Source organism: Microbacterium sp. NPDC012755, assembly GCF_042901325.1.
In the GTDB taxonomy this organism is placed as follows: domain Bacteria; phylum Actinomycetota; class Actinomycetes; order Actinomycetales; family Microbacteriaceae; genus Microbacterium; species Microbacterium natoriense.
In genome coordinates, this window is sequence record NZ_JBIBCT010000001.1 from 2,885,728 (window position 1) to 2,940,950 (window position 55,223).

At 69.1% G+C, this 55,223-nt stretch carries 57 protein-coding genes and 2 tRNA genes (1 of these 59 running past the window's edge); 37 read left to right on the forward strand and 22 right to left on the reverse strand.

What is annotated here, in order from left to right:
- Nucleotides 1-46 precede the first annotated feature (46 nt).
- Nucleotides 47-2,878 (reverse strand): FAD-binding and (Fe-S)-binding domain-containing protein, encoded by a 2,832-nt coding sequence (locus ACFY5A_RS13410; protein WP_387234715.1) that lies wholly within the window; start codon nt 2,876-2,878, stop codon nt 47-49.
- 74 nt (nt 2,879-2,952) lie between these two features.
- On the opposite strand from ACFY5A_RS13410, the gene ACFY5A_RS13415 reads away from it, so the two are divergent.
- Nucleotides 2,953-3,612 (forward strand): GntR family transcriptional regulator, encoded by a 660-nt coding sequence (locus ACFY5A_RS13415; protein ID WP_341942303.1) that lies wholly within the window; start codon nt 2,953-2,955, stop codon nt 3,610-3,612.
- 4 nt (nt 3,613-3,616) lie between these two features.
- Here the strand turns inward: ACFY5A_RS13415 and ACFY5A_RS13420 are convergent, their stop codons facing one another.
- Nucleotides 3,617-4,528: a hypothetical protein gene (locus ACFY5A_RS13420; protein ID WP_341942302.1), complete on the reverse strand. Its 912-nt coding sequence runs from the start codon at nt 4,526-4,528 to the stop codon at nt 3,617-3,619.
- 88 nt (nt 4,529-4,616) lie between these two features.
- Between ACFY5A_RS13420 and ACFY5A_RS13425 the strand changes: the two genes are divergently transcribed.
- From ACFY5A_RS13425 to serA, 3 genes are all read left to right on the forward strand, one after another.
- On the forward strand, nt 4,617-5,096 hold the full coding sequence (locus tag ACFY5A_RS13425) for a hypothetical protein (protein ID WP_105673287.1): 480 nt from the start codon (nt 4,617-4,619) through the stop codon (nt 5,094-5,096).
- Nucleotides 5,093-5,440 carry a hypothetical protein gene (locus ACFY5A_RS13430; RefSeq protein ID WP_223586527.1) on the forward strand — a complete coding sequence of 116 codons (348 nt, stop codon included), beginning with the start codon at nt 5,093-5,095 and terminating at the stop codon, nt 5,438-5,440. Before ACFY5A_RS13425 ends, ACFY5A_RS13430 begins: the two co-directional genes overlap by 4 nt.
- Before the next feature lie 122 nt (nt 5,441-5,562).
- On the forward strand, nt 5,563-7,167 hold the full coding sequence (gene serA, locus ACFY5A_RS13435) for a phosphoglycerate dehydrogenase (RefSeq protein ID WP_341942301.1): 1,605 nt from the start codon (nt 5,563-5,565) through the stop codon (nt 7,165-7,167).
- A 114-nt stretch (nt 7,168-7,281) separates the two neighbouring features.
- Here serA and ACFY5A_RS13440 read toward each other — a convergent pair whose 3' ends face one another.
- Nucleotides 7,282-7,827: a helix-turn-helix domain-containing protein gene (locus ACFY5A_RS13440; RefSeq protein ID WP_341942300.1), complete on the reverse strand. Its 546-nt coding sequence runs from the start codon at nt 7,825-7,827 to the stop codon at nt 7,282-7,284.
- A 64-nt stretch (nt 7,828-7,891) separates the two neighbouring features.
- On the opposite strand from ACFY5A_RS13440, the gene ACFY5A_RS13445 reads away from it, so the two are divergent.
- The 10 genes from ACFY5A_RS13445 (at nt 7,892) to ACFY5A_RS13490 (ending at nt 17,434) form a co-directional block, all read left to right on the forward strand.
- Nucleotides 7,892-9,439: an MFS transporter gene (locus ACFY5A_RS13445; protein WP_387234721.1), complete on the forward strand. Its 1,548-nt coding sequence runs from the start codon at nt 7,892-7,894 to the stop codon at nt 9,437-9,439.
- Nucleotides 9,440-9,503: 64 nt separating this feature from the next.
- Nucleotides 9,504-10,547, forward strand: a complete 1,044-nt coding sequence (locus tag ACFY5A_RS13450; RefSeq protein WP_341942299.1) for a 3-isopropylmalate dehydrogenase — start codon at nt 9,504-9,506, stop codon at nt 10,545-10,547.
- Nucleotides 10,548-10,608: 61 nt separating this feature from the next.
- Nucleotides 10,609-11,709, forward strand: coding sequence for a branched-chain amino acid aminotransferase (locus ACFY5A_RS13455; protein ID WP_387234725.1), 1,101 nt, complete (start codon nt 10,609-10,611; stop codon nt 11,707-11,709).
- A gap of 119 nt (nt 11,710-11,828) precedes the next feature.
- Nucleotides 11,829-12,596 (forward strand): fumarylacetoacetate hydrolase family protein, encoded by a 768-nt coding sequence (locus tag ACFY5A_RS13460; protein ID WP_341942298.1) that lies wholly within the window; start codon nt 11,829-11,831, stop codon nt 12,594-12,596.
- The gene (locus tag ACFY5A_RS13465; protein WP_341942297.1) at nt 12,593-13,849 is read left to right on the forward strand and encodes an MFS transporter; all 1,257 of its coding nucleotides are present in this window, start codon (nt 12,593-12,595) and stop codon (nt 13,847-13,849) included. Before ACFY5A_RS13460 ends, ACFY5A_RS13465 begins: the two co-directional genes overlap by 4 nt.
- Nucleotides 13,846-14,610 carry a class I SAM-dependent methyltransferase gene (locus ACFY5A_RS13470; RefSeq protein WP_341942296.1) on the forward strand — a complete coding sequence of 255 codons (765 nt, stop codon included), beginning with the start codon at nt 13,846-13,848 and terminating at the stop codon, nt 14,608-14,610. The genes ACFY5A_RS13465 and ACFY5A_RS13470 overlap by 4 nt, the downstream gene beginning before the upstream one ends.
- Before the next feature lie 53 nt (nt 14,611-14,663).
- Nucleotides 14,664-16,169 carry a glutamate--tRNA ligase gene (gltX, locus tag ACFY5A_RS13475; RefSeq protein WP_341942295.1) on the forward strand — a complete coding sequence of 502 codons (1,506 nt, stop codon included), beginning with the start codon at nt 14,664-14,666 and terminating at the stop codon, nt 16,167-16,169.
- A 95-nt stretch (nt 16,170-16,264) separates the two neighbouring features.
- Nucleotides 16,265-16,336, forward strand: a tRNA-Gln gene (locus ACFY5A_RS13480).
- Between the two features lie 94 nt (nt 16,337-16,430).
- On the forward strand, nt 16,431-17,048 hold the full coding sequence (locus ACFY5A_RS13485; RefSeq protein WP_341942294.1) for a DUF4304 domain-containing protein: 618 nt from the start codon (nt 16,431-16,433) through the stop codon (nt 17,046-17,048).
- The gene (locus ACFY5A_RS13490; protein WP_341942293.1) at nt 17,045-17,434 is read left to right on the forward strand and encodes a bleomycin resistance protein; all 390 of its coding nucleotides are present in this window, start codon (nt 17,045-17,047) and stop codon (nt 17,432-17,434) included. Before ACFY5A_RS13485 ends, ACFY5A_RS13490 begins: the two co-directional genes overlap by 4 nt.
- Here ACFY5A_RS13490 and ACFY5A_RS13495 read toward each other — a convergent pair.
- Nucleotides 17,427-18,524, reverse strand: coding sequence for a serine hydrolase domain-containing protein (locus ACFY5A_RS13495; RefSeq protein WP_387234732.1), 1,098 nt, complete (start codon nt 18,522-18,524; stop codon nt 17,427-17,429). The two genes, ACFY5A_RS13490 and ACFY5A_RS13495, sit on opposite strands and share 8 nt — an antisense overlap.
- A gap of 125 nt (nt 18,525-18,649) precedes the next feature.
- Between ACFY5A_RS13495 and ACFY5A_RS13500 the strand changes: the two genes are divergently transcribed.
- Both ACFY5A_RS13500 and ACFY5A_RS13505 read left to right on the forward strand, forming a co-directional pair.
- The gene (locus tag ACFY5A_RS13500) at nt 18,650-19,081 is read left to right on the forward strand and encodes a hypothetical protein (RefSeq protein ID WP_387234735.1); all 432 of its coding nucleotides are present in this window, start codon (nt 18,650-18,652) and stop codon (nt 19,079-19,081) included.
- Nucleotides 19,082-19,084: 3 nt separating this feature from the next.
- Entirely contained in the window at nt 19,085-19,648 is a 564-nt protein-coding gene (locus tag ACFY5A_RS13505) for a TetR/AcrR family transcriptional regulator (protein ID WP_387234738.1), read from the forward strand.
- A 3-nt stretch (nt 19,649-19,651) separates the two neighbouring features.
- On the opposite strand, the gene ACFY5A_RS13510 is transcribed toward ACFY5A_RS13505, so the two are convergent.
- Nucleotides 19,652-20,563, reverse strand: coding sequence for a hypothetical protein (locus tag ACFY5A_RS13510; protein ID WP_387234741.1), 912 nt, complete (start codon nt 20,561-20,563; stop codon nt 19,652-19,654).
- A 98-nt stretch (nt 20,564-20,661) separates the two neighbouring features.
- On the opposite strand from ACFY5A_RS13510, the gene ACFY5A_RS13515 reads away from it, so the two are divergent.
- On the forward strand, nt 20,662-21,903 hold the full coding sequence (locus ACFY5A_RS13515; protein WP_387235944.1) for an MFS transporter: 1,242 nt from the start codon (nt 20,662-20,664) through the stop codon (nt 21,901-21,903).
- A gap of 6 nt (nt 21,904-21,909) precedes the next feature.
- Here ACFY5A_RS13515 and ACFY5A_RS13520 read toward each other — a convergent pair whose 3' ends face one another.
- Nucleotides 21,910-22,731, reverse strand: a complete 822-nt coding sequence (locus ACFY5A_RS13520; protein ID WP_341942288.1) for an SDR family NAD(P)-dependent oxidoreductase — start codon at nt 22,729-22,731, stop codon at nt 21,910-21,912.
- 140 nt (nt 22,732-22,871) lie between these two features.
- Here ACFY5A_RS13520 and ACFY5A_RS13525 point away from each other — a divergent pair, with 140 nt between their 5' ends.
- Nucleotides 22,872-23,366: a hypothetical protein gene (locus ACFY5A_RS13525; protein ID WP_387234744.1), complete on the forward strand. Its 495-nt coding sequence runs from the start codon at nt 22,872-22,874 to the stop codon at nt 23,364-23,366.
- Between the two features lie 88 nt (nt 23,367-23,454).
- Entirely contained in the window at nt 23,455-24,414 is a 960-nt protein-coding gene (locus ACFY5A_RS13530; RefSeq protein WP_387234747.1) for a DNA topoisomerase IB, read from the forward strand.
- Between the two features lie 63 nt (nt 24,415-24,477).
- Here the strand turns inward: ACFY5A_RS13530 and ACFY5A_RS13535 are convergent, their stop codons facing one another.
- Together ACFY5A_RS13535 and ACFY5A_RS13540 are read right to left on the reverse strand one after the other, a co-directional pair.
- Nucleotides 24,478-25,335 (reverse strand): 3-hydroxyacyl-CoA dehydrogenase, encoded by an 858-nt coding sequence (locus tag ACFY5A_RS13535; protein WP_387234750.1) that lies wholly within the window; start codon nt 25,333-25,335, stop codon nt 24,478-24,480.
- A gap of 57 nt (nt 25,336-25,392) precedes the next feature.
- On the reverse strand, nt 25,393-25,815 hold the full coding sequence (locus tag ACFY5A_RS13540; RefSeq protein WP_105673308.1) for a MarR family winged helix-turn-helix transcriptional regulator: 423 nt from the start codon (nt 25,813-25,815) through the stop codon (nt 25,393-25,395).
- Between the two features lie 134 nt (nt 25,816-25,949).
- Here ACFY5A_RS13540 and ACFY5A_RS13545 point away from each other — a divergent pair, with 134 nt between their 5' ends.
- Together ACFY5A_RS13545 and pepN are read left to right on the forward strand one after the other, a co-directional pair.
- Complete coding sequence (locus ACFY5A_RS13545; RefSeq protein WP_341942284.1) at nt 25,950-26,249, forward strand: DUF4190 domain-containing protein; 300 nt, start codon at nt 25,950-25,952, stop codon at nt 26,247-26,249.
- 12 nt (nt 26,250-26,261) lie between these two features.
- On the forward strand, nt 26,262-28,745 hold the full coding sequence (pepN, locus tag ACFY5A_RS13550) for an aminopeptidase N (protein ID WP_387234754.1): 2,484 nt from the start codon (nt 26,262-26,264) through the stop codon (nt 28,743-28,745).
- On the opposite strand, the gene ACFY5A_RS13555 is transcribed toward pepN, so the two are convergent.
- A complete protein-coding gene (locus tag ACFY5A_RS13555; RefSeq protein WP_387234757.1) occupies nt 28,742-29,266 on the reverse strand; it encodes a GNAT family N-acetyltransferase in 525 nt (174 codons plus the stop codon). The genes pepN and ACFY5A_RS13555 overlap by 4 nt on opposite strands.
- Nucleotides 29,263-29,901, reverse strand: coding sequence for an MBL fold metallo-hydrolase (locus tag ACFY5A_RS13560; RefSeq protein ID WP_387234760.1), 639 nt, complete (start codon nt 29,899-29,901; stop codon nt 29,263-29,265). Before ACFY5A_RS13560 ends, ACFY5A_RS13555 begins: the two co-directional genes overlap by 4 nt.
- Before the next feature lie 156 nt (nt 29,902-30,057).
- On the opposite strand from ACFY5A_RS13560, the gene ACFY5A_RS13565 reads away from it, so the two are divergent.
- Nucleotides 30,058-30,130: transfer RNA gene (locus ACFY5A_RS13565), tRNA-Glu, on the forward strand.
- Between the two features lie 122 nt (nt 30,131-30,252).
- Here ACFY5A_RS13565 and ACFY5A_RS13570 read toward each other — a convergent pair.
- The 4 genes from ACFY5A_RS13570 to ACFY5A_RS13585 form a co-directional block, all read right to left on the reverse strand.
- Nucleotides 30,253-31,494, reverse strand: a complete 1,242-nt coding sequence (locus ACFY5A_RS13570; protein WP_341942280.1) for an MFS transporter — start codon at nt 31,492-31,494, stop codon at nt 30,253-30,255.
- Nucleotides 31,494-32,042: a helix-turn-helix domain-containing protein gene (locus tag ACFY5A_RS13575; protein ID WP_341942279.1), complete on the reverse strand. Its 549-nt coding sequence runs from the start codon at nt 32,040-32,042 to the stop codon at nt 31,494-31,496. Before ACFY5A_RS13575 ends, ACFY5A_RS13570 begins: the two co-directional genes overlap by 1 nt.
- Nucleotides 32,043-32,157: 115 nt before the next feature.
- The gene (locus ACFY5A_RS13580; RefSeq protein WP_387234764.1) at nt 32,158-33,255 is read right to left on the reverse strand and encodes a DUF4349 domain-containing protein; all 1,098 of its coding nucleotides are present in this window, start codon (nt 33,253-33,255) and stop codon (nt 32,158-32,160) included.
- A complete protein-coding gene (locus ACFY5A_RS13585) occupies nt 33,252-33,809 on the reverse strand; it encodes an RNA polymerase sigma factor (RefSeq protein WP_341942277.1) in 558 nt (185 codons plus the stop codon). Before ACFY5A_RS13585 ends, ACFY5A_RS13580 begins: the two co-directional genes overlap by 4 nt.
- 219 nt (nt 33,810-34,028) lie before the next feature.
- Here ACFY5A_RS13585 and ACFY5A_RS13590 point away from each other — a divergent pair, with 219 nt between their 5' ends.
- Entirely contained in the window at nt 34,029-35,030 is a 1,002-nt protein-coding gene (locus tag ACFY5A_RS13590) for a TerC family protein (protein ID WP_341942276.1), read from the forward strand.
- Between the two features lie 21 nt (nt 35,031-35,051).
- Here ACFY5A_RS13590 and ACFY5A_RS13595 read toward each other — a convergent pair whose 3' ends face one another.
- Nucleotides 35,052-36,365: an LLM class flavin-dependent oxidoreductase gene (locus ACFY5A_RS13595; RefSeq protein WP_223586503.1), complete on the reverse strand. Its 1,314-nt coding sequence runs from the start codon at nt 36,363-36,365 to the stop codon at nt 35,052-35,054.
- Nucleotides 36,362-37,657, reverse strand: a complete 1,296-nt coding sequence (locus tag ACFY5A_RS13600; protein ID WP_387234768.1) for an O-acetylhomoserine aminocarboxypropyltransferase/cysteine synthase family protein — start codon at nt 37,655-37,657, stop codon at nt 36,362-36,364. Before ACFY5A_RS13600 ends, ACFY5A_RS13595 begins: the two co-directional genes overlap by 4 nt.
- A gap of 185 nt (nt 37,658-37,842) precedes the next feature.
- Here ACFY5A_RS13600 and leuC point away from each other — a divergent pair, with 185 nt between their 5' ends.
- From leuC to ACFY5A_RS13630, 6 genes are all read left to right on the forward strand, one after another.
- A complete protein-coding gene (gene leuC / locus ACFY5A_RS13605; protein WP_105673319.1) occupies nt 37,843-39,288 on the forward strand; it encodes a 3-isopropylmalate dehydratase large subunit in 1,446 nt (481 codons plus the stop codon).
- Nucleotides 39,289-39,290: 2 nt separating this feature from the next.
- Nucleotides 39,291-39,887, forward strand: a complete 597-nt coding sequence (gene leuD / locus ACFY5A_RS13610; RefSeq protein ID WP_341942273.1) for a 3-isopropylmalate dehydratase small subunit — start codon at nt 39,291-39,293, stop codon at nt 39,885-39,887.
- Nucleotides 39,888-39,954: 67 nt separating this feature from the next.
- Nucleotides 39,955-41,322 (forward strand): UDP-N-acetylglucosamine 1-carboxyvinyltransferase, encoded by a 1,368-nt coding sequence (murA, locus tag ACFY5A_RS13615; protein WP_341942272.1) that lies wholly within the window; start codon nt 39,955-39,957, stop codon nt 41,320-41,322.
- 5 nt (nt 41,323-41,327) lie between these two features.
- Nucleotides 41,328-42,080, forward strand: coding sequence for a lysophospholipid acyltransferase family protein (locus tag ACFY5A_RS13620; protein ID WP_341942271.1), 753 nt, complete (start codon nt 41,328-41,330; stop codon nt 42,078-42,080).
- A complete protein-coding gene (locus ACFY5A_RS13625) occupies nt 42,070-43,203 on the forward strand; it encodes an NAD(P)H-dependent glycerol-3-phosphate dehydrogenase (RefSeq protein ID WP_105673323.1) in 1,134 nt (377 codons plus the stop codon). Before ACFY5A_RS13620 ends, ACFY5A_RS13625 begins: the two co-directional genes overlap by 11 nt.
- Nucleotides 43,109-44,191: a D-alanine--D-alanine ligase family protein gene (locus ACFY5A_RS13630; RefSeq protein ID WP_387234771.1), complete on the forward strand. Its 1,083-nt coding sequence runs from the start codon at nt 43,109-43,111 to the stop codon at nt 44,189-44,191. Before ACFY5A_RS13625 ends, ACFY5A_RS13630 begins: the two co-directional genes overlap by 95 nt.
- 10 nt (nt 44,192-44,201) lie before the next feature.
- Here ACFY5A_RS13630 and ACFY5A_RS13635 read toward each other — a convergent pair whose 3' ends face one another.
- Nucleotides 44,202-44,420, reverse strand: coding sequence for a PLDc N-terminal domain-containing protein (locus ACFY5A_RS13635; RefSeq protein ID WP_341942269.1), 219 nt, complete (start codon nt 44,418-44,420; stop codon nt 44,202-44,204).
- Nucleotides 44,420-44,893 (reverse strand): DUF3515 family protein, encoded by a 474-nt coding sequence (locus ACFY5A_RS13640; RefSeq protein WP_341942268.1) that lies wholly within the window; start codon nt 44,891-44,893, stop codon nt 44,420-44,422. Before ACFY5A_RS13640 ends, ACFY5A_RS13635 begins: the two co-directional genes overlap by 1 nt.
- 23 nt (nt 44,894-44,916) lie before the next feature.
- On the opposite strand from ACFY5A_RS13640, the gene thiL reads away from it, so the two are divergent.
- Entirely contained in the window at nt 44,917-45,912 is a 996-nt protein-coding gene (thiL, locus tag ACFY5A_RS13645; RefSeq protein WP_387234774.1) for a thiamine-phosphate kinase, read from the forward strand.
- Here the strand turns inward: thiL and rsmD are convergent.
- Complete coding sequence (rsmD, locus tag ACFY5A_RS13650) at nt 45,882-46,475, reverse strand: 16S rRNA (guanine(966)-N(2))-methyltransferase RsmD (protein WP_387234777.1); 594 nt, start codon at nt 46,473-46,475, stop codon at nt 45,882-45,884. The two genes, thiL and rsmD, sit on opposite strands and share 31 nt — an antisense overlap.
- Nucleotides 46,476-46,562: 87 nt before the next feature.
- Here rsmD and ACFY5A_RS13655 point away from each other — a divergent pair, with 87 nt between their 5' ends.
- From ACFY5A_RS13655 to ACFY5A_RS13685, 7 genes are all read left to right on the forward strand, one after another.
- Nucleotides 46,563-48,731, forward strand: coding sequence for an ATP-dependent DNA helicase RecG (locus tag ACFY5A_RS13655; protein WP_387234780.1), 2,169 nt, complete (start codon nt 46,563-46,565; stop codon nt 48,729-48,731).
- 51 nt (nt 48,732-48,782) lie between these two features.
- Nucleotides 48,783-49,280, forward strand: coding sequence for a pantetheine-phosphate adenylyltransferase (gene coaD, locus ACFY5A_RS13660; protein WP_105673330.1), 498 nt, complete (start codon nt 48,783-48,785; stop codon nt 49,278-49,280).
- Nucleotides 49,281-49,385: 105 nt separating this feature from the next.
- Nucleotides 49,386-49,880 carry a DUF177 domain-containing protein gene (locus tag ACFY5A_RS13665; RefSeq protein ID WP_374197887.1) on the forward strand — a complete coding sequence of 165 codons (495 nt, stop codon included), beginning with the start codon at nt 49,386-49,388 and terminating at the stop codon, nt 49,878-49,880.
- 2 nt (nt 49,881-49,882) lie between these two features.
- A complete protein-coding gene (gene rpmF, locus ACFY5A_RS13670; protein ID WP_013586329.1) occupies nt 49,883-50,092 on the forward strand; it encodes a 50S ribosomal protein L32 in 210 nt (69 codons plus the stop codon).
- A gap of 16 nt (nt 50,093-50,108) precedes the next feature.
- Nucleotides 50,109-50,801 carry a ribonuclease III gene (gene rnc, locus ACFY5A_RS13675; protein WP_105673331.1) on the forward strand — a complete coding sequence of 231 codons (693 nt, stop codon included), beginning with the start codon at nt 50,109-50,111 and terminating at the stop codon, nt 50,799-50,801.
- Nucleotides 50,794-51,657: a bifunctional DNA-formamidopyrimidine glycosylase/DNA-(apurinic or apyrimidinic site) lyase gene (gene mutM / locus ACFY5A_RS13680; protein WP_387234783.1), complete on the forward strand. Its 864-nt coding sequence runs from the start codon at nt 50,794-50,796 to the stop codon at nt 51,655-51,657. Before rnc ends, mutM begins: the two co-directional genes overlap by 8 nt.
- A 53-nt stretch (nt 51,658-51,710) precedes the next feature.
- Nucleotides 51,711-52,232 (forward strand): hypothetical protein, encoded by a 522-nt coding sequence (locus ACFY5A_RS13685; RefSeq protein WP_387234786.1) that lies wholly within the window; start codon nt 51,711-51,713, stop codon nt 52,230-52,232.
- Between the two features lie 51 nt (nt 52,233-52,283).
- On the opposite strand, the gene ACFY5A_RS13690 is transcribed toward ACFY5A_RS13685, so the two are convergent.
- The 3 genes in view from ACFY5A_RS13690 to ACFY5A_RS13700 are tightly spaced (at most 40 nt apart) and all read right to left on the reverse strand, a layout consistent with a single transcriptional unit that may run on beyond the window.
- Nucleotides 52,284-53,222, reverse strand: coding sequence for a Dyp-type peroxidase (locus ACFY5A_RS13690; protein ID WP_387234789.1), 939 nt, complete (start codon nt 53,220-53,222; stop codon nt 52,284-52,286).
- Between the two features lie 40 nt (nt 53,223-53,262).
- Complete coding sequence (locus ACFY5A_RS13695; protein WP_387234792.1) at nt 53,263-54,585, reverse strand: FtsX-like permease family protein; 1,323 nt, start codon at nt 54,583-54,585, stop codon at nt 53,263-53,265.
- Nucleotides 54,582-55,223, reverse strand: partial view of an ABC transporter ATP-binding protein gene (locus tag ACFY5A_RS13700; RefSeq protein ID WP_387234795.1) — the 3' portion only. It continues 54 nt past the right edge of the window; the window shows 642 of its 696 coding nt (coding positions 55-696); its start codon lies beyond the right edge, outside the window; its stop codon occupies nt 54,582-54,584. The genes ACFY5A_RS13695 and ACFY5A_RS13700 overlap by 4 nt, the downstream gene beginning before the upstream one ends.

Consider the following 55,223-nt stretch of genomic DNA (forward strand, 5'->3'; position numbering starts at 1 on the left):
GGCCGAACTGCCCGCGACGGGCGGGGCCGGCGCCGATCGCCGCGTCTCAGGGGCGCGTGAGCTCCTCGAGCACCTCGACCACGTGTCGATACCCGCGGCCGGTGGCACGGGTCATCCCGATCTCGCACGTGCGGTTCGCCGACACGAAGGCGTCGAATCCGCGCTCCCTCTCGGCGTCGCGCAGCTCTGCGGCCTCGACCGCCGTGGCGCTGGCGGTGAGCTCGGGATGGAGCATGCCTCGGTCCCCGGCGAACGCGCAGCATCCCCAGCCGTCGGGAACGTAGACGTCCTCGGCGACGGCGGATGCGAGCGCGGTCAGCGCCCCCGTCGCACCGAGCGCGGTGGTGGAGCAGGTCGGATGCACCGCGATCCGGTCGAGCCTCCTCCGCACGTCCAGGCGGGGCAGCACCTCGCGGGCGACGAAGGTCGTCGCGTCCTCGATGACGAGTCCGGCGTACTCGGGGTGCGCGTCCACGCCCTTCGCGAGCATGACGTGCAGGCCCTCCGTGCAGGAGGCGGCGTCGCACACGACGGGAAGGGCGCCCTGCCGGCTCGCGGCCCACAGCGATGCGAGCACGCGCTCGGTCATGCGGTCGTATCCGGCGAGATGTCCCTTCGACTTCCACGGCGTTCCGCAGCACAGGCCTCCGGCGTCGTCGGGGATCACGACGGGGATGCCCGCACGGTCGAGCAGCGCCGATACGGCATCCCTCGATCCTTCCCTGTGCCCCTCCGCGCCGAACATCGTGCCGATGCACGCCCCGAAGAAGACCGCCCTGGCGTCGGCGGGCGAGTCCGGACGCGGAGGCGTCGAGCCGCCTCGGGGGAGCCCGGCGTCGTACAGCGGCACGGTGTCGGCGCCGAGCACCGCGCGGCCGACTCGTGTCGCGGCCGTCACGAGAGGCGCGGGCAGGGCATCGGCCACCGTGAGGGCGACGCCGCCGACCTTCGTGACCGTGCCCCAGCTCTTCGCGGCGACGTCCCACAGGCCGTCCTCGATCGTCGAGGCCTGCTCGGCGCGCAGGCGCCGCACGAGATCGCCCGTGTTGATGTCGACGGGGCAGGCGACGCCGCACATGCCGTCGACCGCGCACGTCTGCACGCCCTCGTAGTCGTAGTCGGCGCGCAACTCGGCCAGGAGCGCGTCATCGCCGCGCTCCTCCGCCCAGGCCATGTCGCGGCGGAGGACGATGCGCTGCCGCGGGGTGAGCGTGATGCTCTTGCTCGGGCATGACGGCTCGCAGTACCCGCACTCCACGCAGCGGTCGACCTCCTTCTCCACCGTCGGCACGCGCTTCAGATCGTGCAGGTAGGAATCGGGGTCGTCGGAGAGCACGACACCGGGATTGAGGATGCCGGAGGGGTCGAGCAGCCGCTTGACGTCCCACATGATGTCGGTGAGCTCGTCGCCGTACTGGCGGCGCACGAAGGGCGCCATGATGCGACCGGTGCCGTGCTCCGCCTTCAGGGAGCCCTGCTGCTCCAGCACCAGCTCGACGAGATCGTCGGTGAAGCGGCGGTAGCGGGCGAGGCTCTCCGGATCGTCGAAGCGCTCGTTGAGCAGGAAGTGCACGTTGCCGTCCTTGGCGTGTCCGAAGATGACGGAGTCCTCGTATCCGTGCGCGGAGAAGAGCTCGATGAGCCGCTCGCAGGTGACGAGGAGACGCTCCACGGGGACGACGATGTCTTCGAGCAGGGCGGTCGTGCCCGAAGGTCGCGCCCCGGCGATCGCGGTGTAGAGGCCCTTGCGCACGTGCCACAGGGCGGCGCGCTCGGCCGCGTCGGTGGTGAGGGTCGCGTCGATCGCGAGCGGGAGCGCGGCGAAGTGTCCGAGGGCTGTTGTCGTGTCCACGGCCAGCGCCTCCGCGTCCTGCGCGTGCACCTCGACGAGGAGGGCGGCGTGGTCGCGCACCTCGATCGACGCGATCGCGGGCGGCACATCGCTGAGCCCCTGTGCGACGCGGAGGGACGCGGCATCCAGCAGCTCGATCGTGGCGAGGCCGAGCGCGGTGAGCCCGGGCAGGGCGGCCATCGCGTCGGAGAGCGTGTCGAAGACGAGGAGTCCCGTCGCGATCGCCGGCTTGATCTCGATCGTCCGGAACCGCGCTTCGGCGACGAAGGCGAGCGTGCCCTCCGAGCCGATGACCAGGTGCTCGAGGATTCGCACGGGGTCGTCGAAGTCGAGCAGCGCGTTGAGCCCGTAGCCCATCGTGTTCTTCATGGAGAACTGCCGACGCACGATCTCGACGTTCGCCGGCGAGTCGAGGAGTCGTCGACGCAGGGCGAGAAGACCGTCGGCGATCTCGGGCTCGGCCGCGCGCAGCCGGTCATCGGCATCGGGGGCGGCGGTGTCGAGGACCGTGCCGCTGGGCAGGACCAGCAGCAGGGACTCGATCGTCCGGTACGAGTTCTCGACGATGCCGCAGGCCATGCCGCTGGAGTTGTTCGCGACGACTCCGCCGATGGTGCAGGCGATCTCGCTCGCGGGGTCGGGGCCGAGCTTGCGGCCGTACCGTGCCAGTCGGGTGTTGACCTGACGCACGGTCGCCCCTGGTTCGACCCGGACCGAGCGCCCCTCGTCCTCGATCGCGATGGTGCGGAAGCCGCTGCGCGTGTCGACGAGGATGTCGCCGCTCACGCCCTGGCCCGACAGGCTCGTGCCGCCGGAGCGGAACGTGAGCGTCCGCCCGGCCGCTCGTACGGCATCGAAGGCGCGAGCGACCCCGGCGGCATCGACGGGGGACAGGACCGCATCCGGCACCAGCAGGTAGTGGGAGGCGTCGTGCGCGCGGGCGAAGCGGTCGATCGAGCGGAGGTGCACCGCCGTCGACGGGCCGAGCAGTTCCGGATTCAGGGGTTCGGCGAGCGTGGTGGGCACGGTGCTCCTCGACAGTGCGGGACGGATTGTCTGACAAGTGTACCGATGGGCGCAGGTCTCGATAACATGGCCGCATGACGACGACGGATGCCGACCTCGGAGTGATCGGCGTAGTGGATGCCGTGACGGCGCGACTGCGCTCCCGCATCCTCAGCGGAGACATCCGCTCGGGGGCGCCGCTCACCGAGGCCGCGGTGTCGATGGCCTACGGGGTCGCGCGTCCGAGCGCGAAGGCGGCGATCGAGCAGCTCGTGGCCTCCGGCCTCCTCGCCAGGACCGCTCATCGCAGCGCCCGGGTCGTCGGCATCGACCCGGAGACCGTGCGCGACGTCTACCGCACCAGGGCGAGGGTGGAGAGCGCCGCCCTTCGGGAGCTCGCTCTCTCCCGGACGGTCCCCGCGTCTGCGGTCGCCGCGAACGAGGAGATCGCGGCGATGCCGCCGGGGCCGGACGCCGCGACCGTCGATCCCGATCTGCGATTCCACACGGCGTTGATCGACGCGCTGGAGAGCGAACGCACCGCGCGCATGTACCGCAGCGTGATCGACGAGGTGCGGCTGTGCATGGCGCAGGTGCAGGGGAGGCAGCTGCTGGACGCCTCGGCGATCGCCGAGCAGCACGCGGGAATTCTCGACGCCCTCGCCGGGGGAGACGGCGAGCGGGCCGCCGAGCTGCTCCACGCCCATCTCTCCGCCGCGGAGCAGCGGCTCGTGGAGGCGCTCGGCGCCCGGTGAGCGCTCAGTTCGCGGGCGCGGCGTCCTCGATCTCGATGGGGGCGTCGGTCGGGTCTGCCCAGACCGGGGCCGGCAGCGGCGTGTCGACCTGGCCGGCCTGGATGGACCGCAGCGCCTCGGTGATCGCGTCGGCGTTGTCGGGCACGGCGAGGCCGCAGGTCTTCAGCTCGGAGGCGAACTTCAGGGTGAGGCGGATCTTGCCTGCCTCGATCGCCTGAGCGGTGGTGCCGGTGCGCTTCTCGCTGCCGGTCTGGATGTCGGAGACCTGGTCGCACACGTGGTACACCGAGCCGCCGTCGACCCACACGACCTCGTCCTTGCCGAGCAGCTGGATGACGGCCGACTGATCGGCCGTGTACTGCTCGACGGACGGCGGGTTGAAGTCGACGCCGATCACGGTCGCCAGGACAGCGAGCGCGATGCCCACGATGCCGGCGGTGGCCTTCTGGCCCTTGTTCATGTCCTTGTTCAGGAAGATGAGGATGATCAGCGGGAGGAAGGCGACGATCGCGATGATCGCGCCGAGCTGGTTCTGCACGAAGAAGCGGAGGGTCTCCGACTTGCGCGCGGGGTCGAGGCGGTTCGCCTTCTTCCAGAGGAGGGAACCGGTGATCGACAGCGCGGCGATGACGACGAGCATCACGAGGAGGGTGATGAAGGCCCACTGCGGGAACTGCGCGGTCACGCCAGGGTCGGAGAGGAGCCCCGTGTCGGGATCGCGGACGAGCACGCCGTCTTCGCCGACGTAGTCGCGCTGGCGCAGCAGCCAGAAGATCGCGACGGCCTCGCTCGCGATGGCGACGGCCCAGAGCACGGCGGCGATCCAGCGGAAGGTGGTCGCCTTGGACTTGGCTTCGGCCGTCGGCTTCCAGTTCGCCGCCGGTTCGACGGACTCGCCGCTCTTGCTCTCTGCCACGATCAACACCCTTTCCCCCTGCGCACCCGCGTGCACAGCCGATTTGCACCCCTGAGCCTAGTGGACGCGGTGTCCTACGCTGGAGGACATGAGCACCGATCCCGATGACGCCCTGACATGGGAGGGCGACGACGGCACGTCGCCGAAGGAACCCGCCCTGCCCGCGGGCTGGAACGCCGTCGGCAAGGGCAGCGACAGGGTCGTCGAGGAGGGTGGGGAGTCGGATGCCGCGGCATCCGACGATCCGACCGAGGCTGACGAGGCGCCCGCCGCACTGGGCACCGGGATGCTCCTCACCCTGGGAGTGGTCGGCGGGGTCTACCTGCTGTACACCGTGGGCTGGGTCGTCGGCGGGCTCCGTCTCAAGCCGCTGGCGAACCTGATCGTCGCCGACAGCATGTACGTGCCCTGGTTCGTGCTGGCCGTCGCGGCCCCCGCCCTGTGGTTCCTCGCGACGTGGGTGCTGACGCGCGGCAGGGCCGCGTGGATCCGCGTGCTCGTTCTCCTCCTGGGCGTGGTGCTCCTCGTGCCCTGGCCCTTCGTCACCGTGGGGGTGATCGGATCATGACCGCATCCACGACGACGCCCTCGATCTCGGCGGGTTCTCCGCGGTGGATCGTCTGGCTGGTCATCGGTCTCAGCGGCCTCTTCTACGCCTATGCGGTGTGGAACGCCGTGGCGCACCTGGTGTCCATGGCGCAGAGCGGCCTGACGGCGACGGGGTGGGCGACGCTGCTCTTCGGGGTCGTGTTCCCTGCCCTCGTCTTCGTGTTCGCCCTCGTGATCGGCCGTCGGCGCCGCGTGGGTGAGCTCAGCCTCGTGCTGCTCGCCGGTCTGGGCGTCGTGGCGGTGTTCTGGCTGAGCCTGCTCGGCTACAGCATCCTCAACATGTCTCAGCTGGTGGCTGCCTGATCCTGCCGTCACACGGCACGGGGCAGCGATCCTGCTCCGGTACAGTTGACGTGATCGCGCCCCCGATGGTGTGCGGCGCATCGGCCCTCTCCCGCATGTCGCGCTGCCCCGAAGGATCCACTGTGCCGAAGCCTGTTGTGCTCATCGCCGAAGAACTCTCTCCCGCCACGATCGAGGCTCTGGGCCCCGACTTCGACGTCCGCAGCGTCGACGGCACCGACCGCGAGGCACTTTTCGCCTCGCTCGCGGAGGCGGACGCCGTTCTCATCCGCTCGGCGACCCGCATCGACGAGGAGGCGCTGTCGCACGCACCGCAGCTCAAGGTGGTCGCCCGCGCGGGCGTCGGCCTCGACAACGTCGACATCAAGGCGGCGACGGCCGCTGGCGTGATGGTCGTCAACGCGCCGACGTCGAACATCGTCTCCGCCGCCGAGCTCACGATCGGCCACATCCTCAGCCTCGCCCGTCGCATCCCCGCGGCGCACGCCTCGCTCTCCGCGGGGCAGTGGAAGCGCAGCTCCTACACCGGCGCAGAGCTCTTCGAGAAGACGGTCGGCATCATCGGCCTCGGGCGCATCGGGGCTCTCGTCGCCGCGCGTCTCGCGGCCTTCGACATGCGCGTGGTCGCCTACGACCCCTATGTCACGTCGGCGCGCGCCCAGCAGCTGGGCGTGCAGCTCCTGTCGCTCGACGAGCTGATCGCCGAGTCCGACTTCATCACGATCCACATGCCCAAGACGCCCGAGACCACGGGCATGCTCAGCACCGAGCAGTTCCAGGCCATGAAGAAGACCGCCTACGTCGTCAACGTCGCCCGCGGCGGCCTGATCGACGAGGCGGCGCTCATCGAGGCGCTCAACGCCGGCGAGATCGCCGGCGCCGGACTCGACGTCTTCACCTCGGAGCCCCCGGCGGAGGGCAGCTCCGCGCGCGCCCTCACCGCGCTGCCGAACGTCGTCGTCACCCCACACCTCGGAGCCAGCACCGACGAGGCGCAGGAGAAGGCGGGCGTCTCGGTCGCCCGCTCGGTGCGCCTGGCCCTCGGCGGCGACCTCGTCCCCGACGCCGTGAACGTCGCCGGCGGCGTGATCGATCCCTATGTGCGCCCCGGCATCTCCCTGGTCGAGAAGCTCGGCCAGATCTTCTCGGCGCTCGCGACCTCGCCCCTCACCAGCCTCGACGTCGAGGTGCACGGCGAGCTGAACGACTACGACGTGAGCGTGCTGAAGCTCGCCGCGCTCAAGGGCGTCTTCACCAACATCGTCAGCGAGACCGTGTCGTACGTGAACGCTCCGCTGCTCGCCGACCAGCGCGGCATCGCGGTGCGCCTGCTGAAGGATGACGTCAGTGACGAGTACCGCAACGTCATCACGCTGCGCGGCGCGCTCTCCGATGGCACGCAGCTCTCGGTCTCCGGCACGCTGACCGGCCCGAAGCAGACGGAGAAGCTGGTCGGGATCAACGACCACGCGCTCGAGCTCCCGATCGAGAAGCACCACGTCGTGATGCTCTACACCGACCGACCCGGCATCGTCGCGGTCTACGGACAGAAGTTCGGCGAGGCCGGCATCAACATCGCCGGTATGCAGATCGGCCGCCTCGCGGCGGGCGACCAGGCGCTCAGCGTGCTGACCCTCGATTCGCCCGTGTCCGAGGAGCTCCTCGACGACGTCCGCACGGCGATCGACGCCGACCTGTTCCGTCAGATCGAGCTCACCGAGGTCTGACCAGGGCCCACGAGAGGCGGGGGAGGCGCGATGCCTCTCCCGCCTCTCGCGTGTGCGGATCGCTGACCCGGTGGTGCGGCGTCACCTGGAGAGGCGCATCGCGTCTCTGGGGGACTAGCGTGACGTGACGCTCAGCACGAGCGCGATCAGCTCGGCGAGCTCCTCGCTGCGCGGCACCAGGCGCTCGGGGCCGTGCACGTCGAGGGAGTTGTTGAAGTAGAGCCCGTCGCTGAGCAGCATGACGAGGTCGAGGCTCGCCCTGTCGCGGACGTGAGGGCGGATCGTGTCCTCCCAGCGGTGACGGGTGTGGCGCAGCATGTCCGCTGCCGCCGCGGATCCGCCCTGGGCCAGGCGGGTGGCGGCGATGAGAGCGCGGTCCAGCGCATCGTCCTCCATGACCGAGGTACGGACGTAGTAGGCCACCGGACCCTCCTCCGCCGCCGTCATACGCTCCAGATCGGCCGTCGTGAGCGCGTCGAGCCGCTCGAGGAGCCCTGCGGCGAGCTCTTCCTTCGAGCCGAAGTGGTAGAGCAGTCCACCCTTCGACACTCCTGCCGCCTTCGCGGTCGCATCGAGGGTCGCCGCCCGCTCTCCGTCGGCGATGAGGATCGACTCGAACGCGTCCAGGACGCGTTCTCGGGCGAGAGGAGGTCGGGGCATATCTGTTACTATACCATCTGGACGGTTCAGTAACTGAGCCGCAGAAGATCCTGAGAGGTGCCTCATGACGCGCACAGCGTCGATCCCCACTGTCGTCGACAACGCCGAGACCGATGCTCCCCGTGTAGGGGCGCGAGGCTGGGCCGCGCTCGTCGTGCTCATGCTGCCAGTGCTGCTGGTGTCGGTGGACAACACCGTGCTGAGCTTCGCGCTGCCCGAGATCTCGATGGCGCTCTCGCCGTCGGGCGCCGAGCAGCTGTGGATCATCGACGTCTACCCGCTCGTCCTCGCCGGACTCCTCGTCACGATGGGGACCATGGGCGACCGCTTCGGCCGCCGCAAACTCCTGCTCATCGGCGCGACCGGCTTCGCGGCCGTCTCGGCGCTGGCCGCCTTCGTCCCGACGGCGGGCCTGTTGATCGGTGCGCGCGCACTGCTCGGCTTCTTCGGCGCGATGCTGATGCCGTCGACGCTGTCGCTGCTGCGCTCCATCTTCCGCAATCGCGAGCAGCGCCGCATGGCCATCGCCGTCTGGGCGGCCGGTTTCTCGGCGGGCGCCGCACTCGGACCTATCGTCGGAGGCTTCCTCCTCGAGCACTTCGCCTGGGGTTCCGTGTTCCTCGTCGCGGTCCCGGTTCTGATCCCTCTGCTGATCCTCGCGCCGCTGCTGGTGCCGGAGAGCCGTGACCCGAATCCCGGTCGCATCGATCCCGTCAGCATCGTGCTGTCGATGGCCGCGATGATCCCGGTCGTCTACGCGATCAAGACGCTGGCCGTGGACGGCCCCTCGTGGAAGGCGGGTGCCTTTGCGGCGTTCGGCCTCCTCATGGGATACCTGTTCGTGCGTCGGCAGAACCGCGCCGAGATCCCGATGCTCGACATGGGTCTGTTCCGCCGCGGATCCTTCTCCGGGGCGATCATGGTGAACCTCCTGAGCGTCGTCGCCCTCGTCGGCTTCCTCTACTTCGTCTCCCAGCACGTGCAGCTCGTGCTCGGTCTCTCTCCGATGGAGGCCGGTTTCGCGCTGGTCCCCGGCATGGCGGCGATGATCATCGCCGGTCTCCTCGTCGTCCCGATCTCGAGACGGGTGCGTCCGCGGGTGCTGATCCCCGCCGCGCTGCTGTTCTCGGTGGCCGGGTACCTGCTGGTGGCGTTCACGACCTCCGATCACGGCGTCCTGCCGCTCGTCGTCGCCTTCATCGTGCTCGGCATCGGCATCGGCGCGGCCGAGACGATCTCGAACGAACTGATCCTGTCGAGCGCCCCCGCGGAGAAGGCGGGAGCCGCGAGCGCGGTCTCCGAGACCGCCTACGAGCTGGGTGCCGTGCTGGGCACGGCGATCCTCGGCGGCATCATCACCGCGTTCTACCGCGGAGCCCTCGTGCTCCCGGCCGGACTGCCGGAGGATGCGGCCGTCGCCGCCCGCGAGACCCTCGCCGGCGCCTACACCGCGGCCGCGAAACTGCCGGAGCAGCTCGGGGGCGCGCTGTGGGATGCCGCGGCGACGGCCTTCGGGTCGGGCGTCATGGTGACGTCGCTGATCGGTGCGGGCCTCGTCGTCGCGGCGGGTGCCATCGCCGCCGTCACACTGCGCACGACCCCGTCTCACTGACCAGTACGCTGGGGGGACCGGCATCCGTTCCGATGGGTGCCGGTTCCCTCATGCAAGGAGTGTCATGTCGCGTGTCGTGAAGCTGGCCGTCATCCCGGGTGACGGCATCGGACCCGAGGTCATCGCCGAGGCGGAGAAGGTCCTCGACGCCGTGACCGCCGCGAGCGATGTCACGTTCGACAAGACCCGGTTCTCGCTGGGAGCCGCGCGCTTCCTGGAGACCGGTGACACCCTGACCGACGACGACCTGTCGGCGATCGCCGCACACGACGCGATCCTCCTCGGCGCGGTCGGCGGCCAGCCCGGAGACCCGCGCCTCAAGGACGCGAACATCGAGCGGGGGCTGCTGCTGCGTCTGCGGTTCACTCTCGACCACTACGTCAACCTGCGTCCGTCGAAGCTCTTCACCGGCGCCCCCGGACCGCTCGCGAACCCCGGCGACATCGACTTCGTCGTCGTGCGAGAGGGCACCGAGGGGCCGTACGTCGGCAACGGGGGCGCGATCCGCACGGGCACTCCGCACGAGGTCGCCAACGAGACCAGCGTAAACACGGCGTTCGGCGTCGAGCGCGTCGTCCGCTACGCCTTCGAGCTCGCCGAGCGCCGTCGCAAGAAGGTCACGCTCGTCCACAAGACCAACGTCCTCGTGCACGCGGGTGCCATCTGGCAGCGGATCGTGAACGAGGTCGCCGCTTCGCACCCGGATGTGGCGGTCGACTATCTGCACGTCGACGCCGCGACGATCTTCCTGGTCACCGACCCGTCGCGGTTCGACGTGATCGTCACCGACAACCTGTTCGGCGACATCCTCACCGACCTCGCCGGCGCGGTCACCGGCGGCATCGGTCTCGCCGCGTCGGGCAACATCAACCCCGACGGCGCCTTCCCCTCGATGTTCGAGCCGGTGCACGGCTCCGCGCCCGACATCGCGGGCCAGCAGAAGGCCGACCCGACCGCGGCGATCCTGTCGATCGCGCTCCTGCTCGACCACCTCGGCCTGGCGGAGGAGTCGGCGAGGGTCAGCGCGGCCGTCGAGGCCGATATCGCGGCGCGCACCGGCGCCCGCAGCACGGCGGAGATCGGCTCCGCGATCGCCGCGCGCCTCTGAACGACAGGCGTAGGCTGAAGCAGCGCGATGATGCGCCCACCCACGAGGAACGGATGACGACATGACGACGATCGACACCGAGGCGACCGTGGCTCCGCTGGAGTTCGCGGTCACGAAGAACCTGAACGCGGCGACGCCGGCGAGGGTCGCCGAGGTCCTGGAGAACCCCGGCTTCGGCGTGGTGTTCACAGACCACATGGTCGACATCTGCTGGTCGGTGAACGGCGGCTGGCACCGCCCCCGGGTGCAGCCCTACGGCCCGATCCCGCTCGACCCCGCAGCCTCCGTGCTGCATTACGCGCAGGAGATCTTCGAGGGCATCAAGGCCTACCGTCACGCCGACGGGTCGATCCACACGTTCCGCCCCGATCGCAACGCAGCGCGCCTGCAGGCGAGCGCCCGTCGCCTGGCGCTGCCGGAGCTGCCGACCGAGTACTTCATCCAGTCGCTGCGCGAGATCATCGCCGTCGACGGCCGCTGGGTTCCGTCCGGCGCCGATCAGAGCCTGTACCTGCGCCCGTTCATGTTCGCCAAGGAGGCCTTCCTCGGTGTCCGCGCGGCGCAGAAGGTCGCCTACTACGTGATCGCGAGCCCCGCCGGGGCGTACTTCTCCGGTGGCGTGAAGCCGGTGCGCATCTGGCTGTCCGAGGACTACGCGCGTGCGGGCAAGGGCGGCACGGGCAAGGCGAAGACCGGCGGCAACTACGCATCGAGCCTGCTCGCGCAGAGCGAGGCGAGCGCGAAGGGCTGCGACCAGGTCGTGTTCCTGAACGAGAACCGCTACGTCGAGGAGCTCGGCGGCATGAACGTCGTGTTCGTCTTCAAGGACGGCCGCGTGGTCACGCCCGAGTCCGACAGCATCCTGGAGGGCATCACACGCGACTCGCTGCTGCAGCTCGCGGAGGACCGCGGCTACACCGTGGAGAAGCGGCCGATCTCGATCGACGAGTGGCGCCAGGGTGTCGCCTCCGGCGACATCGTCGAGGTCTTCGCCTGCGGCACCGCCGCGGTCGTCACGCCGATCGGCGCGCTGGTCGGAGAGGGGTTCGACGAGCCGCAGCCCCTGGGCGAGCTGGCGCTCTCCCTGCGCGAGGAGCTCACCGACATCCAGTACGGCCGCCGCGAGGACCGGCACGGCTGGCTGCTCCGTCTGGACGCCTGACGCCGCTCGCGCGCCGAGCGCGCCGCATCTCCGAGACCCCCGTCTGCCCCACTGGGCCGGCGGGGGTCTCGACGTCGGTCGGGGTCTCGAAGAGGAGCGCGGCTGGCTAGGCTGAACGGGTGAAGATCGCACGATTCAGCCACGACGACGCCATCATGTACGGGATCGTCGACGAGTCCGACCTGGTCGTGCTCGCCGGTGACCCCCTGTTCACGGGATACGAGACGACAGGCGCCCGCGTGCCGCTGGCGGATGCCGTGCTGCTGGCTCCCGTGATCCCGCGCTCGAAGGTGGTGTGCGTCGGCAAGAACTACCACGACCACGCCGCCGAGATGGGGGGAGTGGCGCCGGAGGAGCCGCTGCTTTTCCTGAAGCCGAACACGGCCGTGATCGGTCCGGGTGATGCGATCATCCGGCCCGCGCTGTCGCAGCAGACGGAGTACGAGGGCGAGCTCGCCGTCGTGATCGGCAGGGTCGCGAAGAACGTGAAGGCGGCGGACGCGCTGAACCACGTGCTCGGCTACACGATCGGCAACGATGTCACCGCGCGCGACCTCCAGCGCAAGGACGGCCAGTGGTCGCGCGCCAAGGGGTTCGACACGTTCTGCCCTCTGGGCCCCGTGATCGAGACCGACTTCGACCCGGCATCCGCCACCATCGAGACCCGTGTGAACGGCGAGGTGCGTCAGCATGCGCCGCTGACCGACATGATCCACTCCGTCCCCGCGATCATCGAGTACGCCTCCGCGGTGTTCACGCTGCTCCCCGGCGACGTGATCCTCACCGGGACTCCGGCCGGAGTCGGCGCCTTCGGGGCGGGCGACACGGTCGAGGTGGAGATCACCGGCCTCGGCATCCTGCGCAACTCCGTCCGCGACGCGCAGTGACCACCCTCACTCCCGAACGACAGGTCGAGGTCCAGCGCCGCACGGTCCTCGTCCTGTCGCTCGGGCAGGTGCTGGGTGGCATCGCGTTCGGCGCCACGGTCTCCCTCGGAGCGCTGCTCGCCGCAGACCTCTCCGGCAACGACGGCCTCTCCGGACTCGCCACCGCGTCGGTGACGCTCGGGCCCGCGCTGTGCTCGATCCCGCTCGCCCGCATGGCGGCACGGTTCGGGCGCCGTCGCGCGCTGACCCTCGGCAACGTGTTCGCGCTGATCGGCATCGCGATCGTCGTGCTGGCCGTCGCGCTGCGCATCTTCCCGCTGCTCCTGCTGGGCACACTGACGATCGGGGCAGGCAACGCGGGCAACCTCCAGTCGCGGTTCGCCGCGACCGACCTCGCGGCGCCGCAGCATCGCGGCCGTGACCTGTCGATCGTCGTGTGGTCCACCACGATCGGAGGAGTGGCTGGGCCGCTGCTGCTGGGGCCGGGCGAGGTGGTGGGGCACGCGCTCGGGATGCCGCCGCAGACGGGCTCGTACGCCTTCTCCTTCGTCGCCCAGTGCGCCGCGCTGATCCTGTACCTGGTGGCGCTGCGCCCCGATCCGCTGCTGGCTGCGCAGAAGCTCGCCACTGCGGCCGCCGCGGCTGCCGCGGGGGTCGTCAGGAAGGACAGCCCCGTCGTCGCGCGGTACGCGATCTTCGCGGTCGCGGGTTCTCACGTGGTGATGGCCTCGGTGATGGCGATGACGCCCGTACATCTCTCGCACATGGCGCACGCGATGCACGGCATGGACACCACGCCCGCCGACGTCTCCGCGCTCGTCGGTGTCACGATCGCTCTCCATGTGGGAGGCATGTACGCGCTGTCGCCTCTCTTCGGCATCCTCGCCGACCGCTGGGGTCGGCTGCGCGTCGTCCTGCTGGGGCAGGCGCTGCTGGCCGGAGCCCTCGGGTTCGCCGTCTTCGCGAACGATCAGGCGTGGGGCGTCATCGTCGCTCTGATCCTCCTCGGCCTCGGATGGAGCGCGGCGACCGTCGCTGGTGCGGCGCTGCTCACGGAGGCGAGCGCCCCCGAGCTGCGCACGCGTCGACAGGGCCGCAGCGACTCGCTCATGAGCCTGTCCGCCGCGGCGGGGGCGGTCCTCGCCGGGGTGATCCTGTCGAACTTCCAGTACGCGGGACTCGGGATCGCGGCATCCGTCATCGTGTTCGCGATCGTCGTGATGTCGCCGTTCGGCCGCTCCGGTTCGCGATGAAGGACTGGGCGGGCGTCGGGGAGGCCTACTCCGCCTCGTATGCGGCGCTCTGCGCCGGCACGCTGCCCGTCATGAGCGCGATGCTCGGACCGGCGGTCGGTCGCGACCTGGTCGATGTGGGGTCCGGTGACGGCACCCTGGCGGGCGCGTGGGCGGAGCAGGGCTGGAGTGTCACGGCCTGCGAGCCGGAGGAGACCATGCGGAACGCGTCGCTGCGCCGGCATCCGCACATCCGGACATTCGCGGGGCGATTGCCGTCTCTTCCGTTCGATGACGAGGACTTCGACGTCGCCGTCGCGAACTTCGTGCTCAACCACGTCGACTCGCCGCGCTCCGCCGCGGCCGAGCTGCGCAGGGTGAGTCGAGGCGCCGTCATCGCCTCGATCTGGACGCGGTCGCCCTCCTGGCTGTGGGCCGAGGTCACGGAGCGGGCCGGTGTCGTGCCTCTGGCCGGAGGGCGCCTGGCCCCGGAGGAGGAGTTCGAGCGCACGCCAGAGGGCTTCGAACGGATGCTGCGCGAGGCGGGCCTCGCTGCACTCGATGTGGCAGAGCACACCTGGATCTGGAAGGTCGATCCCGGCGCGCTGTGGACGTCGGTGGAGGGCGGTGTGGCGGGCGCCGGTGCGCTCTATGCCTCTCTCGGTGCCGCCGACAGGGAGCGCTTCCGCCACGCGTTCGACGCCGTGGTGGCCGAACGCGTCATCGATGACCAGCTGCCACTGGAGCACACCGCGGCGATCGCGGTGAGCGCGGCCCGCTGAGCCCACGGAGCAGACCGGGAGACGGCATCCGCTCCCGGTAGAATCGAGGGGATATGGCTAATCCTCACCCCCTCACCACGACCGCCAGCGGTGCCGACGTCCGCGTCCGCTTCTGCCCCTCTCCGACCGGCCTGCCGCACGTCGGCATGGTGCGCACCGCGCTCTACAACTGGGCGTACGCCCGCCACACCGGCGGCAAGATGGTGTTCCGCATCGAGGACACCGATGCGGCCCGCGACAGCGAGGAGAGTTTCCGTCAGCTCGTCGACGCGCTCACCTGGCTCAAGATCGACTGGGACGAGGGCGTCGAGGTCGGCGGCCCGCACGAGCCGTACCGCCAGTCGCAGCGCCACGACATCTACCGCGGCGTGATCGACAAGCTCGTCGCGAGCGGCGCCCTCTACGAGAGCTACTCCGACGCCGCCGAGATCGATGCGCGCAACGAGGCCAACGGCCGCGCCAAGCAGCTCGGCTACGACAACTTCGACCGCGACCTCACCGAGGAGCAGAAGGAGGCGTTCCGTGCAGAGGGCCGCCAGCCCGCGCTGCGTCTGCGCGTCCCCGATGAAGACCTCACCTACGTCGACCTGATCCGCGGCGAGGTCACCTTCCCGGCCGGCTCTTTCCCCGACTTCGTGGTCGTGCGCCCCAACGGGGTGCCGCTCTACACGTTCGTGAACCCGGTCGACGACGCGCTCATGGGCATCACCCACGTGCTGCGCGGCGAGGACCTCATGCCGTCCACCGCGCGCCAGCTGGCGCTGTACGCGGCTCTCATCGACGCGGGTGTGACGACCTTCGTGCCGCGCTTCGCGCATATGCCGCTCGTGCTGGGGGAGACCGGCAACAAGAAGCTCTCCAAGCGCGACCCGCAGGCCGACCTGTTCCTGCACCGTGACCGCGGCTTCATCCACGAGGGTCTGCTGAACTACCTCGCGCTGCTCGGCTGGTCCATCGGCCCCGACCGCGACGTCTTCTCGCTGGAGGAGTTCACGGCGGCCTTCGACATCGTGAACGTGAACCCGAACCCGGCGCGCTTCGATCAGAAGAAGGCGGAGTCGATCAACGGCGACCACATCCGGATGCTGGATGTGAAGGACTTCGCCGAGCGGACGATCCCGTACCTCGCCGCCGCCGGTCTGTTCGACGAGCCGACGCACGAGCAGCTGGTGCTGGCGTTCCGCGCCGCGCCGCTCGTCCAGGAGCGCGTGCAGCTGCTGGGCGAGGTGCCGGGCATGCTCGGCTTCCTCTTCACCGACGAGATCTCCTACGAGGCTGATGCGCTCAAGGGTCTCCCCGCGAACGCCGCCGAGGTGCTCGACGCGTGCGTCGCCGCGCTCGAGCCGGTCGAGGAGTTCACGCCCGAGAAGATCCAGGACGCCCTCGCGACCGCACTCGTCGAGAACCTGGAGCTCAAGCCGCGCGTCGCCTACGGTCCTCCGCGCGTCGCGATCACGGGCCGCCGCGTGTCTCCGCCGCTGTTCGAGTCGATGGAGCTGCTCGGCAAGGACGAGTCGCTGCGTCGCCTTCGCGCGCTGTCGTCCTCGCTCCAGAGCTGACGACGCGCCCGGGCGGTGTGCCGGAGCGGCCGTTTTGGCGTTCGGCCACCGCTCGGGTAAGCTTGAATCTCGGTGCGAGGCTCAGGTTTCGCCCTTGGGGTATGGTGTAATTGGCAACACGGCTGATTCTGGTTCAGTTGTTCTTGGTTCGAGTCCAGGTACCCCAGCACGATGAAAACCCCCGGTCACCCGGGGGTTTTGTCGTTTCTCGGGCGGGGTCTGATCGCTAAGCTGAGCCGCAGACGAACCGGGGAGTGCTTCATGGATCGCAAGACCATCACGAGCGAGCTGCGCAGGCAGTTCTTCCCGCTGCTCACCGCTGCCGGGTTCGCCCGCACGGGCGACGTGCTCCGACGCGAGCTCGACGGTCCCGTCGTGCACGTCGTGGAGGTGCAGCACCGCCCGCGCAGCGCGGTCTTCCAGATCAACCTCGGCGCCCACCTGCCGGCGCTCGGGGGTGTCGCCGGTGGGGATGCTGTTCCGGTCGCGTCGATGCGCGAGTACGACTGCGCGTGGCGCGGCTCGATCATCTCCGGCTTCCGCAACGCTTCCGACGCCGAGTTCGCGTACGGGCGGACGGATGCCGAGGCCTCCGAGTCCGTCGCCTTCATGGTGTCCGAGTGGGAGAGGCAGTCGGTCGCCTTCTTCGGACCGCTGAGCGACTTCCCCGCCGGCTTCCATGAGCAGGCTCGCCGCTCCTTGGACGGGGACCTCCATCCGGCGCAGCTGCGCACCTGGGCGCGCGTCGCGCTCCTGGTGGGGGATCGGGGGCTGGCGCGTCGGATCGTCGACGTGGCTCTCCCTCGCGTTCCGGAACGGGCGACAGCGTTGCGCGCGGATCTCGAAAGGCTCCTCGTCGAGAACGAGGGCCAGTCATGAGCCAGGACCGCGCGGTTCCGAACCTGCCGTCGCGGGACTTCCCGGCGACCAGTCGCTTCTACGGGCGGATGGGCTTCCGCGAGACGTTTCGAGACGACGGCTGGCTGATCCTCGAACGGGGCTCGGTCGAGCTCGAGTTCTTCCCGTACCCCGATCTCGACCCCCAGTCGAGTTCGTTCCGCTGCAGCATCCGCGCCGCCGACCTCGAAGACCTGTGGGCCGCGGCGACGGGGGCGGGCATCCCCATCGCGCAGACGGGGTTTCCGCGCCTGCACGCACCCCGGCTGGAGAGCTCGGGGCTGCGCATCGCTTATCTCGTCGATCTCGACGGCACGCAGCTGGCTCTGATCGACGGCGGCGGGTCGTCGCGCGGCGAGGTCAGCTGAGGTCTGCGAAGAGACCCATCACCTGCGCGCCCATCTCGACCTGCGTCAACACGACGCGGAAGGAACCGTTCGCGTCGACGTAGAAGTCGGTGCCGAGTCCGCCCGACCACCCGTAGCGTCCGCGGCGCGGGCCTTCGGTGTGCACGATGACGCCGAATCCCCACCCCATGCCGTCCCAGAACCCCGGGAAGAAGCTGTCCGGGGTCTTGACCGACGCGGGCACCTGATCGCTGCGCAGCAGCGCGGCCATGTCGTCGCTCAGGAACGTGTCGTCTCCGACTCGCCCGCTGTTCGCGAGCATCGTCGCGAACGCCGAGTAGTCGGCGGCCGTCGAGACGAGTTCGGCGTGACTGAGATCGAAGGGGGCGGGTGCCACGTAGAAGCCCGCGCCGGCCGGCTCGATCTCGATCAGGCCCTGCTCGTCATCGTGGCGGTAGGCGGCAGGGAGTCGATGGGCCTTCTCGGCCGGGACGGTGAACCCCGTGTCGATCATCCCCAGCGGCTCGAAGACATCGACCGCGAGGTGCTCCTCCAGCGGTCGACCCACGAGGCGGGACAGGAGGATGCCGAGGATGCCGAACGAGTGGTGGTAGCGCCACCCGTGTCCCGGCTCGCACATCAACGGAAGGGTCGCGAGAGCATCGAGCCAGTCCTGCGCACCGAGCTCGACGGCCTCCTGCCCGGCCTCCGTGCGGTTCGCGACCATCGCGTCGTGCAGAGGACATGGAGTGGTCGTCATCCCGTACCCGGAGGTGTTGGTCAGCAGATGCCTGACGGTGATCGGACCCTCCGCCGCGACGACGTCATCCAGGGGCGACCCCGGGGTGCGGAGCACGCGCCGGTCGCGCAGCTCAGGGAGCCAGTCGTGCACGGCGGCATCCAGGTCGAGACGTCCGTCCTGCACGAGGCGAAGAGCGGCGACGGCGACGACGGGCTTCGTCATCGACTGGATCCGCACGATGGCGTCGGGGGAGAGGTCGCCCGACGAGGTGATCGCGATCGACCCGGAGCGGTCGCCGTCGGCGACGACGATTCCCGGAGCCGTGCCGCGTGCGATGTGGCCATCCAGGGTGTTCTGCAGTTCCGTCATCGGTCCTCGTCTCCGTCGCAGTCAGCGACTCCACACTATGTCGGTACGGTGCCGAGGCGCAGTGCTTGACGCGTTTATGACGTACGTCATAGTATGACGGGCATCATATTCTTCAGGAGGACGACATGCCGATGATCGATCTGTACGTGACCGAGGGTCTTCTCGCCGAGCCGCAGGTCGTGGCGCGTCGGCTCGCCGAGATCGTCATGGGTGTGGAGCAGGTGCCGGACATTCCGATGTTCCGCAAGAACACCGCCGCGTTCGTGCACGAACTCCCGTCAGGGGCGATCCGCAACGTCGACGGAGATCACGACCACGTCCGCATCCAGGTGCTCACGAACGCCGGAGCGCTCGATCGAGCCAAGCAGATCGTCGTCGTGGAGCAGTTGACCGAGGCGGTCGCGAAGGCGGCGGGAGATCCGACCCTCGTCGACAGGACGTGGGTCCTGCTCACGGAAGCTGCCGAGGGCGGCTGGGGCCTCTGGGGCCACGCGCACACGAATGACGAACTGGTGGGTGCGGCGCGTGCGGAGATCGCGAAGCTCGGGGGAGCGTGACCCGTGGCGTCCGATGCGAGAGAGGCGATGATCGATGCCGCGATTCGGCTGCTCGCCGAAGACGGCTACCGCTCCACGTCGTTCAGCGAGGTGCTGGCACGGTCGGGTGCGCCCAGAGGTTCGATCTATCATCACTTCCCCGGCGGCAAGGATGAACTCGTCGCAGCTGCCCTCGACGTCCAGATCGCGCGCACGTTCGACCGGCTGGAGGCGCTGTCGGGACAGCCTCCGGAGGAAGTCGTGAGGAGCTTCGTGGACGGATGGAGGCAGGGGCTCCTGCTCACGGACTTCGCGGTCGGGTGCTCCCTTCTCGCGGTCGCCACATCCGCCGGTCAGGGCGCGCTGAGGTCGAAGACCGGAGACCTCTTCAGGGAGTGGCGGGCCGTGCTCGCGCGTCTCCTCGTCGACGGCGGGGCCGAAGCGGGAGCGGCGAACGCGTTCGCCGCTCAGCTGCTGGCCTCCACGGAGGGCGCTGTGGCGATGGCGCGTGCGGAGCACTCCATCGACGCGTTCGATCAGGTCGCCGCGCAGTCGATACGCGGCGCAGCGGACATCGCACGCGTGTAGGCGCTACTTGCACTCTCCGAGGAAGCCCAGGTAGCAGACGGCCTTGTGCGTCACGGCCGGCTTGTCGTCGTTGTTCGACACCTGCCTGGTCGAGACCTCCTCGGTACGGTGGAGGCTGCCCCAGCCGCCGAGCGTCGCCACGATGAAGTCTCCCGTGTCCTCGGCCCTCATGCGATCGATCTCGGCGAGGTAGTCACTGCAGAGAGAGGTCGCGGTGTCGGTCAGGGTGACGCCCGCGCAGTTGGCGTCGTACTGCGCCGCCATCGCGTTGATGCAGTCGGTCCAGTCCTGGTCGACCCAGCAGGGGTCCACCGTGTCCATCGTGACGTCGTAGCTTCCGGTCTTGTACTCCTCGCTGTGGAACGTCTCGGGCTGCGCCGCCACGTCGGTCTTGACCCAGTGCCGCGCGGTCACGAGCGCGAAGACCACCACGACCACGGCGATCAGGATCAGTGCGAACAGGATCGAGAGCGTGACCCAGAGCCCGACGCGCGACTTCTTCGCAGGGGCTTCCGCGGGCGATGCAGCGTAGCCGGGGTACGGAGACGCCGCGGCGTAGGCGGTCGGCTGCTGCGGATCGTGGACCGCGGTGTCGTGGATCGGGAGAGTCTGCTGGACGTCGCCGGGGAAGGGCGCAGGGGTCGCCTCGTACGGCAACGTGGCGGCATGCTGCGGCTCGGGCGACGGCGCAGGCTGCTGCGTCGTCTCCGGGGCGGGCGTCGGCTGCGGAGCCGGCGCGGGCGCGACAGGCGGGGGCGGGGTCTGCGGGAGCGTGGAGAGCCAGTATCCGTACCAGTTCTGCGCGGATGCCGGATCGGCGACGACGAGCTGGGCGTCGGCGTCCGACAGCTGGATCCCCAGCGCTGCCCGCTGATCGGCGTTCAGGAGTGATGCGCGGAAATCCTCGAAAGACATGGCCATACTCAGGATGATCTCAGACAGGGGACGGCGTGGACAATCCGGCGTGGTCCGAGAATGTCCCCGGCATCCGGAAGAATGCACGGGTGGTCGGAATGAGAAGCTTCTGGAACGCCCTGCCCATCGAGGGGCGGTGGCTGCTGTCCACCGTCGCGATCCAGACGCTCGGACGTGGGCTCACGCTGCCGTTCACGATCATCTATCTGCACGAGGTGCGCGGGTTCGACCTCGGCTTCTCCGGCGCGCTGATGAGTCTCATCGCCATCACCGGTCTCGTCGTGACGGGGCCGGGAGGCACGCTGATCGACCGCATCGGGGCGAAACGCGTCCTGATCGTCGGGCTTCTCGCCATGATCGCCGGCTGCGTGCTGCTCGCCTTCGCCACCCACCCTGCGGTCGCGACGATCGCGGTCATGCTGATCGGTGTGAACTTCGGCGTCTCGTGGCCCGGATTCAACGCCCTCATCGCAGCCGTCGTCGACGGGGAGGTGCGCCAGCAGTACTTCGGCGTCAACTTCGCCCTCGTCAACCTCGGGATCGGGGTCGGCGGCGTGATCGGCGGTTTCTTCGTGAACGTCGACGACCCGGGCACGTTCACCGCGATCTTCCTCGTCGACGCGCTGTCATGCCTCATCCCGCTCGGCCTGCTGCTGGGCCCGCTGCGCAACGTCCGCACCCACTCGGAGGAGTCCGACGGCGAGGCGAAGTCCGGCGGGTATCGCGAGATACTGCGGCGTCCGGCCGTGCTCTGGCTGACGCTTCTGACGTTCATCTCCGTGTTCATCGGCTACGGCCAGATGGAGGCGGGATTCCCGGCCTTCGCGCGGCAGGTCTCCGGTGTCTCCACGCAGGTCGTGGGCTTCGCGTTCGCCGTCAACACGGCGGTGATCGTGCTGCTGCAGTTCGCGGTGCTCAAGCTCATCAACGGCAGGCGACGCACCCGCGTGATGCAGGTGATGGCGCTGATCTGGGCGGCGTCCTGGATCATCCTCGGCGCAACGGGCTTCCTCCCCGGTACGCTCGCGGCGGCGATCGGCGTGATCGCGTACATGGGGGTCTTCGCGTTCGGCGAGACCATGCTGCAGCCGACCGTCCCCGCGATCTACAACGACCTCGCCAGTGACAGGACGCGCGGACGTTACAACGCGATCAACGCGGCGGCGTTCCAGGGCGGCGCGATCACGGGGCCTCTCGTCGCCGGGGTCATGCTCGGGGAGGGGCTGGGCGGCTGGTTCATCGGCGTGATGGTCGCCGGCGCGTTGATCGTCTGCCTCCTCGCGCTCGCGCTCGAGCGGGTCGTTCCGCAGGCGGCGAACGGCGTGACCGTCGACGCGTAACGGTGATCAGACGATCCAGGGTCGAGTGAAACCGAGGACGCGTTCGCCGTCGGCATCCGCCAGCGAGGTGCTCACGAAGGCGGTCGCACCGGGTGAGGTCTGGGTGCGGAACCGGAAGTCCTGCGCGGTCGCCGCGTCGGCGATCGCGACCGCGGCGCTCTCCGCGGACTGCGCGTTGGCGAACGCACCCGTGGAGCGCGCGATGTACGCGGCGAGCAGCGGAGTGTACGGGCCCGCATCCGAAGGCCGTTCCACATTCGTGACGAACTCGCTCGCGACCGCCGCCGGCTCGATGACCCCGACCTGCACGCCGAACCGCTCGGCGACCACCGCGAGAGACTGCATGAAGCCCTCGACCGCGAACTTCGCGCCGCAGTAGGCGTCGGCGAACGGCTGCCCTACGGCGCCCCCGACGCTCGTCACCGTGAGGATCCTCCCTCGACCTCGCTCGCGCATGCCGGGGAGCACCAGCTTGGTGAGGTTGACCGGCGCCAGGTAGTTGACCTCGAGCTGGGAGCGGATCTGCGACATGGGCAACAGCTCCGCGGTGCCGACGTTGCCCTGGCCTGCGTTGTTGATGAGCAGGTCGATGTGCCCGTGGTCGCGCGTCACGGCGTCGACGAGCTCTGCGGCGGCGGCATGGTCGACGACGTCGAGTGCGCGGATGTCGAGGTCGACACCCGCGGCGGCTGCAGCGGCGCGAAGACGATCCGATCGTCCGGTGTCGCGCAGGGTCGCGACGACCTGCAGCCCTCGTTTCGCGAGTTCGACGGCGGTGAACAGGCCCATGCCTGAGGAGGTTCCGGTGATGAGGGCGACGTCGGTCATCCGCACAAACTAGCACCGCAGCCGATGGCGGCCCAGGGGAGGTCCGATGAACCGTCTGAACGAGGTGCCGTGCTCCGGCATCCGCTGATCTCCATCGTTCGGACGATGAGGGAGAGGTCGGCCCGGAATAGGCTTCGCGTATGCCTCTCGAATCCCTCTTCCTCCGCCTGGACCGCATCGCGGGCGGGCGTCAGGCCGGCTACGCGATCGACGAGGGGGACCGGACGCACCCTCGGACGCGACGCGCGTTCACCTGGATCATCTGGCTGCTCGTCGTCGAGCTGGTACTCGGGGTGGGGGCCGTGGTCGTGGCACTGATCCTCGCGACGCAGGGCGAGCCCGTGCCGTTCTCGGTGTGGATGCGCACGCTGGTCGTGCTCGCGATGACGGCGACCCTGTTCTACTTCGCATGGCGGGCGTCGCTCGGATGGCGTTGGGCGTACCAGCGCCTGAGGCTGTTCGCCCAGATCTTCCCCGTGATCACCCTGGTGCTGGCGGCGATCCCCGGCCTGTACCCGCTGTGGATGGTGACCGAGCAGATCGTGTTCAGTCTGATCATGATCGGCATCGCCGACTTCCTCACGAGCGATCACATGCGCGCGGTCTTCGCCGCACCCGAGAAGCGCGGCACTTAGCACAACCTCTCCGTGTGCGCCACGCCCTTCTCGGCGCCCGGGAAGACGGGGCAAGGTCGGCGGAGGAGCTCGGGCGGAGGGAGTGCGCATGGTCACGCTGGTGCGGGTCGTGCCCGGAGAGGACCCCGGGTTCCGCAGAGTGCGCGCGGGGCGCGGGTTCCGCTATCTCGACGCGCAGGGCGAGGCAGCGGGGGATGAGGATCGCACACGCATCCGCGAGCTCGTGATCCCGCCGGCCTGGACGGACGTCTGGATCGCCGCCGATGCGCACGCCCACATCCAGGCGGTGGGCGTCGACGATGCGGGACGGCGGCAGTATCTCTACCACCCGCTGTGGCGCACCCGCCGTGATCGTCGCAAGTTCTCCCGCGCGCTGATGCTGGCCGAGGCGCTGCCGCTCGCGAGACGGCGCGCGACCGGGGCTCTGCGGGCCGAGGGTCTCACTCGCGAGCGTGCGCTTGCCGTCGCGTTCCGCCTGCTCGACGACGCAGCGCTGCGCATCGGGTCGGAGCGCTATCTGAGAACGCACGGAAGCCGAGGGCTCAGCACCCTGCAGCGGCAGGACGTGCGGGTGGACGGCGCGAGGGTGTCTCTCCGCTTCCCCGCGAAGAGCGGTCGGATCGCGGCGATCGAGGTCGACGACGCCGACCTCGCGGACGCGATCGCGGAGTTCTCCGCCGGATCGCCTCGCTCGGCGCTGCTCGCCTATCGCAAGGGGCGTCGACGCGTCAGGATCACGTCAGGCGAGATCAACAGATACCTGAGGGAGATCGCCGGCGCCGCGTACTCGGCGAAGGACTTCCGCACGCTCCACGGCACGATCCTCGCCGCGGACGCTCTCGCGAGGATAGGGGTGCTCGACGCGCGTCAGGAGCGACGACGGGCCGAGAGGCTCGCCGTGCAGGCGACGGCCGGAGCGCTCGGGAACACCGTCGCGGTGGCGCGGGGGAGCTACATCGACCCGAGGGTGTTCCGAGAGTACGCGCGCGGCAGGACGCTCGACCTGTCGGTGGCACCCGAGACGGCGATACGCCGGCTCCTCGGCTGATGCGCGTCGGGCCGGTCGTCGCACGATAAGCGACGACCGGCCCGAGGGAATGGATGCCGCGATTCAGCTCTCGCGAGGGTACGTGTAGAAGCCCTCGCCGGTGGCGATGCCCAGCTTGCCCTTGTCGATGTACTGCTCCTTGAGCAGGTCTGCGAAGCGCTGCTGCTTCTCTCCGCCCATTCGGGAGATGTTGTACGCGGTCGTGAGGCCCACGATGTCGTAGATCTCGAACGGCCCCTTCGGAGCCCCTGTCCCGATGCGCCAGGTGGCGTCGATCGCGGCGGGCTCGGCGATCCCGTCGACGAGCAGCTCCGCGCCCGCCTGCAGGAACGGCACCAGGAGCGAGTTCAGCAGGTAGCCCGCCTTCTCCTTCTTGATTTCGATCGGGACCATGCCGATCTGCGCGGCGAACTCGACGACCTCGGCGTACACGGCGGGGTCGGTCGCGGGGGTCCCCATGACCTCCGCCGTGTTGTGGGCCCAGATCTCATTGGCGAAGTGGAGGGCGAGGAACCGGTCGGGGCGTCCTGTCGAGTCCACGATGTCGCTGGGCAGCAGCGTCGAGGAGTTGGTCGCGAAGATCGTCTTCGCGGGGGCCGTCTCGGCGAGGGTGCGGTAGATGCCCTGCTTGAGCTCCAGGTTCTCGGGAACGGCCTCGATGATCAGGTCCGCGTCACGCGCCGCGTCGGCGAGATCCGAGGAGAGCCGGATGCGGCTGATCGCCGCGTCGGCGCCGCCGTCGGCCGCTCCCGCGACGCCGTCGGCGGTGTAGCGGGCGGCGAGGCCGCGGAACCGGTCGGCCGCACGGTCGAGCGCAGGCTGATCGATGTCGTAGGCGACGACGTCGAATCCGTGGAAGGCGGTCTGGAACGCGATCTGCGATCCGAGCACGCCGGTGCCGAGAACGGTGATGTTCTTCATTTCTCTTCCTTCTGTTGCGACCTCGTGGGTCTCTGGGGCGGCCGTGTCGGCCGGAGTTCAGGCGTCGCCTCGATCGAATCGCTCGAGGTCGTGCGCGAAGCGGGACACCTCGGCATCCGTCCAGCGGGCGAGGTGCTGGTCGATGATCTGCTGGAGGGCTCCGAGGGTGCCGCGATACGCATCCATCCCCTCGGGTGTGAGTTCGAGCGGGCGCCCTCGGCCGGACGGAGGAGCGGTGTCGCGCACGATACCGAGCGCGATGAGTCCGGCCAGCTGCCGTGACACCGTCGAGCGGTTCAAACGGAACATCCTGGCGATGTCGATCGAGCGGATGCCGGGGCGCTCGGCGATGGCCATCACGATCGACTGATCGGTGATCGAGAGCGGGGCGTCGCCGAAGCTCGCATCGACCAGACCGCGGCGGGAGATCGCGACGAGGCTGCGCAGGACCGTCGCACTGTCGTTCTTCCTGCTGTCCATATCGACCTCCTGTTGTCTTATGCAACGCTACGCTCGTATGTTGCATTCCGCAACTGAGGGATTGTCGCAGGACCGCGACAGGACTGCGACAGCGGCGCGACCACGAGCGGTGCTCTCGTTCGTACGCTGGAGGCATGACCACACCTGCTGCGCCGGTACCGCCCGCCGCCCCCCTGCACCCCGCCGTCCCGGCGCCCCGACCGACCAACGGTCTCGCCATCGCGACCCTCGTCCTCGGCATCTGCGGATTCGCGATCCTCCCGGTGATCCTCGGGCACATCGCCCTCCGTCAGATCCGCGAGCGCGGGGATGCCGGCGCCGGTCTCGCGATCACCGGACTGGTGCTGGGCTACCTCGCGGTCGCCGGCTGGATCATCGTCGGCATCATCGCCGCCGTCGCGATCGCGGGAGGAATAGCCTCCGGCGTCAGATGACAGGATGGAGGCATGGACACAGCCAACCTCACCCGCGAGGAGACCGCAGCGCGATCCGCAGCGGTCACCGTGCGCAGCATCCGCGTCGAACTCGACCTCACGGGAGCGCCGGAGCGCGCCCGCACCGGATTCCCGACGAGGACGGTCGTCGAGTTCGAGGCGACGACGGGGGAGACCTGGCTGGACTTCATCGGGGAGTCCGTCGATCGTGTCGAGCTCAACGGCAGCGAGGCGGACGTCGACTTCGACGGCGCGCGCATCCGACTGCGTGGTCTCTCCTCGACGAACGTCGTGATCGTCGACGCCGTCGGCGCCTACAGCCGCTCCGGGGAGGGGATGCATCGTTTCCACGACCCCGTCGACCAGCACACCTACCTCTACACGCAGTACGAGCCGGCCGATTCCCGTCGTGTCATGGCGTGCTTCGAGCAGCCCGACATGAAGGCGTCCTACACGTTCGTGGTGGACGCTCCAGCGGGGTGGGAGGTGCTGTCGAATCAGTCCCCGGCGAAGGTCGACGTCGGCGTCGGCGTCCAGCGCGTCGAGTTCGCTCCGACCCCTCCGATCTCCAGCTACATCACGTCCGTGGCCGCCGGTCCTTACGCGCGCGTCGACGGCGAATGGGCTCGCGACGATCAGCGCATCGAGCTGGGGGTCTTCGCGCGCCGCTCGCTCGCACAGCACCTCGAATCGGACGAGATCCTCGAGATCACGCGGCAGGGGCTCGACTTCTTCACCGACGCGTTCGCGTACCCGTACCCCTGGGGCAAGTACGACCAGATCTTCGTGCCCGAGTACAACCTCGGCGCGATGGAGAACCCCGGCCTCGTCACCTTCACCGAGTCGTATCTCTCCCGCGGGGCCGCGACGGATGCGCAGCGCGCGGCTCGCGCCAACACGATCCTCCACGAGATGGCGCACATGTGGTTCGGCGATCTCGTCACCATGAAGTGGTGGGACGACCTGTGGCTCAAGGAGTCCTTCGCCGATTACATGGGCTCCCATGCCTCGGCCGCCGCCACCCGGTTCCGCGACGCCTGGGTGAAGTTCGCCGCCAATCGCAAGGCGTGGGCGTACCAGCAGGACCAGCTGCCGACCACGCATCCGATCGTGGCCGACATCACCGATCTGGAAGCGGCGAAGCTGAACTTCGACGGCATCACCTACGCCAAGGGCGCTGCGGTGCTCAAGCAGCTGGTCGCCTTCGTCGGTGACGACGCGTTCTTCGAGGGTGCGCGCAGGTACTTCGCCGCGAACGCCTTCGGCAATACGACGCTCGACGACTTCCTCGTGCAGCTGAGCGATGTGTCAGGGCGTGACATGAGGGGATGGTCTCGCGCGTGGCTGGAGACGTCCGGCGTGTCGACGCTCCACCTCGAGAGCGACGCCGACGGACGCAGGGTGCTCGTGCAGAGCGATGCGCGCCCGCATCGCCTTCGTGTCGGGGCGTACGGCTGGAGCGACGGCCGACTGGTGCGCATCGGGCAGACGGCGCTCGACATCGCCGAGGAGCGCACGCCCTTCGAGCTGCCGGATGCGGAGCTCGTCATCGTGAACGACGACGACCTGACCTATGCGAAGGTACGGCTCGACGAGAAGTCGCTCGCGACCGTCGCGTCCTCGCTGTCCTCCGTGGAGGATCCCCTCGCGAGGGCGCTCCTCTGGTCGTCGCTGTGGAATGCGACGCGAGACGGCGAACTGGATGCCGCCCGCTACCTGGCGATCGTGCGTGATCATGCCCCCGGTGAGCCCAACGTCGGACTCCTTGCCGGGATCCTCGCCAACGCGGCGTTCGCCCTCCGCCATTTCGTCTCGGATGCGCGTCGCGATGAGGAGCAGCGCGCATGGACCGAGTGCACGTGGAGCACGATGAGCGCGGCCGACGTGGGAAGCGACGCGCAGCTCTCATGGGCACGAGCGCTCGCGACGGCATCCGTGCTGGACGACGCTCGTCACGTCGAGGTGCGCGCGATGCTGGACGGCGAGTCCCCGGAGGGCCTGACGATCGATCCCGACCTGCGCTGGCAGCTGCTCACGGCACTGGCGGCCACGGGTCACGCCACCGCCGCCGACATCGCCGCCGAAGAGCAGCGCGACGACACGGGGAGCGGCCGTACGGCGGCGCGACGTGCGCTGGCATCGCGTCCGAGCGCCTCGGTGCGCGCAGCCGCCTGGGATGCGGCCTGGAACGATCTGACTCTCAGCAACGATCATCTCGATGCGTCGATCGGCGGTTTCCGTGCCGGTGGGCGCCGCGACCTCATCGCGGAGTTCGACGAGGAGTACTTCTCCCGCATCGCCGACGCATGGCGCACCCGCAGCATCGAGCTCGCCCAGCGGCTCGTGGTCGGACTGTTCCCCGCGACGGAGTCCCTCGACCTCGTCGACGCCTGGCTCGCACAGAACGAGGACGCGCCGGCGGCGCTGACCCGGATCGTCGTGGAGCAGAGGGACCACCTCGCCCGCGACCTGCGGGTACGGGCGGCGCAGAGCTAGACGGGCGACACGTCCATCCCCATGACCGTGCGAACGATCCAGGGGTGGGCGTGATCGTCAGCGATGTGCGTCATGCCGAGGTTCTCCGCGACCCCGCGGGACGCGTCGTTGTCAGGATGGATGATCGCGGTCAGCACCCCTGGCGCGAACTCCTGACGGAACAGCTCGACGCACGCGAGAGCGGCTTCCGTCGCGTATCCCTTTCGCTGCTGATCCCTGCGGACGTGATAGCCCACCTCGCGGACGGGTACCGAGTTGTATGACTGCCAGGTGATCCCGCAGTCGCCGATGAACGCGCCGTCGTGCGTTTCGATGATCCAGAGCGCATGCCCGTGCTCCGCGTACCCGAGCTGCATCCGCTCGATCCAGTCGAGGGACTCGGAACGGCTCTTCGGCGCCGGGTAGAACGACATGACGTCAGGGTCTCCGAGCAAGGCCGCCATGTCGTCGAGATCGTCGAGCGCCATCTCCCGGAATCGCAGCCGCGCCGTCGGAGCCGGCAGAAGCCGTCTGACGCTCACAGGTCGAGGGACTCGCCCGGCTCGAGCATGAAGAACTCGCCGCCGTTCTGCTCGGTCGCCCACTGCAGGCGCTGCCGGTGCATGGTCTTCCCCGCGACCGAGAGGGTCATGTCGTGGGTGCCGAACGCGCGACGGGGCTTCACGGCCAGGACGTAGTCCATGGCCTCGCCGATCTTGAGCCAGGGCGCGCCCAGCGGCGCGGCCAGAGTGCCCACTTCGACGCCCTCCGGGACGGCGTAGGAGTCGCCGGGGTAGTAGAAGTCGTCGTTCACGAGGACTCCGACGTTCTCGACGAGGGGGAGGGAGGAGTGGATCACCTCGTGCCGTCCGCCGAAGAACCTGAGCGTGAACTGTCCTGCCTGGACGGTGTCGCCTGGAGCCACCTCGGTGATCTCGTAGCCGTCCGCTGCTCGTGCGACGCCGGAGGGAGCGAAGATCGGCGTTCCCGGTGCGGCGCGCAGGATGCGATCGAGGTGCTCGGGCGTCCAATGGTCTGGATGCTCGTGGGTGAGCACCACGGCGACGAGATCGCCGAGGTCGTCGAGGGGAGCGGTGAACGAGCCCGGATCGACCAGGAGGGTCTCGCCGTTCTCGTCTATGCGGAGGGTGGCATGTTCGTACTTCGTGACGCGCATGGGATGAGTCAACTCCTGTTCCGCGTCGGTGGCAAACCGGATCCGCGAGCGTGCGCCACGCCCGGGATTCTGGTCGGCGCGGCCCCGATTTGGCGACGCGAGAATCGTCGTGGCATACTTGAACAGTTGTCGCGGGACGGAAACGCTCCGCAAGACGGCCCCATCGTATAGCGGCCTAGTACGCCGCCCTCTCACGGCGGTAACGCGGGTTCGAATCCCGCTGGGGTCACACAACACACGAAAGCCCTCGGTTCTCCGAGGGCTTTCGTCGTCTCCGGGGGGGAGTGCTCCTGCGTCGGTCCCTTCTCCGTCCGGGTGGGCGTCGTCGCGAGACGGGGATGCCGTGGCGCTTCACGCCGCCGCGGGGCGGAGCGACAGGGCACGGAACAGCGGATTGCGCAGCGGCAGGATCATCAGCGCCATCATCCCTCCGCCGAACAGGGCGAACGGCAGCCACAGGGCCGACGACGACGCGATCAGCCCGAAGACGGCCATGGCGAGCGGCATCAGGCAGTCGTCGCCGAGCCGGGTCAGCGAGCTCATGCGGCCGAGATAGGCCGTGTCGACGGTCGCCGAGAACGTCGCGCTGAGCAGGACGGAGGCGTACCCCGCCGTGCATCCGATCACGAATGCGGCCGCGGCGACCGACCACAGCGGACCGAGGCCCAGGGCGACGATCGCCGCGCCCTGCACGACGAGCGCCCAGAACCCGCCCCGCGCCTCTCTGCGCGGTCGCCAGCGTGCCACCGAGATCGCGCCGAGCGCGGCGCCGAGTCCGAGGAGCGCCTCGAAGAGTCCCACCGCCTGCGCACCCCAGTGCTGCTCGTGGGCGCGCAGAGCGAGTCCGATGCCGACGGCGGGGCCGACGGCCAGATTCAGACCGGAGAGCGCCAGCACCAGGGTGCGGGTCGTCGCGTTCTGCCCCAGGTGGGCGAAGCCCTGAGCGATGCCGCGCAGCGCCGACTCCCTGGGCGCTCGAGCGAGGGCGAAGCGCGGCCGCAGCCAGATCGCGATGAACGCGACGACGAGTGTGAAGGTGAGCGCGTTCGCCGTCGCGCTCCCGCCGAGCCCGGCGTACGCCACCAGCACGCCGCCCGCCGCGGCGCCCGCCATCGTGCCGAGGCGGGAGGCGGTCTGCGCCACGGCTCCGTACGCAGGCAGATCCGATGGCCGCACGAGCTGCCGCGCGATGGTGCCAGCCGACGGCTCGTAGAAGGCGTCGCACACCCCGAACGCGATGGCGGCGAACAGCAGCACGGCGATGGAGGGAGGTTCCGCCAGGACCCACAGGGCGACCGCGATCAGCACGACGACGCGCAGCGCGTTGAACAGCATCATCACTCTCCGCGCGTTCGCCCTGTCTGCGAGCACGCCGCCGAAGAGCAGGACGAGCGCGCGCGGCACCGTGCCCGCGGCGACGACGAGCCCCGCGACGGCGGGAGAGGCGATCTGCACGGCCGTCCACGCGAGGGCGATGCTCCACAGCGCGTCTCCGGCGTCGGAGAGGGCTTTGACGCCGATCCAGGCGTGAACACGGGCGTCGCGCCGGAACTCGGGAGGTTCGACGAGTTGGCGAGGCTCTGCCGTGGTCATCAGGGCTCCGTGGGGAACGCGTGGGCGAAGAAGAAGATCGGCGTGCGCTCCTGGCCGTCGTCGAGGTCGATCGACTCCTGCCACTCCCGCAGCGTCGTGAGCAGCCTGGCGCTCAGATCGCGCAGCTCGTCAGGTGAGGCCCACGCCGTCGTCTCGGTGTTCGAGCCGTCGTAGGCGGCCACCGCGGGATCGCCGTGCCTGCGGTGCCAGCGCTGCAGGCGTTCGATCTGCATGCGGATGCCCTGGCGCTGCGCTTCGCGAGCGAGGAGGGCGTCGGCGGGGGAGTCGGCGAAGTCATCCGCCGACCACGTCAACCCTCTGCGCGCGAGTTTCCACCAGCTGGTCCGCCTGTCGCCGGTCGGGTCGTCCGCGCGTTCCACGACTCCTGCGCGCTCGAGCATCCGGAGGTGGTGGCTGATGCTGCCCACCTGGCTGTGGAGCGTGCGGGCCAGCGTCGTGACCTGAGACGCCCCGTAGAGCAGTAGATAGTCGTAGATGCGCCGGCGCAGCGGGTGATGCACAGCGGTGATCACGGAGATGTCTTCCACGGGATGCAACGCTAGAGGCGGATGCACAGACGCACAAGACTTCTTGTATACCCCGGAAAGACAACGAAGAAGCCGCTCCCGCCCGTGCGGGAACGGCTTCTTCGGATGCTGCTTCTCAGCCTTCGTCGGCGGTGGCGTCCGATGCTGCCGTTCGGCGCGAGCGGCGCACACGCCGGATCAGCCACACGAGCAGCACGACGATCGCGGCGATCCCGAGCCAGGGGAGGATGAACCCGATCGCGATGACGAGGGCGTTCAGGGAGACCACGAGGCCGTTCCAGCCGGCGAGGAGGCCGTCGCCGAACCCTGCGGGGTCCGCCGTCGTCGGAGCGGAGGCGCGGGTGAGCTGCACCTGCAGCGTCGACATCGCGATCTGATCCTCGAGGGATGCGAGCTGCTGCTCGTAGGACTCGAGCTGCGCCTGACGATCTGTCAGAGCGACCTCGGCCTCGATGAGCTCGGACACGGACCCTGACTGCGCCATCAGCTCGGTGAGCCGCTGCACGGAGGTCTTGGTCGCATCGACGCGAGCGCGGAGGTCGATGGCCGTCGACGTGACGTCCTGCTTCGAGATCGACGTCGACAGCACCTCTCCCGACTCCGACAGGGCGTCGATGACCGCGGTGAGGTCGGCCGAGGGGACGCGGATGCTGATCCAGCCGTATCCGCCGTCGTCGGGTGCGGCCGGCTGAGTCGTGTCGTACACGACGCCTCCGCCCTTGCCGATCTGGGTGCTCTCCACGAACCCGCCGTGCTTCTCCGCGAGCGCGGCGATGCCCTCGGCGGCCTTCGCGATGTCCTTCACCTGAACGGTCGCGTCGGCGGTCGCGATGATCTCTCGACCGGTTCCGGTATCGGCGCTCTGCAGGGCGCCGTCAGGGGCGGTCCCTGGGGCGAGCTCGGTGCTCTTGTCCTGCGAGCCGCCGGAGGTGTCCGACGCCACTCCGTTGGAGTAGATCGCGCCGTCCGCCGTGCTCGATGCCGACCCGCCGACGGCGGAGAGGATCGGCGGTGTCACGAGGACGCCGACGGCGAAGGCCGCGGCGACCCCGGCGCCGGTGAGCCAGCCGCGACGGCGCGCACGGGAGCGCTCCGCGGGCGTCCTCCTGGGGGCGCGCTCGCTCTCGATCTCGTCGAACACGGCCGACTCGATGCGTGCGATCGCGGCATCCGACAGCTCGGGGAGGTCTGGGGTGGTGGTGTTGTCGGTCATGCCTCGCTCGCTTCCTTGACGGCACCGCGCAGTCGGGTGCGCACTCGCGAGAGACGGTTCCGAACCACGGCGTGACTGACGCCCAGCTCCTTTGCGGCGGCCTGGTAGGCGTACCCCTCGGCGGCGCACAGGCGGAAGATCTCGCGATCGAGCTCGCTCAGCGAGCCCACCTCCTGCGCGATCCGCTCCGCGAGCGCCGAGGTGATCACCTGGTCCTCGACGCTGACCGTCGCAGGCAGGTTCTCGTCCATCGCCTCCGCGGTGTAGGCCTGGTCCCGTCGCTTCTGGCGCAGCCTGTTCGCGGCCTGGAAGCGGCAGATCGTCGCGAGCCAGGGCAGGATCGACTGTCCCTGCAGCTCGAAGCCGGGGAGCTTCCGCCACGCGGCGACGAAGGTCTCCTGGGCCACGTCCTCTGCATCCGGTGCGGAGCCGAGGATGCCGTGGGCGATCCAGTAGACCGGGCGGATGTAGGCGCGGTAGAGCTCGCGGAAGGCGCTCTCGTCGCCTCCAGCGGCCTTCGCCGCCCACTTCTGATCACTCGTCTGTACGGGCATCGTTCTTCCGTTCGGTGTCTCTCACCCGGAAAGTGTCGGCTGAGCTCCGATCGTCTCAGAAAACTCCGCTAGCATTGCAGAAGCGAGAGGGAGTATCCCGATTCCGCGCGTAACGTCATCACGAGCATCGACTGAGCTGCTCCGGGCGCGCGACGCACACTGTGCGGGGGAGAGACTTTCGGTTCTTTTCCGACCCTCCCCGAAAGGTGCTGCGCACCCGTGAACATCCCCGTCTGGTTCGAGGTAGGCGCCCTCGTCGTCCTCGTGCTCATCCTCATCGGCGATCTGCTGCTCGCCAAATTCCGACCGCACATCCCGTCGACCAAGGAATCCACGCTCTGGGTGGTCTTCTACGTCGCGCTGGCGTTGATCTTCGCCGGTCTGCTCTATCTGTTCGCCGGCGGTCAGTACGCTGGCGAGTTCCTCACCGGGTGGGCGCTGGAGTACAGCCTTTCCATCGACAACCTCTTCGTGTTCGTGCTGATCATGGCGCAGTTCGCGGTTCCACGGCGACTGCAGCAGATGGTGCTGATGGTCGGCATCATCATCGCGCTCGTCCTGCGCGGCATCTTCATCCTCCTCGGCGTCGCGATCATCGAGAACTTCTCGCCGGTGTTCTACATCTTCGGCGCGTTCCTCATCTGGACGGCGATCAGGCAGGCGATGCCCGAGGGCGACCACGACGGAGAGGTGCAGCGCGAGAACTTCATCGTGCGTCTGCTGCGTCGTCGAGTCGACATCAGCGACGAGTACGACGGCAACAAGCTCCGCACCGTCGTCGACGGCAAGCGGGTCTGGACGCCCATGCTCATCGTCTTCGTGGCGATCGGCGTCACCGACCTCATGTTCGCGATCGACTCGATCCCCGCGATCTTCAGCATCACGCACAACAGCTTCCTGGTGTTCACGGCGAACATCTTCGCTCTCATGGGATTGCGCCAGCTCTACTTCCTGCTGGGCGACCTGCTCGACCGCCTGCGCTACCTGCACTACGGCATCGCCGTGATCCTCGGGTTCATCGGCATCAAGCTCGTGCTGCACGCCATGCACGTGAACGAGCTGCCGTTCATCAACGGCGGGCAGCACATCGAGTGGGCCCCCGACATCCCCATCTGGCTGTCGCTGACGGTGATCCTGGTCTCGATGGTCGGTGCGACCGTCGCCAGCCTCATCGCCTCGGCGCGCGAGAAGCGTGCGGAGAAGGCCTCGATCAGCGAGTAGTCCTGACGCGGACCTGCGCGCTCAGAAGGCGCGCAGGTTCGCCTGCAGCCCGCCGTCGACGTACTCCCGGCGGAGGATGCCGCGGCGACGCAGCACAGGGACCAGCTCATCGAGTGTGCGGTGCAACGTCACGGGGTGGAAGTCGCCCCACAGCAGCACGCCGTCGTTGCCCCACTCGCCGAGCTCCTCGATGAGATCGGCGAACTCCTCCGCGGTGCCGACGAATCCCGTGCGGTCGGAGATGCGACCGGCCTTGGCCAGGGCGGTCAGGTGCGCGCGCAGCGGGGCGTCCTCTCCGCGGTCGCCGATCAGGCGCTGGATGCTGCCCCGCGACACATGCGCCCCGAAGATCGAGACGTCCAGAGGGCGGTCGAGGTCGAGCGCCGTGAGGTCGGTCTCGAGATCGCTGGACTGCTTGCGCGCGATCTGCACGAGTGCCGCGTCGTCCGGTCGAGCTGAGGCCGCCACGATGCGGTCGGCCTCTTCGGCGGACGTGGTGATCACGGGCTGGATCGCGAACAGGATCTTGATGTCCTCGGGCGTCCGGCCGGCGGCGATCGCGGCGTCGTGGATCTTCGCACGGTAGGCGCGCACAGAAGCCTCATGCAGAGGCGCCAGCGCGAGCTGCACATCGGAGTTCGCGCCCGCGAACCCGAGGCCTCGCCCTGAGCCGCCCGGCGACACGATCGCGGGCTCGCCGTGTGGGAACGGGATCGCGTTGAGCGGTCCGTCGAAGGCGAAGTGCTCGCCACGGTGTTGCACGGCGCGCAGCCGGGAACCGTCGGCGTACACGTCGCTCGCGCGATCGGCGAGGAGAGCGCCGTCGTCCCAGCTGCGCCAGAGCGAGCGGATGCCGTCGAGCCACTCCTCGGCGCGGTCGTAGGCTTCGTCGTGTCCGAGCTGCGGTGCGGCGGAGAAGTGCCGAGCGCTCCCGGTGTCGGTGACGACGTTGAGGCCCAGCCGGTGACCGCTGAGGTGTTGGAGGGTCGCGAACTGCCGCGCCGCCGTGTAGGGGAGATAGGCCGCCGGGTTCACCGTCGGCACGACGCCGAGGTGGCGGGTCGCCTGGAAGATGTAGGGCGCGAGGAGCAGCGGATCGTGCTTGGGGCCGCCGAAGGCGTGGCGTACACGGAGGTCGATCGTCTCGGCGGAGCCGAGCGACGGGGCGTCCTCGATGATCACCAGGTCGAATCCGGCCTGCTCGAGGGTGCGAGCGGCCTCCTGATAGACGTCGGGGCGGGTCCAGTCGTAGTCCCAGTCGAGCGACGGGTATCCCCATCCCTGCGGGCCGAAGCCGCGGGCGAGGAACCAGCCGAAGTGCTGTTGGCGCGTCATGCGACCTTCTCCCAGACGGTGGCGAGTGCCCGCGAGAGATCGGCGATGAGATCGTCGACGTCCTCGATGCCGATGGACACACGGAGGGTGCCCGGTCGGATGCCGAGCGCGTCGCGTTCCTCCTGGGTCCGGTACGCGTGGCTCGTGGTCGCGGGATGCAGCACGAGCGAGCGGACGTCGCCGATGTGGGTCATGTGCGTGAACACGCTCACGCTCTCGACGACATCACGCGCCGCTTCCAGACCGCCGCGGAGAGTGAACGTGAAGATCGAGCCGTGGCCTCCGCCGAGGTACCGTTGCGCGAGCGCATGGTCGGGGTGGCTCTCCAGCCCCGCGTAGTCCACGCGCTCCACCGCGTCGTGCGCCTCCAGCCAACGGGCGACGTCGAGCGCGTTCCTGGACTGGCGCTCGACGCGCAGCCCCAGCGTCTCCGCTCCCTGCCCGATGAGGAACGCGTTGAGCGGCGACGGCGATGCGCCGAAGCGCGGAGCCACGGACTCCCGCGCGTACGCGATGCGGGCGAGGCCGCCGTGTCGCGCGGCGACGCTCGGCAGTCCGCCGCGCCCGGGGAGCACCAGGTGCGGGGCGTTGTGACCCGCGCGATCGGCGTCGAAGCGTCCGTCGTCGACGACCACGCCGCCCAGCACCGAGCCGTGGCCGGCGAGGAACTTCGACGCGGAGTGGACCACGATGGATGCCCCGTGCTCGAGCGGCCGCACCAGATACGGCGTGCCGAGGGTGTTGTCGACGATGAGCGGGACGGCGTGCTCGTCGCCGATCGCGGCGATGGCGGCGATGTCGAGGATGTCGTTGCGCGCGTTCGCGATCGACTCCGCGAACAGCGCGCGTGTGGTGGGGCGGATCGCGGCACGCCAGGCATCGGGGTCGCCGATGTCGTCGATGAAGGTCGTCTCGATGCCGAGACGGGCGAGGTTGTCGACGAGCAGCCCGCGGGTCCCCTCGTAGATGTGTGCGGACGAGACGATGTGGTCGCCGGCCCCTGCGACCGTGAGCAGGGCGACGGCGACGGCCGCCTGGCCGCTGGCCACGAGGACGGCGTCCGCGCCAGACTCGAGAGCCGCGAGCTGGCGTTCGACGGCGCGGACCGTCGGGTTGCCGGTGCGCGTGTACCCGAATCCGTCTCCGGTGCCGAAGTGATGGGCCGCGTGGTCGAAGTCGTCGAACTCGAAGCCCGCCGTGAGGTAGATCGGCGTCGCGCGCGATGAAGCCGTCTCCCGAACGCGCCCCGCGTGCAGCGCTCGGGTGAAGAAGCTGGCGGTGTCGACGGTCATGCGGTGCCTCTCGGTGGTGCGGATTCCTCAGCGTGTCACGCCGTGCCGGAGCACGCGGAACCGGTGGTAATCTGACGTCATGCGGATCGTGCTCCTTCTTAGCGGCCGCGACGAGACCTCGTTCTGAGCCCCTCCTCGTCGCGGAGTCCACTGTGGGCCGAACCGCCAGCTTCAGGAGACATTCGATGAACACCCCCGCAGCAGCATCCGCTTCCGCACGCACCCTGGCCGAGAAGGTCTGGGACGATCACCTCGTCGTCAAGGGCGAGAACGGCGAACCGGACCTCATCTACATCGATCTGCACCTCGTCCACGAGGTGACGAGCCCGCAGGCCTTCGACGGTCTCCGCAGCGAGGGGCGCCCGCTGCGGCGGCTCGACCTCACGATCGCCACGGAGGACCACAACACGCCAACGTGGGAGATCGACAAGCCGATCGCCGACCTCACCAGCCGCACCCAGATCGACACCCTCCGCCGCAACGCCGCGGAGTTCGGTGTCCGCCTGCACTCTCTCGGCGACGCTGAGCAGGGCATCGTCCACGTCGTCGGCCCCCAGCTGGGACTGACCATGCCGGGCATCACGGTCGTCTGCGGCGACTCGCACACCTCCACCCACGGCGCGTTCGGCGCGATGGCGTTCGGCATCGGCACGAGCGAGGTCGAGCACGTCATGGCGACGCAGACGCTCCCGCTCAAGCCCTTCAAGACCATGGCGATCAACGTCGAGGGCACTCTGCGACCCGGCGTCACGGCCAAGGACATCATCCTCGCGGTCATCGCGAAGATCGGCACCGGCGGAGGTCAGGGGTACGTCCTCGAGTTCCGCGGAAGCGCCATCCGCGCGCTCTCGATGGAGGGCCGCATGACGATCTGCAACATGTCGATCGAGGCGGGAGCCCGCGCGGGCATGGTCGCCCCCGACGAGACGACCTTCGCGTACGTGAAGGACAAGCCGCACGCTCCGAAGGGTCAGGACTGGGAGGACGCCGTCGCCTACTGGCGCACGCTTCCCACCGATGAGGGTGCGGTCTTCGACGCTGAGGTGTTCATCGACGCCGACGCGCTGGAGCCGTTCGTCACGTGGGGCACCAACCCCGGTCAGGGCAGCTCCCTGTCGGCATCCGTCCCGAACCCGGCCGACATCGCCGACCCGAACGAGCGCGCCGCCGCCGAGCGCGCGCTCGAGTACATGGACCTGACTCCGGGCACCCCGCTCAAGGAGGTGCCCGTGGATGCCGTGTTCATGGGCTCGTGCACCAACAGCCGCATCGAGGATCTGCGGGCCTTCGCGTCCATCATCGAGGGCAAGAAGAAGGCAGACGGGGTCCGCGTGATGGTGGTCCCCGGGTCTGCGCGCGTGCGCCTCGAAGCCGAGGCCGAGGGCCTGGACCGGATCATCACGGACTTCGGTGCGGAGTGGCGTTTCGCCGGCTGCTCGATGTGCCTCGGCATGAACCCCGATCAGCTCGCTCCGGGGGAGCGCTGCGCCTCGACGTCCAACCGCAACTTCGAGGGCCGTCAGGGCAAGGGCGGGCGCACTCATCTGGTCTCGCCGCTGGTCGCCGCGGCGACCGCCATCCGCGGAACCCTGTCCAGCCCGAGCGATCTGAACGAGACGGCGGAGGTCTGATCATGGAGAAGTTCACCACCCACACCGGCATCGCGGCGCCGCTGAAGCGCTCGAACGTCGACACCGACCAGATCATCCCCGCGGTGTTCCTGAAGCGCGTCACCAAGACCGGCTTCGACGACGCCCTCTTCCACGCCTGGCGTCAGGACCCCGACTTCGTGTTGAACCAGGAGCCGTTCCAGGGCGCATCCGTGCTCGTCGCCGGGCCCGACTTCGGCACCGGGTCCAGCCGCGAGCACGCCGTCTGGGCGCTGCGCGACTTCGGCTTCTCGGTCGTGCTCAGCCCGCGATTCGCCGACATCTTCCGGGGGAACTCGGGCAAGCAGGGCCTGCTCGCAGCCACGATCTCCGAAGAGGATCTGGAGAGCATCTGGGCCGAGATCGACCGGAATCCCGGGGCGCGGATCACCGTGAACCTCGAGGAGCGCACCGCGTCGATCGGCGGGATCCAGGCCGACATCGGGATCGACGATTACACTAGATGGCGGCTCCTCGAAGGGCTCGATGACATCGGGCTCACGCTGCGCAACGAAGACAAGATCGCGCAGTTCGAGGCCCGACGCGAGTCGTGGCGGCCTCGAACCCTCCCCGTTCAGTGACACGGAAGGGGCGGGCGAGCCAGGGGCAAACCCGCCCCCGAAACAGTGGATTGAAGTGAGGCTCCGAATGACGACACCCGTGCGCGATGCTCTTCCGGACGGAGTTCCCGCTCTCACCGGAGACGTCCTCGCCATTCGCGGAGGGCGCCCGCTGCGCGGCCGCGTCGACGTCAAGGGGGCGAAGAACCTCGCCACCAAGGCGATGGTCGCGACCCTCCTCGGCGAGACAGCGAGCACGCTCCGGGATGTGCCTGATCTGAGCGACGTCGCCGTGGTGCGCTCGCTGCTCGAGGTGCACGGCGTCCAGGTCAAGCCGGGCGACGAGCCGGGCTCCCTGGTCTTCGACCCGGTCGGTGTCGAGTCCGCGCACATGGAGGAGATCGACGCCCACGCCGGTGCGTCGCGCATTCCGATCCTGTTCTGCGGCCCGCTTCTGCACCGCCTCGGGCAGGCGTTCATCCCCGATCTCGGCGGCTGCCGCATCGGCGACCGTCCGATCGACTTCCACCTGGACGCGCTGCGCAAGTTCGGCGCCATCGTCGAGAAGCTGCCCAGCGGCATCCGACTGTCCACCGGCGGCGCCCGACTGCACGGGGCCAACATCCACCTCCCGTACCCGAGCGTCGGGGCGACCGAGCAGGTCCTGCTCACCGCCGTCCGCGCCGAGGGCACGACGGAGCTGCGCAACGCGGCCATCGAGCCGGAGATCATGGATCTCATCGCCGTCTTGCAGAAGATGGGCGCGATCATCTCCTACGAGCCCAACCGCGTCATCGTGATCGAGGGCGTGGAGACGCTGCGCGGCTACGACCACCGTTCCATCTTCGACCGCAACGAGGCCGCATCCTGGGCTTCCGCCGCCCTCGCCACCGACGGGGAGATCTTCGTCGGAGGCGCCAAGCAGCAGGAGATGCTCACCTTCCTCAACGTGTTCCGCAAGGCGGGTGGCTGGTTCGACATCCAGGAGGACGGCATCCTCTTCCGCCGCGACGGCGAGCTCAAGCCCGTCGTCGTGGAGACCGACGTGCACCCCGGCTTCATGACCGACTGGCAGCAGCCGCTGGTCGTGGCGCTCACGCAGGCCCACGGACGCTCTGTCGTGCACGAGACGGTCTACGAGAACCGCATGGGCTTCACTGACGCGCTCGTCAAGATGGGCGCCGACATCGTCGTGCATCCGCGTGGCCTCCAGGACGGTCCGCGTCGGGTGCCCCGTCGCGACCTCGAGCAGGCTGCGGTGATCACCGGGCCCACGCCGCTGCACGGCGCCGACATCGTGGTTCCCGACCTTCGCGGCGGCTACAGCCACGTGATCGCCGCGCTCACGGCGACCGGCGAGTCGAAGGTCTCCGGCGTCGACATCCTCAGCCGCGGCTACGAGAAGTTCCTGGCGAAGCTCGACGCCCTCGGGGCCGACTTCGACGTCATCCGGTGACCGGAATGGGTGCCAGGTCGGAGACCCGGCGACCGAGCCTGTTCTGGCCGCTCGCGGTGATCGTGGTCCCGCTGATCTCGCTGCTCGCGAAGATCCGGGTCACGGGCAAGGAGAAGCTGCCCGCTCAGGGCGCCTTCGTGCTCGCGCCCAACCACTATTCGGAGTTCGATCCGCTGATCGTCGCCGTCGCCGTGTGGCGGCTGGGACGTGCTCCGCGGTTCATGGCGAAGGACAGCCTGTTCAAGATCCCGGTCCTGGGGTGGCTGCTCCGCCGCACCGGGATGATCCCGGTCGCACGCTCCTCGTCGGCGACGGCCGCGAAGCAGACCATGAAGCAGTCCGAGGAGCTCGTCGAGCACGGGCGGGGCGTCATCGTCTATCCGGAGGGCACGCTGACCCGCGACCCCGACCTGTGGCCGATGCGGGGGAAGTCCGGCGCGGTGCGTCTGGCACTCGCCGACGACATCCCGCTCATCCCGATGGCGCAGTGGGGCACGCAGGCGATCATGGGCCGCTACCAGAAGGGGCTGAGCCTGTGGCCTCTGCGCAAGCCGGTGAACATCGTCATCGGCGACCCCGTGGACCTCTCGGACCTCCGCGGGCGTGCGGGGGAGCAGTCCGCGCTCACCGAGGCCACCAACCGTCTGATGAACGCCATCACTGCGCTGTTGGAAGACCTCCGCGACGAGAAGGCTCCCGCGGAGCGCTGGAACCCGGCGTCGCACGGTCAGAAGGAGACGGGTCGCCTTGACTCCTAAGAGAACCCCGCAGGCGGGGCCGAAGGTCGCCGTCGTCGGCGCCGGAAGCTGGGGGACGACCTTCGGCAAGATCCTCGCCGACGGCGGAGCCCAGGTGACGATGTGGGCGCGTCGCGCCGAGCTGGCCCACGAGATCGACGAGGCGAAGCGGAACTCCCGCTACCTTCCGGGCATCAACCTGCCCCGCACGATGGCGGCGACGCATGAGCTCGCGATCGCGATGCGCGACGTCGAGCAGGTGTACCTGTCGGTGCCCAGCCAGTCACTCCGCGAGAACCTCAAGGCGCTGCGCCCTCTTCTCGCCGACAGCGACGTGAAGATCGTCAGCCTGATGAAGGGCGTGGAGCGCTCGACGGGTCTGCGCATGAGCCAGGTCATCGAGCAGGAGCTCCGCTGCGACCCGGAGCGGATCGCGGTGGCCTCGGGGCCCAACCTCGCGCTCGAGATCGCGCGTGAGCAGCCCACCGCGGCCGTGATCTCCTCGCGGAGCCTGGAGACGGCGGAGACGATCGCCAGGGCGGCGCGCAACAGCTACTTCCGCACCTTCGTGAACACGGATGTCATCGGCACCGAGTTCGGCGGCGTGCTGAAGAACCTCATCGCCGTCGCGATCGGCATCGTCGACGGCGTCGGGTACGGTGAGAACACCAAGGCGTCGATCATCACCCGCGGACTCGTGGAGATGACCGACTTCGCGGTCGCCAACGGCGCGCACCCGGAGACTCTGCAGGGCCTCGCAGGCCTGGGCGATCTGATCGCCACGTGTCAGTCTCCGCTGAGCCGCAACAACACGGCCGGGCGCCTGCTCGGCCAGGGGTACAGCTTCCAGGACGTCGTGAAGCAGATGCAGCAGACCGCCGAGGGACTCGCGTCCGTCGCTCCGGTGCTGCAGCTGGCACGCGAGTCGGAGGTCGACATGCCCATCGTCGAACAGGTGAAGATGGTGCTGGACGGGAAGATGGATCCCCGTGACATCGCACCGCACCTGACGACGGACGACGACACCCCGCAGGGGGAGAGGACCAATCTTGGACAAGCAGACGGTGGTGGTGCTCTTCGGAGGGCGCTCCAGCGAGCATTCGATCAGTTCCGCAACGGCGGGCGGGGTTCTGGGCGCGATTGATCGCGACCGCTACGCCGTGATCCCCGTGGGGATCACCCGCGAGGGGGCGTTCGTGCTCGAGGAGGACGACCCGGCGAAGTTCCCGCTGGATGCCGCGCACCTTCCCGAGGTCGTGGACAACGGCACCCGGGTGCTGTGGCCGGAGCCCGGCGGAGACCGCACCCTGCGCGTCGTGCAGCCCGACGGCTCGATCGACGGGCTCGGCGAGATCGACGTCGTCCTGCCCATCCTCCACGGACCGCACGGCGAGGACGGCACCATCCAGGGTTACTTCGACACGCTCGAGGTCCCGTATGCCGGTGGCGGCGTGCTCGATTCCGCGCTGTGCATGGACAAGCACTTCATGAAGATCGCGCTGCAGGCCGCAGGCATCGCCGTGGCGCCCTGGGTCACGGTGCGCGCCCGCGAATGGGCCACGGATGCCGCAGGCGTGCGCACCTCGGCTGAGGTGCTGGGGCTGCCGCTCTTCGTCAAGCCCGCCCGTGCGGGGTCCAGCGTCGGCGTGTCCAAGGTCGACGACCTCGCCGAGCTGGATGCGGCTCTGGCCATCGCGTTCGCTGAGGATGACAAGGTGCTCATCGAGACCGGAGTGTCCGGCCGCGAGATCGAGGTCGCCGTTCTCGAGGGCGCGGAGGGCGTCCGGGCGTCGCTGCCGGGGGAGATCGTCCTGACCTCGCGCGGCTTCTACGACTTCGAGGGCAAGTACCTCGGCGGAGACGGCGTCGACGTGGTGTGCCCGGCGGAGCTCACGGATGCCGAGGTCTCGGCGATCCAGGAGGCCGGTGTCCGCGCGTTCGAGGCCGTCGACGGTCGTGGTCTGGCTCGCGTCGACATGTTCCTGACGCCCGCGGGCGAGCTGGTCGTCAACGAGCTGAACACGATGCCCGGCTTCACGCCGATCTCGATGTTCCCGAAGTGCTGGGTCGCCTCAGGGCTGAGCTACGGCGATCTGATCTCCGAGCTGATCGAGGCCGGCCTGCGCCGCTGAGCGTCCCCCGCTACGGGCGTGCGGCGACGGCCGTGCGTCCGTAGCAGAACCATGCGGCAGGCCCCAGCACGGGCGCCAGCACGACGATCAGGAGCCAGACCAGGAACGTCACCCCGGTCGCGTTCCGATCGCGCACCATCGAGACGAACGCGCACAGCGTGAACAGCATCGCCGCGACGGCCAGCACGCTCATGGCGACGTCGTACTCCGTGGGGATCAGGGGATTCATCAGCCCTCCCGAGCCGTGCACTTCGCCGTCGCGGGCTGGAGACCGGCCTGGATGCTCGTGGAGAGCTTGTCCACGATCGTGCGGAAGTCCACCTCGGTGCCCCGGCGGATGCTCAGTTCGATCGCGGGGTCGCGGCCGAACGTGACGAGTCGCTGGCGGTCCTCCTCCTGGTCGAGCACGAGCCAGTCGACGCCGCTGAAGGTCTGGCAGACCAGCGCAGAGGGAGCAGGCACGGCGACGCCGCAGCGGAGCACCACCGTCGGGTCGTCTCCCCAGGCTCCGGTGGCCTGGGCATCCGTCCACACCCTGTCGAGCTCTCCGAGCGCCGACGGCAGGAGAACCGACACATCGGCGCAGGCGGGATTGTTCGCGTCCTTGGCCGCTTCGAGGTGGATCGTCGTCGAGCATCCGGAGAGTGCGGCGAGCAGAGTCACTGCACCCGCGGCGACGGCGAGACGGCGAGAGAGGCGCATGCTTCCAGGCTACCTTTGACTTCATGCCCTCCCGACCCGATGCCGACGATCCGCACCTCGGAGAGCTGTCCGAGGGAGAGATCCTGCGGGCCATCCTCGCCAGGACCGCTCCCGCCTCGCACACGATCATCGGGCCCGGCGACGACGCCGCCGTGATCGCTGCGCCGTCGGGAACCGTCGTCGCGACGACGGACACGCTCGTGCACGGTCCGGACTTCCGTCTCGCCTGGTCGAGCGGCTACGACCTCGGCTGGAAGTCGGCCGCTGTCAACCTCGCCGACGTCGCGGCCATGGGGGCGCGCCCGACCGCGCTGCTGGTGGCTCTCGCCGTGCCCCGCGACCTCCGGCTGTCCTTCGTGGAGAGTCTGGCCGACGGCTTCCGAGACGCTTGCGCAGCCCTCGCTCCAGGGTGCTCGGTCGTGGGCGGCGACCTGACCGTGTCCGACGTGCTCACGGTCGCGGTGACGGCACTCGGAGACCTCGAGGGTCGAGCTGCCGTGACGCGGGCAGGGGCTCGGCCCGGTGACGTCGTGGCGGTTGCGGGAGAGCTGGGAGCAGCGGCCCGCGGACTCGCCGTGCTGTTCGGCCGCTTCCGAGACGGCGAGACGCCTGTCCCGGTCGACCCCACGCGGCTCGCCGAGGGGGAGCGTGCGGCGCTCGACGCCCAGCTGCGCCCGTCTCCGCCGATCGGACTCGGTCCGTTCGCCGCCGTCGCCGGGGCGACGGCGATGATGGACATCTCCGACGGCCTCGCGCTGGACGCGCGGCGCCTGGCGGCGGCATCCGGTGTGACGATCGCCCTGGACGGCGCCCGCCTCGGGGCGGACCCGACGAGGGCGCTGGCGGGCGGCGAGGACCACGCCCTGCTCGCGACCTTCCCCGCCGATTCCGTTCCGGCCGGTTTCCGCACGATCGGCGTCGTGCGCACGGCCGGCGCCGAGTCGCTCCTCTGCGATGAGGCACTCGTCGACATCAGCGGCTGGGATCCCTATCGGGACTGGGACTCCGCGGCGGGCTGATCGTCGGCGGGCTCGGCCCACCAGAGCGTCGTGTCGCCGTAGTTCTTCTCCCGGAACAGGGAGAGTCCGGCGCCGTCGAAGTCGGGTGCGGCCGACCGCTTCGCGCGTTCGACGATGACCAGCGCGTCGGGGGAGAGGAGCGGGGCGAGCGCGAGGAGGTCTGCGTTCATCGCCGCGTCCTCGATGTCGTAGGGCGGGTCGGAGAAGACCAGGTCGTAGGGTCCTGTGGCGCGCAGGAGGAACTGATGCACCGCGCTCTCGTGCACGCGGGCCTTCTCGAGACCTCCGGCCTTCGCCGTGGTCGCGGCGTTGCGTCGCACGATCGCGGCGGCCGGGCGCCCCCGCTCGACCAGGTCGACGCTCAGGGCCCCTCGACTCAGCGCCTCGAGGCCCAGCGCACCGGAGCCGGCGTACAGATCGAGGACACGCGCACCCGCGATCGCCTCCGCGGATTCGAGCGCACCGAAGAGCGACTCCCGCACCCGGTCGCTGGTCGGGCGGGTGCCCGAGCTCGGCACGTCGAGGCGCGCTCCTCTGGCCTTGCCGGCGATGATCCTCGTCACCTGTTCACGATACGACAGAGGTGACGGAGGGATGGCCAGGGCCGGTCACCGGTTTCGGTGTCCGTCGGCGTCGATAGAGTCGTTGTCATGCCGCTCACTCTCGACTCGTCGCTGGACGAGGCGCTCGGGCCGACGCCCGCGAAGACGCTGAACCGCGCCTTCGGGATGCAGAGCGTCGGCGACCTGCTGTCGCACTACCCACGTCGCTACGCCGACCCAGGCGAGCTCACGCCCATCCGCGAGCTGCCGCTCGGGGAGACCGTCACGATCGTCGCCGAGGTCCTCTCGTCCAGCGCGCGGGCCATGCGCAACCGCAAGGGCGCCATGGTCGATGTGGTGATCGGCGACGGCATCGGCAAGATGTCCCTGACCTTCTTCGCGAAGAACCTCGGTGCGGCGAAGTGGCGTTCCGAGGAGCTCGCGGTCGGGAGACGCGGGGTCTTCTCCGGCAAGGTGGGGGAGTTCAACGGCGTCACGCAGTTCGCCCATCCGGAGTACGAGCTGTTCGACGACGAGGATGCGGCGCGTCGACGCGCCGACGCGCGAGCCGCCGTCCTCATCCCGATCTATCCCGCGACCGCGAGCCTGCAGACCTGGCAGATCGCGAAGTTCGTGGTCAGAGTCCTCGACGATCTCGGCGATGTCCCGGAGCCGCTGCCCGACGCCGTCCGCCGTCGAGAGGAGCTGCTCACCGCGAGAGAGGCTCTCGACCAGATCCATCGCCCGAAGACCCGGAACGACATCGATCCTGCGGTGCGGACGCTGCGCATGCACGAGGCGCTGACCCTTCAGACGGCACTGCTGCAGCAGCGCGATGCGGTGCGCGCGCTCGCGGCGACGACGCGCCCCGCACGGCCCGGTGGGCTTCTCGAACGATTCGACGCGGCGCTCCCGTACACCCTCACCCCGGACCAGCAGACGGTCGGCGAGCAGGTCGCGGAAGACCTCGTCGGCGCGTGGCCCATGAACCGCCTCGTGCAGGGCGAGGTCGGCTCGGGCAAGACGCTGGTCGCGCTCAGGGCGATGCTGCAGGTGGCGGAGTCCGGAGGCCAGGCGGCGCTGATCGCTCCGACGGAGGTTCTTGCAGGCCAGCATCTGCGGTCGATCGCGAAGATGCTCGGCCCCGAACTCGCGCCGCTCGTGATGCCGACGCTCCTCACCGGTCAGATGCCGGCCGCCGACCGGCGCAAGGCGGCGCTTCGCGTGGCATCGGGTCAGGCGCTCATCGTCGTGGGAACCCATGCGCTGCTCGGTGAGAAGACGACATTCGCCGATCTCGGCCTCGTCGTCGTCGACGAGCAGCATCGCTTCGGAGTCGAGCAGCGCGAGGTTCTGCGAGCGAAGGGATCGAGTCCGCACGCCCTCGTGCTGACGGCAACGCCGATCCCGCGGACCGTCGCCATGACGGTCTTCGGCGATCTCGACACATCCGTCATCCGGACGATGCCGGCCGGACGAGCGGGCATCCAATCGTTCGTGGCGCCCCTCGCAGAGCATCCGGGGTGGTTCAACCGCGTGTGGGAGCGCGCGTCCGAGGAGATCGCCCAGGGGCGGCAGGTGTTCGCCGTGTGCGCGGCCATCGACACGACCAAGAAGACCGCCGAGGCCGGAGCGCTTCCCGCGGCCGAGGGCGCGAACGGGCCCCGTTGGGGCGTCGTGCAGCTCGATGAGGCCCTCGCCACGCATCCGACGCTGGGCGGCCTGCGACGTGCGGTGCTGCACGGGAAGATGCCCTCCGATGAGAAGGACGCCGTGATGCAGTCCTTCGCGAGAGGTGAGATCGACCTGCTCCTCGCGACCACGGTCATCGAGGTCGGCGTCGACGTGCCCAACGCCTCGACGATGATCGTGCTGGACGCCGATCGGTTCGGCGTCTCGCAGCTGCACCAGCTCCGGGGTCGCGTCGGGCGTGGCGGCGTCCCCGGGCTGTGCCTGCTGGTGACGGAGGCGGAATCCGGCTCTGTCGCACGCGAGAGGGTGGATGCCGTCGCCGCCACCCTCGACGGCTTCGCGCTGGCGGAGGTCGACCTCGAGCTCAGGGGGGAGGGCGATGTGCTCGGAGCGGCTCAGGCCGGCGTCCGCTCCTCGCTGAAGCTGCTGCGCGTGGTGAAGGACTCCGGCCTCATCGTGCGCGCGCGGGAACTCGCGGAGGCGATCCTCGAATCCGATCCCTCCCTCGACGCGCACCCCGGCCTGAGAGCGGCGATCGAGCGACGTGTGACTGACGAAGACCGTGCGGCGCTGGCGAAGAACTGACGTGCCTTAGGCTGGTGGCATGCGGTGCACTGAGCGATCGAAGGAGTCGAAGTGAGCAGCCGGATCGCCGTCGTCCCGGGTTCCTTCGATCCGCCGACCCTGGGTCACCTCGATGTGATCCGTCGTGCGGCGAAGCTGTACGACGAGCTGCACGTGCTCGTCGTGCACAATCCCGGCAAAGAGGCCATGCTGCCCATCGCCCAGCGCCTCGCGCTGCTGGAGCAGTCCATCGCCGAAGACGGCATGGGCGGCAACATCGTCATCGGCTCGTGGAGCATGGGCCTGCTCGTCGACTACGCGCGCGACGTGAACGCGGGGGTGCTCGTCAAGGGCATCCGATCGCAGATCGACGTCGCCTACGAATCACCCATGGCGATCGTGAACAGGCACCTGGCCGACATCGAGACCGTGTTCCTGCTGCCCGACCCCTCGCACGCGATGGTGTCCAGCTCGCTGGTCCGTCAGGTGGCGGGCCTCGGCGGAGATGTCACGCCCTTCGTGCCTCCGGCCGTCGCGGCCTTCCTCGACACCGGCGCACGCGGGATCTGAGTCGGCGATCACCCAGGTGAGAGCCGGTAACATGGCGGGGTGCGTCCCCGTCTGAATGGCCCCTTCATCCTCCCTGTCCGCGACATCGTCCGCCACCCGGGAGAGATGCGCGAGCACGCCTTCACCGTCCGTCTCGACGAGCAGTGGGGCGAGGGGATCGTCACCTATGCCGAGGGCTCTGAACTCGACCTCGATGTGCGTCTCGAGTCCGTCCACGAGGGCATTCTGGTGTCCGGAACGGCCGAAGGCGAGTACTCCGGAGTGTGCGGCCGATGCCTGATCGACATCGCACAGCCTGTCGAAGTCGAGTTCCAGGAGCTTTTCGCGTATCCTGGTCAGGAAGAAACTGACTTCGAGGTTCAAGACGACCACGTGGATCTTGAAACTCTGGTCAGGGATGCGGCCGTGTTGTCGCTTCCTTTTCAGCCGGTGTGTCAGCCGGATTGCCTGGGTCTCGACCCGAGAACGGGCGAGAGGCTGACCGTGAGCACCGGAACGGAGCAGGCCGCTCCCATCGATCCTCGATGGAGTGCGCTCCAGCAGATCACAGACCAAGACGGAACGGCAGAGAGCCGCGCCGCCGAGAAAGAAGAGAGCTAGTCATGGCTGGTAACCCCCCGAAGCGCAAGGTTTCCCGTTCGAACACCCGCTCGCGCCGTGCGCAGTGGAAGGCGGAGGCTCCTGCCCTCGTCAAGACGATCGAGAACGGCAAGGTCGTCTACAGCCGCCCCCACCAGGCGAAGGTCGTCACCGACTCGCAGGGCACCGAGCTCTTCCTCGAGTACAAGGGCCGCAAGGTCGCCGACGTCTGAGACGCTCATCACGTCGCTGACAGAGGCGCCCGACGGGGCACGGCCTCTTCCGGATAAGCTCCGCGTCGATATCGACGCGGAGCTTCTGGAGTTGGCCCTGACCCACCGTTCGTACGCGTACGAGCACGGCGGGATCCCTCACAACGAGCGCCTGGAGTTCCTCGGCGACTCGGTCCTCGGGCAGGCGGTGACCGTCATGCTCTTCACCACGAATCCCGACCTCGATGAGGGCGAGCTGGCGAAGCGCAGGGCGAGTGTCGTCTCGACCGTGGCACTGGCAGAGGTCGCCCGGGGCATCCGCCTCGGCGATCATCTCCTGCTGGGCCGCGGCGAGGAGCAGACCGGTGGACGCGACAAGGACTCGATCCTCGCCGACACGATGGAAGCCGTCATCGGTGCCACCTATCTGTCGGCTGGTCCCGATGCCGCCACGGAACTGGTGCTCCGGCTGACCAAGCCTCTCCTCGCCGACCCCGAACGGTACGGCGCGGCGATGGACCCGAAGACGAGCCTGCAGGAGCTCGCCGCGCGCGTCGGCGCAACGCCGCCGCAGTACTCGATCGAGGCCAGCGGGCCTGATCACGACCGTCGGTTCACCGCGACCGTCGTCGTCGGGGACGTCAGCATGACGGGCAACGGCACCAGCAAGAAGACCGCGGAGATGGCGGCGGCGCTCAACGCCTGGCGCGTGCTCGACGAGCGTGCCTGAGCTGCCAGAGGTCGAGGTGGTGCGAGCGGGTCTCGCTCCCGCCGCCATCGGCTCGCAGATCACCGCGATCAGCGTCTTCGACGAGCGCGCACTGACCCGGCATCCCGCCGGAGCAGCGGACTTCGTCGGACGCCTCGAAGGACGTACCTTCACCGGAGCCGAGCGGCGTGGCAAGTTCCTCTGGCTCCCGCTCGACACCGGCAGCGATGCTCTCATCGCGCACCTCGGCATGAGCGGACAGATGCTGCTCCGGGCGCCGGAGGCTCCGGCTGAGCGCCATGAGCGCATCCGCATCCATCTGGAGCATCCGACGCACGGCGAGCTGGCCGTCGTCTTCTCCGATCAGCGCACGTTCGGCTCGCTCGCGGTCGATCCGCTCGTCATCGACGGACGGACGTCGATCCCGTCCCAGGTCGTCCACATCGCTCGCGATCCGATCGATCCCGAGTTCGATGACGGTGCGTTCCGCGCGGCGCTCCGCACCCGCGGCAGCGCCGTCAAACGCGTGCTGCTCGATCAGGGCGTGATCAGCGGCGTCGGCAACATCTACGCGGACGAGTCGCTGTGGGCGTCGCGCATCCACCCCGAGACACCGGCGAACGCGCTGTCGACGCAGGCCGTTCGGCGACTCCTCGCCGAGGTGCGCTCGGTGCTCGCGAAGGCGCTGGCAGAGGGCGGCACCAGCTTCGATGCACAGTACGTGAACGTCAACGGACAGGCCGGGTACTTCGCGCACTCGCTCAACGCCTATGGGCAGCAGGGCACGCCGTGCCATCGATGCGGGACACCCATCGTGCGCGAGAGCTTCATGAACCGAGGATCGCACTTCTGCCCGAGGTGTCAGCGACGACGCTGAGCGGCAGGCTGACTGCGTAATGAGCGGTCCGGCGTCCGGTGTAGCTTGATGGCATGCCCGCCCCTCTCGACCGAGCCCTCCTCGATCACGATGACGCGCCGGCGCCCGACGTGTTCCTGATCGCACATGACGACTATCACGCACGGTACGTCGGCAGGACCGCGGACGGTCAGCAGTTCTTCATCACCACGCCCTTCACGAGTGCCGTGACGTCCGGAGCGAGCGCCGAGTTCGTCGCGCGGTACCTGTTCGACGGCGAGGGCGATCTCATGGACGCGCAGATCGTGGCACTCGGACCCCGGCCGGAGGACTCGGCGCTCCCGGGCAATCCTGCGGACTCCACGGAGGAGTCCGATGCCCTTGCCGCCCTCCTGGCGCAGCTCGGTCCCGTGACCTTCGACGACATCACGATCGCCCCGTTCAGCATCGTGGCGCACGGACACGTGTTCGGGATGGTCTTGAACGGCCCCGACGCCGACGATCCGGACGAGGAATGGTACTGGAACGTCACGGTCGAGCCGGGGGACTACATGGCGTTCTACGCCCCCTGGGATTCGGGCGAGTACGACACCTGAGATTCGATCAGCGTCGTTGGTCGCGGCTCAGGCCGGGCGACGATGGCGGAGTCAGCCGAGCGAGGCCAGGAACGTCGCAGAGGGCGCGAAGAACGTCGTCCCCGTGCGCGCGGTCGAGAAGTCGAGGATGCGGTCGTGCAGGCGCGGCGGGTCACCGATGAACATGCGCTCGATCATCTTCTCCGTGACCCAGAGACGTCGTGAGTAGCCGATGAAGTAGGTGCCGAACTCACCGGCGCCTGGCCGCCCGAACGGCATGTTGTCGCGGAGGATGTCGTGCTCGCCCGTCTCATCGACGATCGTGGCGAGCGACTTGTGCGCCTGCTGGGTGCCCGACGCCGCATCGTCGAGTTCGACGTTGTCGGCCTTGCGTCGCCCGATGATCGCCTCCTGCTGCTCAGTCGACAGACTCTGCCACGCACCGAGGTCGTGCAGGTACTTCTGCACCACGACGTAGCTGCCGCCGGCGAACGCCGAGTCCTCCGCCCCGACCAGGGTGGCCTCGGGCAGATCGGGACCGACCGGATTGGCCGTCCCGTCGACGAAGCCGAGCAGATCGCGCGCGTCGAAGTAGCGGAACCCCCACGTCTCGTCTTCGACGTGTGCGGCGTCGCCGAGCTGCTCCAGGATCAGCCGTTCGAGTTCGAAGCAGAGATCCTGCCTCTCGGAACGGATGTGGAACAGCAGATCCCCCGGAGTGGAAACCGCCGTATGCACCTGCCCCTGCACTTCGGGGAACGCGTGCAGTTCCGACGGCAGCGGGTGCGAGGTGAGCCGTTCCCACACCCGCGCGCCGATCCCGACGGTGCAGGAGAGTCGCGCGCCGAGGTCTCGGAAGCCGACGGTCTTCACGAGGTCCTCGATGCCGGAGACGACCTCCCGCGCGGCATCCGTCCCGGTGTCCGCGAGGGTGACCACCAGGAAGATCGCCGTCCTCGTCAGCGGCGCATCGACCTGCTGCGGGGCAATGGGCACACGGCGTTCCGACACTCTCGTCTCCTCACGGTCAGCGAGCAGACTAGCAGGCGACTCAGGCCGCCTGGAACGAGCGGGCGAGGAGCGGTCGCGTGGCCAGTGCACCCGCCCAGACCACCCCGATGCCGACCGCGACGACGAGCGCGATGGTGAGGAGCGACTCCGGGGCGATGATCATGGCGATCCCCAGAAGCGGGAACACGAGGAGCCCGGCGCAGAGCGCGGAACCGATGGACGTGATGAGCAGCGGCGACATGATCGCCCGCCGACGGGCTCGGTCGACCGTCGCCATGGGCACACCGAGATAGTGCAGGCTGCGGTGCAGCTCGCGCTCGTCGAGGATCGACGAGGCCTGGTTCACTCCGACGGATGCCGCGACCATGAGGAACGAGGCGACGAGCGTGATGATCAGTCCGGTGCGCATGTCGCGCGCGATCGCGATGTCTCCGCTCTCGGCGCCCGCGGAACTCATCACGTTCATGAGCGAGACTCCGGTTCCGGCGAACACGGCCATGAAGCTCGCCATCGCGATGCCGCTCACCTGGCGCCATGCGGACTTGGGGGAGTCGAGCACGATCCGTGCGGCGAGCAGTCTCTCGGGCACCTCGGCTCGGCGCAGCTGACGGGACGCCGACACCTTGAGCACCCACGGTCCGACGAGGTTGAGGACCGCGAGAGCGGCGCCGAAGAGAGCGGCGAGCACGACGATGGTCGTCACGAGACCGGCGATCTGCGGAACGAGCTTGATGAGGAGGAAGGCGATCGCGATCACGGAGGCGCCGAGCACGAAGCGGATCCAGTGCACACCGGATGCCGTGGCCCGCATCCGCACTCCCAGCGGCGAGATCACGACTCGACGCAGGCCGATCGCAGCGCTGGCGGCCGCGACGAGCAGCACCCCGGCGATGACGGCGAGGACGTGCAGGGGCGGGAGCAGGACCGCGCCGAGCCCGAGCGCCTGACCCCGGAACGGGATCAGGGCGATGAGCGGACTGATGGCGAGATGACCGAGCACCCCGACGAGTGCACCGGTACCGGCCAGGAGCACGGACTCGAACACCGTGGCGACCCCGACGCCGAGCGGGGTGACGCCCAGCAGACGCAGAGTCGACAGGCGCTCGTCGCGGCGTCGAGCCGACAGCCGCGCGGCGGCGCCGCCCAGACTCATGAGGGGGACGATGAGGAGCGCGAGGGCGATCGCCGCGAGCGCTTGGTAGAGGGGCGCGAACTCGTCGGTCCAGGACCAGAACGACTGAGCGCCGCCGACGACCGTGAGCACGAGCGCCGTCACCACGCCGAACGCGACGACGGGGAGCATCAGCACTCCCGCCTGCCCGGGGGATGGGCGCAGCAGCAGCGCGAGGACGCGGGGGTTCATGCCGACACCGCCGACGAGACGATCAGGCCGTCGCGGACCGCGATCGTCCGTGAGCAGCGGGAGGCGACCTCCGCATCGTGGGTGACGACGACGAGCGTGCGGCCCTGACCGGTGGTCGACCACAGCAGCGCGTCCATGACCTCGTGCGAGGTGCGCGAATCGAGGGCGCCCGTCGGTTCGTCGGCGAACACGAGTTCGGCGCCGGTCGCCTGGGCGCGCGCGATGGCCACGCGCTGCGCCTGACCTCCGGACAGCTCGCCGATGCGCCGGTCTTCCATGCCTGCGAGTCCGAGCGCAGACAGCCAGGATGCCGCATGCTGCACGGCATCCGCTCGCTTGGTCCCGTTGATCATGGAGGCGAGTGCGACGTTCTCGACGGCGGTGAGTTCGGGGATGAGGAGACCCTGCTGGAAGACGAAGCCGAGACGCTCTCTCCGCAGGCGCGAGCGCGCGGACTCGCCGAGTCCGGTGAGAAGGATGGGGTCGCCGGCAGCGGGTCGGAAGGTCACCGAGCCGCTGTCGGGGGTGACGATCCCCGCGAGCACGTGCAGGAGGGTCGTCTTGCCCGACCCCGACGCGCCCATGATCGCGACGGACTCGCCGCGGTTGATCGCCAGGTCCATCCCGGCGAGGGCACG

Coding starts and splice junctions, on each gene's coding strand:
- ACFY5A_RS13415 (WP_341942303.1), top strand. CDS start 2,953: ATGACGACGACGGATGCCGACCTCGGAGTGATCGGCGTAGTGGATGCC.
- ACFY5A_RS13425 (WP_105673287.1), top strand. CDS start 4,617: ATGAGCACCGATCCCGATGACGCCCTGACATGGGAGGGCGACGACGGC.
- ACFY5A_RS13430 (WP_223586527.1), top strand. CDS start 5,093: ATGACCGCATCCACGACGACGCCCTCGATCTCGGCGGGTTCTCCGCGG.
- ACFY5A_RS13440 (WP_341942300.1), bottom strand. CDS start 7,827: ATGCCCCGACCTCCTCTCGCCCGAGAACGCGTCCTGGACGCGTTCGAG.
- ACFY5A_RS13445 (WP_387234721.1), top strand. CDS start 7,892: ATGACGCGCACAGCGTCGATCCCCACTGTCGTCGACAACGCCGAGACC.
- ACFY5A_RS13450 (WP_341942299.1), top strand. CDS start 9,504: ATGTCGCGTGTCGTGAAGCTGGCCGTCATCCCGGGTGACGGCATCGGA.
- ACFY5A_RS13455 (WP_387234725.1), top strand. CDS start 10,609: ATGACGACGATCGACACCGAGGCGACCGTGGCTCCGCTGGAGTTCGCG.
- ACFY5A_RS13470 (WP_341942296.1), top strand. CDS start 13,846: ATGAAGGACTGGGCGGGCGTCGGGGAGGCCTACTCCGCCTCGTATGCG.
- gltX (WP_341942295.1), top strand. CDS start 14,664: ATGGCTAATCCTCACCCCCTCACCACGACCGCCAGCGGTGCCGACGTC.
- ACFY5A_RS13485 (WP_341942294.1), top strand. CDS start 16,431: ATGGATCGCAAGACCATCACGAGCGAGCTGCGCAGGCAGTTCTTCCCG.
- ACFY5A_RS13490 (WP_341942293.1), top strand. CDS start 17,045: ATGAGCCAGGACCGCGCGGTTCCGAACCTGCCGTCGCGGGACTTCCCG.
- ACFY5A_RS13495 (WP_387234732.1), bottom strand. CDS start 18,524: ATGACGGAACTGCAGAACACCCTGGATGGCCACATCGCACGCGGCACG.
- ACFY5A_RS13500 (WP_387234735.1), top strand. CDS start 18,650: ATGCCGATGATCGATCTGTACGTGACCGAGGGTCTTCTCGCCGAGCCG.
- ACFY5A_RS13510 (WP_387234741.1), bottom strand. CDS start 20,563: ATGTCTTTCGAGGATTTCCGCGCATCACTCCTGAACGCCGATCAGCGG.
- ACFY5A_RS13515 (WP_387235944.1), top strand. CDS start 20,662: ATGAGAAGCTTCTGGAACGCCCTGCCCATCGAGGGGCGGTGGCTGCTG.
- ACFY5A_RS13520 (WP_341942288.1), bottom strand. CDS start 22,731: ATGACCGACGTCGCCCTCATCACCGGAACCTCCTCAGGCATGGGCCTG.
- ACFY5A_RS13525 (WP_387234744.1), top strand. CDS start 22,872: ATGCCTCTCGAATCCCTCTTCCTCCGCCTGGACCGCATCGCGGGCGGG.
- ACFY5A_RS13530 (WP_387234747.1), top strand. CDS start 23,455: ATGGTCACGCTGGTGCGGGTCGTGCCCGGAGAGGACCCCGGGTTCCGC.
- ACFY5A_RS13535 (WP_387234750.1), bottom strand. CDS start 25,335: ATGAAGAACATCACCGTTCTCGGCACCGGCGTGCTCGGATCGCAGATC.
- ACFY5A_RS13540 (WP_105673308.1), bottom strand. CDS start 25,815: ATGGACAGCAGGAAGAACGACAGTGCGACGGTCCTGCGCAGCCTCGTC.
- ACFY5A_RS13545 (WP_341942284.1), top strand. CDS start 25,950: ATGACCACACCTGCTGCGCCGGTACCGCCCGCCGCCCCCCTGCACCCC.
- pepN (WP_387234754.1), top strand. CDS start 26,262: ATGGACACAGCCAACCTCACCCGCGAGGAGACCGCAGCGCGATCCGCA.
- ACFY5A_RS13560 (WP_387234760.1), bottom strand. CDS start 29,901: ATGCGCGTCACGAAGTACGAACATGCCACCCTCCGCATAGACGAGAAC.
- ACFY5A_RS13570 (WP_341942280.1), bottom strand. CDS start 31,494: ATGACCACGGCAGAGCCTCGCCAACTCGTCGAACCTCCCGAGTTCCGG.
- ACFY5A_RS13580 (WP_387234764.1), bottom strand. CDS start 33,255: ATGACCGACAACACCACCACCCCAGACCTCCCCGAGCTGTCGGATGCC.
- ACFY5A_RS13585 (WP_341942277.1), bottom strand. CDS start 33,809: ATGCCCGTACAGACGAGTGATCAGAAGTGGGCGGCGAAGGCCGCTGGA.
- ACFY5A_RS13595 (WP_223586503.1), bottom strand. CDS start 36,365: ATGACGCGCCAACAGCACTTCGGCTGGTTCCTCGCCCGCGGCTTCGGC.
- ACFY5A_RS13600 (WP_387234768.1), bottom strand. CDS start 37,657: ATGACCGTCGACACCGCCAGCTTCTTCACCCGAGCGCTGCACGCGGGG.
- leuC (WP_105673319.1), top strand. CDS start 37,843: ATGAACACCCCCGCAGCAGCATCCGCTTCCGCACGCACCCTGGCCGAG.
- leuD (WP_341942273.1), top strand. CDS start 39,291: ATGGAGAAGTTCACCACCCACACCGGCATCGCGGCGCCGCTGAAGCGC.
- murA (WP_341942272.1), top strand. CDS start 39,955: ATGACGACACCCGTGCGCGATGCTCTTCCGGACGGAGTTCCCGCTCTC.
- ACFY5A_RS13620 (WP_341942271.1), top strand. CDS start 41,328: ATGGGTGCCAGGTCGGAGACCCGGCGACCGAGCCTGTTCTGGCCGCTC.
- ACFY5A_RS13635 (WP_341942269.1), bottom strand. CDS start 44,420: ATGAATCCCCTGATCCCCACGGAGTACGACGTCGCCATGAGCGTGCTG.
- ACFY5A_RS13640 (WP_341942268.1), bottom strand. CDS start 44,893: ATGCGCCTCTCTCGCCGTCTCGCCGTCGCCGCGGGTGCAGTGACTCTG.
- thiL (WP_387234774.1), top strand. CDS start 44,917: ATGCCCTCCCGACCCGATGCCGACGATCCGCACCTCGGAGAGCTGTCC.
- ACFY5A_RS13655 (WP_387234780.1), top strand. CDS start 46,563: ATGCCGCTCACTCTCGACTCGTCGCTGGACGAGGCGCTCGGGCCGACG.
- ACFY5A_RS13665 (WP_374197887.1), top strand. CDS start 49,386: ATGCGCGAGCACGCCTTCACCGTCCGTCTCGACGAGCAGTGGGGCGAG.
- rpmF (WP_013586329.1), top strand. CDS start 49,883: ATGGCTGGTAACCCCCCGAAGCGCAAGGTTTCCCGTTCGAACACCCGC.
- ACFY5A_RS13685 (WP_387234786.1), top strand. CDS start 51,711: ATGCCCGCCCCTCTCGACCGAGCCCTCCTCGATCACGATGACGCGCCG.
- ACFY5A_RS13695 (WP_387234792.1), bottom strand. CDS start 54,585: ATGAACCCCCGCGTCCTCGCGCTGCTGCTGCGCCCATCCCCCGGGCAG.